This is a genomic window from Fictibacillus sp. b24, assembly GCF_030348825.1.
Taxonomy (GTDB): Bacteria; Bacillota; Bacilli; order Bacillales; family Fictibacillaceae; genus Fictibacillus.
Genome location: NZ_JAUCES010000005.1, coordinates 346,030 through 403,700, shown reverse-complemented (window position 1 = coordinate 403,700; position 57,671 = coordinate 346,030). Strand labels below are relative to the sequence as shown.

56 protein-coding genes (1 of these 56 running past the window's edge) are annotated in these 57,671 nt (G+C 42.4%); 5 read left to right on the top strand and 51 right to left on the bottom strand.

The features are described from left to right. Positions 1-215: 215 nt before the first annotated feature. Positions 216-1,517, bottom strand: coding sequence for a YjiH family protein (locus tag QUF49_RS02155; RefSeq protein ID WP_289494105.1), 1,302 nt, complete (start codon positions 1,515-1,517; stop codon positions 216-218). Between the two features lie 201 nt (positions 1,518-1,718). Here QUF49_RS02155 and QUF49_RS02150 point away from each other — a divergent pair, with 201 nt between their 5' ends. Next, entirely contained in the window at positions 1,719-1,988 is a 270-nt protein-coding gene (locus QUF49_RS02150; protein WP_289494104.1) for a hypothetical protein, read from the top strand. Between the two features lie 163 nt (positions 1,989-2,151). Here the strand turns inward: QUF49_RS02150 and QUF49_RS02145 are convergent, their stop codons facing one another. The 9 genes from QUF49_RS02145 to QUF49_RS02105 all read right to left on the bottom strand — a co-directional run bounded on the left by QUF49_RS02145 (position 2,152) and on the right by QUF49_RS02105 (position 14,678). After that, a complete protein-coding gene (locus QUF49_RS02145) occupies positions 2,152-4,326 on the bottom strand; it encodes a type IA DNA topoisomerase (RefSeq protein WP_289494103.1) in 2,175 nt (724 codons plus the stop codon). 273 nt (positions 4,327-4,599) lie between these two features. Next, on the bottom strand, positions 4,600-5,772 hold the full coding sequence (locus QUF49_RS02140) for an aminotransferase (RefSeq protein WP_289494102.1): 1,173 nt from the start codon (positions 5,770-5,772) through the stop codon (positions 4,600-4,602). Continuing rightward, positions 5,769-6,269 carry an Lrp/AsnC family transcriptional regulator gene (locus tag QUF49_RS02135; protein WP_425590485.1) on the bottom strand — a complete coding sequence of 167 codons (501 nt, stop codon included), beginning with the start codon at positions 6,267-6,269 and terminating at the stop codon, positions 5,769-5,771. Before QUF49_RS02135 ends, QUF49_RS02140 begins: the two co-directional genes overlap by 4 nt. Positions 6,270-6,380: 111 nt before the next feature. Continuing rightward, the gene (locus tag QUF49_RS02130; RefSeq protein WP_289494101.1) at positions 6,381-7,088 is read right to left on the bottom strand and encodes an HAD family hydrolase; all 708 of its coding nucleotides are present in this window, start codon (positions 7,086-7,088) and stop codon (positions 6,381-6,383) included. 569 nt (positions 7,089-7,657) lie between these two features. Beyond that, the gene (locus QUF49_RS02125) at positions 7,658-8,290 is read right to left on the bottom strand and encodes a zinc dependent phospholipase C family protein (protein ID WP_289494100.1); all 633 of its coding nucleotides are present in this window, start codon (positions 8,288-8,290) and stop codon (positions 7,658-7,660) included. A 213-nt stretch (positions 8,291-8,503) separates the two neighbouring features. Then, positions 8,504-12,850 carry an alpha-amylase family glycosyl hydrolase gene (locus QUF49_RS02120; RefSeq protein WP_289494099.1) on the bottom strand — a complete coding sequence of 1,449 codons (4,347 nt, stop codon included), beginning with the start codon at positions 12,848-12,850 and terminating at the stop codon, positions 8,504-8,506. 391 nt (positions 12,851-13,241) lie between these two features. After that, positions 13,242-13,418: a hypothetical protein gene (locus QUF49_RS02115; RefSeq protein ID WP_289494098.1), complete on the bottom strand. Its 177-nt coding sequence runs from the start codon at positions 13,416-13,418 to the stop codon at positions 13,242-13,244. A gap of 165 nt (positions 13,419-13,583) precedes the next feature. Then, the gene (locus QUF49_RS02110; protein ID WP_289494097.1) at positions 13,584-14,060 is read right to left on the bottom strand and encodes a GNAT family N-acetyltransferase; all 477 of its coding nucleotides are present in this window, start codon (positions 14,058-14,060) and stop codon (positions 13,584-13,586) included. Positions 14,061-14,081: 21 nt separating this feature from the next. Continuing rightward, a complete protein-coding gene (locus tag QUF49_RS02105; protein WP_289494096.1) occupies positions 14,082-14,678 on the bottom strand; it encodes an SGNH/GDSL hydrolase family protein in 597 nt (198 codons plus the stop codon). A 125-nt stretch (positions 14,679-14,803) separates the two neighbouring features. Here QUF49_RS02105 and QUF49_RS02100 point away from each other — a divergent pair, with 125 nt between their 5' ends. Further along, positions 14,804-15,835, top strand: a complete 1,032-nt coding sequence (locus QUF49_RS02100) for a class I SAM-dependent methyltransferase (protein ID WP_289494095.1) — start codon at positions 14,804-14,806, stop codon at positions 15,833-15,835. Positions 15,836-17,109: 1,274 nt separating this feature from the next. Here the strand turns inward: QUF49_RS02100 and QUF49_RS02095 are convergent. The 11 genes from QUF49_RS02095 to spoIID form a co-directional block, all read right to left on the bottom strand. Further along, positions 17,110-17,721, bottom strand: coding sequence for a hypothetical protein (locus QUF49_RS02095; RefSeq protein ID WP_289494094.1), 612 nt, complete (start codon positions 17,719-17,721; stop codon positions 17,110-17,112). A 110-nt stretch (positions 17,722-17,831) separates the two neighbouring features. Next, positions 17,832-17,987: a hypothetical protein gene (locus QUF49_RS02090; protein WP_289494093.1), complete on the bottom strand. Its 156-nt coding sequence runs from the start codon at positions 17,985-17,987 to the stop codon at positions 17,832-17,834. Between the two features lie 442 nt (positions 17,988-18,429). Beyond that, positions 18,430-19,104: an HAD family hydrolase gene (locus tag QUF49_RS02085; protein ID WP_289494092.1), complete on the bottom strand. Its 675-nt coding sequence runs from the start codon at positions 19,102-19,104 to the stop codon at positions 18,430-18,432. A 146-nt stretch (positions 19,105-19,250) separates the two neighbouring features. Beyond that, complete coding sequence (gene fabZ, locus QUF49_RS02080) at positions 19,251-19,676, bottom strand: 3-hydroxyacyl-ACP dehydratase FabZ (protein ID WP_066244840.1); 426 nt, start codon at positions 19,674-19,676, stop codon at positions 19,251-19,253. Between the two features lie 136 nt (positions 19,677-19,812). Next, positions 19,813-20,100 carry a DNA-directed RNA polymerase subunit beta gene (locus QUF49_RS02075; RefSeq protein WP_289494091.1) on the bottom strand — a complete coding sequence of 96 codons (288 nt, stop codon included), beginning with the start codon at positions 20,098-20,100 and terminating at the stop codon, positions 19,813-19,815. 15 nt (positions 20,101-20,115) lie between these two features. Next, positions 20,116-20,943 carry a flagellar hook-basal body protein gene (locus tag QUF49_RS02070; RefSeq protein WP_289494090.1) on the bottom strand — a complete coding sequence of 276 codons (828 nt, stop codon included), beginning with the start codon at positions 20,941-20,943 and terminating at the stop codon, positions 20,116-20,118. 11 nt (positions 20,944-20,954) lie between these two features. After that, on the bottom strand, positions 20,955-21,782 hold the full coding sequence (locus tag QUF49_RS02065) for a flagellar hook-basal body protein (RefSeq protein ID WP_289494089.1): 828 nt from the start codon (positions 21,780-21,782) through the stop codon (positions 20,955-20,957). 388 nt (positions 21,783-22,170) lie between these two features. Continuing rightward, complete coding sequence (locus QUF49_RS02060) at positions 22,171-23,166, bottom strand: rod shape-determining protein (RefSeq protein WP_289494088.1); 996 nt, start codon at positions 23,164-23,166, stop codon at positions 22,171-22,173. 195 nt (positions 23,167-23,361) lie between these two features. Then, a complete protein-coding gene (gene spoIIID / locus QUF49_RS02055) occupies positions 23,362-23,628 on the bottom strand; it encodes a sporulation transcriptional regulator SpoIIID (protein ID WP_007203593.1) in 267 nt (88 codons plus the stop codon). A 496-nt stretch (positions 23,629-24,124) separates the two neighbouring features. After that, complete coding sequence (locus tag QUF49_RS02050; protein WP_289494087.1) at positions 24,125-25,069, bottom strand: M23 family metallopeptidase; 945 nt, start codon at positions 25,067-25,069, stop codon at positions 24,125-24,127. A gap of 222 nt (positions 25,070-25,291) precedes the next feature. Continuing rightward, entirely contained in the window at positions 25,292-26,332 is a 1,041-nt protein-coding gene (gene spoIID, locus QUF49_RS02045; protein WP_289494086.1) for a stage II sporulation protein D, read from the bottom strand. Between the two features lie 194 nt (positions 26,333-26,526). Between spoIID and QUF49_RS02040 the strand changes: the two genes are divergently transcribed. Then, positions 26,527-27,141 carry an RsiV family protein gene (locus QUF49_RS02040; RefSeq protein WP_289494085.1) on the top strand — a complete coding sequence of 205 codons (615 nt, stop codon included), beginning with the start codon at positions 26,527-26,529 and terminating at the stop codon, positions 27,139-27,141. 81 nt (positions 27,142-27,222) lie between these two features. On the opposite strand, the gene QUF49_RS02035 is transcribed toward QUF49_RS02040, so the two are convergent. From QUF49_RS02035 to QUF49_RS01950, 18 genes are all read right to left on the bottom strand, one after another. After that, positions 27,223-27,927: a YetF domain-containing protein gene (locus QUF49_RS02035; RefSeq protein WP_289494084.1), complete on the bottom strand. Its 705-nt coding sequence runs from the start codon at positions 27,925-27,927 to the stop codon at positions 27,223-27,225. 1 nt (position 27,928) lies between these two features. Further along, positions 27,929-28,639, bottom strand: a complete 711-nt coding sequence (locus tag QUF49_RS02030; RefSeq protein WP_289494083.1) for a YetF domain-containing protein — start codon at positions 28,637-28,639, stop codon at positions 27,929-27,931. Positions 28,640-28,768: 129 nt separating this feature from the next. Continuing rightward, positions 28,769-30,436, bottom strand: coding sequence for a M4 family metallopeptidase (locus tag QUF49_RS02025; protein WP_289494082.1), 1,668 nt, complete (start codon positions 30,434-30,436; stop codon positions 28,769-28,771). A gap of 214 nt (positions 30,437-30,650) precedes the next feature. Continuing rightward, the gene (locus QUF49_RS02020; protein ID WP_289494081.1) at positions 30,651-30,797 is read right to left on the bottom strand and encodes a lmo0937 family membrane protein; all 147 of its coding nucleotides are present in this window, start codon (positions 30,795-30,797) and stop codon (positions 30,651-30,653) included. A gap of 362 nt (positions 30,798-31,159) precedes the next feature. Beyond that, entirely contained in the window at positions 31,160-32,473 is a 1,314-nt protein-coding gene (gene murA / locus QUF49_RS02015) for a UDP-N-acetylglucosamine 1-carboxyvinyltransferase (RefSeq protein WP_289494080.1), read from the bottom strand. Positions 32,474-32,503: 30 nt separating this feature from the next. Beyond that, positions 32,504-33,250, bottom strand: coding sequence for a YwmB family TATA-box binding protein (locus QUF49_RS02010; RefSeq protein ID WP_289494079.1), 747 nt, complete (start codon positions 33,248-33,250; stop codon positions 32,504-32,506). Positions 33,251-33,357: 107 nt separating this feature from the next. Next, positions 33,358-33,591 carry a DUF1146 family protein gene (locus tag QUF49_RS02005; protein ID WP_066244820.1) on the bottom strand — a complete coding sequence of 78 codons (234 nt, stop codon included), beginning with the start codon at positions 33,589-33,591 and terminating at the stop codon, positions 33,358-33,360. 525 nt (positions 33,592-34,116) lie between these two features. Beyond that, entirely contained in the window at positions 34,117-35,649 is a 1,533-nt protein-coding gene (gene nuoN / locus QUF49_RS02000) for an NADH-quinone oxidoreductase subunit NuoN (RefSeq protein ID WP_289494078.1), read from the bottom strand. A gap of 3 nt (positions 35,650-35,652) precedes the next feature. Next, positions 35,653-37,170, bottom strand: coding sequence for a complex I subunit 4 family protein (locus tag QUF49_RS01995; RefSeq protein ID WP_289494077.1), 1,518 nt, complete (start codon positions 37,168-37,170; stop codon positions 35,653-35,655). Further along, the gene (gene nuoL, locus QUF49_RS01990) at positions 37,167-39,035 is read right to left on the bottom strand and encodes an NADH-quinone oxidoreductase subunit L (RefSeq protein WP_289494076.1); all 1,869 of its coding nucleotides are present in this window, start codon (positions 39,033-39,035) and stop codon (positions 37,167-37,169) included. The genes QUF49_RS01995 and nuoL overlap by 4 nt, the downstream gene beginning before the upstream one ends. Positions 39,036-39,053: 18 nt before the next feature. Continuing rightward, the gene (gene nuoK, locus QUF49_RS01985) at positions 39,054-39,368 is read right to left on the bottom strand and encodes an NADH-quinone oxidoreductase subunit NuoK (RefSeq protein WP_144696957.1); all 315 of its coding nucleotides are present in this window, start codon (positions 39,366-39,368) and stop codon (positions 39,054-39,056) included. Further along, positions 39,365-39,877 carry an NADH-quinone oxidoreductase subunit J gene (locus tag QUF49_RS01980; RefSeq protein WP_289494075.1) on the bottom strand — a complete coding sequence of 171 codons (513 nt, stop codon included), beginning with the start codon at positions 39,875-39,877 and terminating at the stop codon, positions 39,365-39,367. Before QUF49_RS01980 ends, nuoK begins: the two co-directional genes overlap by 4 nt. Further along, complete coding sequence (gene nuoI, locus QUF49_RS01975) at positions 39,874-40,293, bottom strand: NADH-quinone oxidoreductase subunit NuoI (protein WP_066244809.1); 420 nt, start codon at positions 40,291-40,293, stop codon at positions 39,874-39,876. The genes QUF49_RS01980 and nuoI overlap by 4 nt, the downstream gene beginning before the upstream one ends. Before the next feature lie 316 nt (positions 40,294-40,609). After that, the gene (gene nuoH / locus QUF49_RS01970; RefSeq protein WP_289497564.1) at positions 40,610-41,611 is read right to left on the bottom strand and encodes an NADH-quinone oxidoreductase subunit NuoH; all 1,002 of its coding nucleotides are present in this window, start codon (positions 41,609-41,611) and stop codon (positions 40,610-40,612) included. Continuing rightward, the gene (locus tag QUF49_RS01965) at positions 41,608-42,708 is read right to left on the bottom strand and encodes an NADH-quinone oxidoreductase subunit D (RefSeq protein WP_289494074.1); all 1,101 of its coding nucleotides are present in this window, start codon (positions 42,706-42,708) and stop codon (positions 41,608-41,610) included. Before QUF49_RS01965 ends, nuoH begins: the two co-directional genes overlap by 4 nt. Before the next feature lie 3 nt (positions 42,709-42,711). Then, positions 42,712-44,013 carry an NADH-quinone oxidoreductase subunit C gene (locus QUF49_RS01960; RefSeq protein ID WP_289494073.1) on the bottom strand — a complete coding sequence of 434 codons (1,302 nt, stop codon included), beginning with the start codon at positions 44,011-44,013 and terminating at the stop codon, positions 42,712-42,714. Further along, positions 44,010-44,525, bottom strand: a complete 516-nt coding sequence (locus QUF49_RS01955; protein WP_066244801.1) for a NuoB/complex I 20 kDa subunit family protein — start codon at positions 44,523-44,525, stop codon at positions 44,010-44,012. The genes QUF49_RS01960 and QUF49_RS01955 overlap by 4 nt, the downstream gene beginning before the upstream one ends. Next, positions 44,516-44,890, bottom strand: coding sequence for an NADH-quinone oxidoreductase subunit A (locus QUF49_RS01950; protein WP_289494072.1), 375 nt, complete (start codon positions 44,888-44,890; stop codon positions 44,516-44,518). Before QUF49_RS01950 ends, QUF49_RS01955 begins: the two co-directional genes overlap by 10 nt. A 219-nt stretch (positions 44,891-45,109) precedes the next feature. Between QUF49_RS01950 and QUF49_RS01945 the strand changes: the two genes are divergently transcribed. Beyond that, positions 45,110-45,307, top strand: a complete 198-nt coding sequence (locus QUF49_RS01945; RefSeq protein ID WP_289494071.1) for a hypothetical protein — start codon at positions 45,110-45,112, stop codon at positions 45,305-45,307. Positions 45,308-45,331: 24 nt separating this feature from the next. Beyond that, positions 45,332-45,730 carry a DUF1722 domain-containing protein gene (locus QUF49_RS01940; protein WP_289494070.1) on the top strand — a complete coding sequence of 133 codons (399 nt, stop codon included), beginning with the start codon at positions 45,332-45,334 and terminating at the stop codon, positions 45,728-45,730. Between the two features lie 304 nt (positions 45,731-46,034). Here QUF49_RS01940 and QUF49_RS01935 read toward each other — a convergent pair whose 3' ends face one another. The 12 genes from QUF49_RS01935 to atpB all read right to left on the bottom strand — a co-directional run. Next, positions 46,035-47,693: a glycerol-3-phosphate dehydrogenase/oxidase gene (locus tag QUF49_RS01935; protein WP_289494069.1), complete on the bottom strand. Its 1,659-nt coding sequence runs from the start codon at positions 47,691-47,693 to the stop codon at positions 46,035-46,037. A 233-nt stretch (positions 47,694-47,926) separates the two neighbouring features. Beyond that, positions 47,927-49,429 carry a glycerol kinase GlpK gene (glpK, locus tag QUF49_RS01930; protein ID WP_289494068.1) on the bottom strand — a complete coding sequence of 501 codons (1,503 nt, stop codon included), beginning with the start codon at positions 49,427-49,429 and terminating at the stop codon, positions 47,927-47,929. A gap of 20 nt (positions 49,430-49,449) precedes the next feature. Then, on the bottom strand, positions 49,450-50,277 hold the full coding sequence (locus QUF49_RS01925) for an MIP/aquaporin family protein (protein ID WP_289494067.1): 828 nt from the start codon (positions 50,275-50,277) through the stop codon (positions 49,450-49,452). Positions 50,278-50,470: 193 nt separating this feature from the next. After that, positions 50,471-51,016 carry a glycerol-3-phosphate responsive antiterminator gene (locus tag QUF49_RS01920; RefSeq protein WP_289494066.1) on the bottom strand — a complete coding sequence of 182 codons (546 nt, stop codon included), beginning with the start codon at positions 51,014-51,016 and terminating at the stop codon, positions 50,471-50,473. Between the two features lie 694 nt (positions 51,017-51,710). Continuing rightward, positions 51,711-52,118: a F0F1 ATP synthase subunit epsilon gene (locus QUF49_RS01915; protein WP_289494065.1), complete on the bottom strand. Its 408-nt coding sequence runs from the start codon at positions 52,116-52,118 to the stop codon at positions 51,711-51,713. Positions 52,119-52,140: 22 nt separating this feature from the next. Continuing rightward, positions 52,141-53,529 carry a F0F1 ATP synthase subunit beta gene (atpD, locus tag QUF49_RS01910; RefSeq protein WP_289494064.1) on the bottom strand — a complete coding sequence of 463 codons (1,389 nt, stop codon included), beginning with the start codon at positions 53,527-53,529 and terminating at the stop codon, positions 52,141-52,143. A gap of 60 nt (positions 53,530-53,589) precedes the next feature. Further along, on the bottom strand, positions 53,590-54,441 hold the full coding sequence (gene atpG / locus QUF49_RS01905) for an ATP synthase F1 subunit gamma (RefSeq protein WP_289494063.1): 852 nt from the start codon (positions 54,439-54,441) through the stop codon (positions 53,590-53,592). 118 nt (positions 54,442-54,559) lie between these two features. Further along, entirely contained in the window at positions 54,560-56,059 is a 1,500-nt protein-coding gene (atpA, locus tag QUF49_RS01900) for a F0F1 ATP synthase subunit alpha (RefSeq protein ID WP_289494062.1), read from the bottom strand. Positions 56,060-56,078: 19 nt separating this feature from the next. Next, on the bottom strand, positions 56,079-56,630 hold the full coding sequence (locus QUF49_RS01895) for a F0F1 ATP synthase subunit delta (RefSeq protein WP_289494061.1): 552 nt from the start codon (positions 56,628-56,630) through the stop codon (positions 56,079-56,081). Continuing rightward, positions 56,627-57,145, bottom strand: coding sequence for a F0F1 ATP synthase subunit B (gene atpF / locus QUF49_RS01890; protein WP_289494060.1), 519 nt, complete (start codon positions 57,143-57,145; stop codon positions 56,627-56,629). The genes QUF49_RS01895 and atpF overlap by 4 nt, the downstream gene beginning before the upstream one ends. Positions 57,146-57,253: 108 nt before the next feature. After that, on the bottom strand, positions 57,254-57,469 hold the full coding sequence (gene atpE / locus QUF49_RS01885; RefSeq protein WP_130293109.1) for a F0F1 ATP synthase subunit C: 216 nt from the start codon (positions 57,467-57,469) through the stop codon (positions 57,254-57,256). 83 nt (positions 57,470-57,552) lie between these two features. Further along, positions 57,553-57,671 carry the 3' end of a F0F1 ATP synthase subunit A gene (atpB, locus tag QUF49_RS01880; protein ID WP_289494059.1) on the bottom strand. Its footprint extends 592 nt past the window's final position, so only the last 119 of its 711 coding nucleotides appear in the window; its start codon lies beyond the right edge, outside the window — the gene reads right to left on this strand; it ends in the stop codon at positions 57,553-57,555.

The window sequence follows — 57,671 nt, the reverse complement described above, 5'->3', positions numbered from 1 at the left end:
ATTACAGATTCGCGCAGTCAACCGCGTTTCTCACGCGCTGCAGTTCATTTTACGCGCAGACTGAGCTGTTTTGCCCGCAGAAAGTGGGGAGTTTACGCGCAGCGAAAGGTAAACTACCTTCAAATGATGTTCATTTTATCAATCCGAACACTGTTTCACACGAATAAAAGACGCTGCAAACGTTCAGCAGCGTCTTTTTTGTACGATTATTCCATCTATAGCAACAAATACGCGATCGGAGTGGCTAAAATCAGTGCTAACACCGTGCGCTGAAACCAAATCCATAGAAGTTTTGGCACACTGATTGGAATTTCCGTTGATAACACACATGGAATGCTTGCGGAAAAGAACAGGATGGATGCTACAGATACGACGCCGATTACAAATTTTGTTACGAGTGCGGCTTCTGTTACCAATAGGGCTGGGAGGAACATTTCAGCTACACCGATTGAGGCTGCTTTTGCTGCAAGCATGGCATCTGGAAGCTGAAGCGCCCATGTAATCGGATAGAACACGTAGCCGATCCAGTCAAATACTGGCGTGTATTCAGCGAGCAGCAATCCGATCAGACCGACGCTCATGATGGAAGGCAGAATACTCATTGCCATCACGAAACCATCTTTTAGATTCGACCAGATATTGTTCAAAAACGATGGAGCGTTTTGTGATGAATCCATCGCACTTCTCCACGCGGTTTGCAAATATTTCTCGCTTGCGACTTCTTCAGGATGCCCCTCACCGCCAACATATGAATCATCCATTCTGCTTAATGGACGGATTCGAACGGTAATCGCTGTTACTAAGAACGTTACAACGAGCGTCGTCCAGAAGTACGTGTTCCACATCTCCATCAGCCCAAGCGTGTTCGCCACAACGATCATGAACGTGGCGGAAACGGTCGAGAAGCCTGTTGCAATAATAGCAGCTTCTTTTACAGTATACTTCCCTTCTTTAAACACGCGGTTCGTAATGAGTAAGCCGATTGAATAGCTGCCAACAAACGAGGCAACGGCATCAACAGCTGATCGGCCTGGCGTCTTCCAGATCGGGCGCATGATTTTTTGTACGAGGACACCGATAAATTCCATCAGACCATAACCCACGATAAAGGCAAGGAATACTGCCCCAAGCGGAACGAGCAGGCCTACGGGAACGACTAGTTTTTCAAATAAAAATGGCCCCATGTTCGGATCGCTTAACCAGCTCGGACCCCATTCAAAATAAAGAAGGACTGCCGCGATCAGACCCACGACTTTTAATAAAGAGAAAGTGGTTGTGACCCGGTCTTTGTTCCACGTTTTTGTGTAGAACGGATAAACTGCACCAAGAAGAATAACGAGCAGCGCATAAATCGGGACAGCCTCACCCGCTGTATCTCTCACCCACGTGACGAGGTGATCGAGCGGAATGGAAGACTTTCCTTTTACCGTGATTGGAACGAAGAACATGAAAATGCCGACTGCACTGAAAAAAAGAAACTTCAAAGAATGAGACCAGGAATCTGCAGCTTTTTTCATTTCATTCAACTCCCTCAAACCGTTGATAAGCCTGCCGGTTCAGGCTCTCTATACATCATATCAGGACAAAGTACGAAATATGACGAGTCGTGCTTGTACAACTGTTCTATTTTTAAATCCCCTTTTTCTTACTGAAACATGTCTGTTATTCGGACGTGTAGGGAATACCATTTACATAGCCCAAGAATAGGAGTGTTAGTGATGCGATACTTTATGAACGTTAATAAAAGTGTGGAAGAAGAGTACGGTAAGCTGTTTAGCTTCGATCCTGCGACGAACGAGGAAAACGACGATGAGCTTGAAGTGATGAATAACTTAGATGAGCAGGATAAAGGAAAGCCTTATATCTTTCCTAAAAGCTTCTTGCTGGAGGTTTCCGCTGAAGATTATGAGCAATATGCGGAGGCGAAGAGAGGAAATGGAGATATGAGGGGTGTTACAGAAAAGATTTTGGAGAGGTATCGAAAATAAAGAAAAATGGCTCAAGCTTTCTTGAGTCATTTTTCGTTTGAAGGTCCTAACTTTGTTGATATCCTCTTCATTTTTCATGATATATGTAAAGACAACCGAAACATCTCATTCCGGTTGTCTTTCTCCTTAAAATAAATAATTTTCTTTGATTTCGTGGAAATAATCATTTCTTAGCAAATTGCTTTTTAGCAAACTCAAATCCTATCGTTAAATCATCTTTTAATATGAGCATCGCATCGAACTTTCTTTTTTCTTTTGCTTTTGGCTTGAACCCTTTAATGACATTGGTTTTGCCTTTCGTACACAAATCCTTCACCTGTTTCTCAGTAATACTTTTACTAAGTAGTTTTCCTGGAAAGGTCTGTTTGCAACCATTCACATGTTCTGAGCAGTTATAGTAAGAACGATTCACGCTGATGCTTCCTTTTTTGCAACGAGGACAAAGAGCGATCGGTTTCTGATTCACTTTCTTAACCACATCAATACTTTGCTGAATTGATTCTGCATTCAGTTGTCCTGGCACTTCTTCAATCAATTTATTAATGAACTTTGCTATACTTCCTAAAAAGGCTTGGGGCGTACCGTTTCCGTTTCCGATTTTCTTTAAATACGCTTCCCATTTGGCCGTCATGGAAGGACTGGAAAGTAAGTTACCTTCTATTGACTGACACAGGACCTTCCCTTTTTCGGTAATATGAACAATGTTCTTTTTCACTTCGATGTATTGATGTTTTTTTATCGTTTCAATGATTCCGCTTCGTGTCGCTTCCGTACCTAAGCCTTCAACTTCTTTTAGAATTTCCATCTCTTCTTCATTTTCAACCGATTTCCCACACGTTTTCATCATGGAAATGAGCTGACCTTCTGTGTAAGGTTTCGGAGGAGTAGTCATTCCTTCTTTCATTTTGACGACACTTTTCACGTTCTCTCCTTTTTCAAGTTTCGGAAGAGGTTGTGCAGCGTTGTCATCTTTCTTGCCTTTATTGTCATTTGAACCGTAGTTAAACAGTTCCCTCCAGCCTTTGCTGATTTCTGTTTTTCCTACTGTCTCAAAGTCTAAACCGTTCACATCCGTTGTTACCTTTGTCTCTTCGTAAACATAATCATGGTGAAACATAGCTAAGGTTGTGTTTAAGACTTCAAAGTAAATATTTCTTTCTTCTATTGATAACCCCTGAATTTTTGCACGTGTTGGAACCTTTTTTGTAGGAACAATCGCATAGTGTTCTTGAACCTTTGATCCATCTACATATCTTTTACTAGGTCTTTTAGAAGCTGGGGTAAAACGGTTCTCGATGAGTTCTTGATAGGATTCAAGATTAGCAGATAGATAGGCAAACTCATTTTCAGTAATATATTGTGTATCTGTTCTTGGATAGGATAGGATTTTTTTATCATATAACTTCTGAACGGTATCAAGGACCTTTTTCGGACTGTATTTCCATCGCTTATTAGCTGTTGCTTGCAGGGTAGAGAGCGCATGCAATTTAGGAGATTTGATCCGCATTTCCTTTTTTGAGACCGTCTTGATAATACCTTTATCATTTCCGGTTATGTTGCGCTTGTTCAACAGCCGCTCGACTTCTTCTTTGTTTTCACTTTTTATTTTTGCTTTTCCCTTATATTTACCGTTAGCAGCTGTAAAGTTACCTTCAATCTCATAAAACGGTTTAGCCACAAAATTCTCAATTTCGAGGTGCCGTTGATAAATCAAATACGTCGTTGGCGACTGCACTCTACCAATGCTCAAGCTATCTTTAAGACCTTTTTGTTGTAAAAGCAAGGTATACAGGCGGCTTCCGTTCATTCCAACGAGCCAGTCAGAAATCTGGCGTGTTTTAGCTTCTGCATAAAGCATTAGATCTTTCTCGTTATCATGAAGGTTAGAAAATCCTTTTATAACCTCATCCACTTCTAGAGAGTTAATCCATAGTCGTTTAATGGTCTTGCCTCTCACACCTGTCATATGGTAGATCGAATAAAAGATATTCGAACCCTCACGATCAACATCACAACCGTTAATGATGATGTCAGCTTCTTTAAATAAACGTTTTACTGCATTAAACTGTTCATATTTCCCAGACGCCACTTTAAATTCATAGCGTTCAGGCAGGATCGGTAAGGAAGATAAACGCCACGTTCCCCACTCTGACTTATATTCTTTTGGTTGCTTCAGCTCTACCAAATGACCGATTCCCCATGTAAGTATGGCACCATTCGGAAATATGCTGCATGGGTTTAACTCAATAAACGTTTTATCTTTCTTTTTTATCGAAAAGGCATCTGAATAAGCCTTAGCTTGTGACGGTTTCTCTGCTAGAATGACGATTCTGCTCATTTTAACTTCACCTTAATCCTATATCACTTAGTTTTCTTCTTATTGTATCATTTTGATTATAAATTCAATAACATCCTCTGAATCTATGATTATGAGTCAGAAAGCCTAAGTGGTTTCTCCTTTTTTTACCCATATATTATAAAAAGCTATTCTTCCAATGTTCCTGTGTCCTCTACATTCCACAAATAATAATGCTGCTCCGTAATCATAAAAAAACGGCGCAATTCTTAACACAGAAATGCACCGTTCGTTGTTACCTTCGTAAACAGATCCTTATAACGTTTTTAAAAACCGGTCAATTCGGCGCATCGCTTCTTCTAGCTTTTGAACAGAGGTCGCATAAGAGCAGCGAACATGCCCCTCTCCGCTTTCGCCAAAAACACTACCGGGTACAACAGCAACCTGCTCTTTCATCAGGAGTTGTTCTGCAAATTCTTCAGAAGACAGTCCAGTCTTTTCAATCGAGGGAAATACATAAAAAGCACCACCTGGAACATGGCACGATAGGCCCATCTCCTCTAAAGCATGAATGACCAAACTGCGGCGCTGCCTATAGCTTTCTTTCATTTTCACGACATCCTTCTGCCCATTAACGAGAGCTTCAAGAGCAGCATGTTGAGCCATGGTAGGCGCGCACATCATCGTATACTGATGTATTTTTAACATGGCTTGCAAGATTGCTTTAGGACCGCAGGCAAAACCTAATCGCCAGCCAGTCATCGCAAAGGCTTTTGAAAATCCAGAAATTAAGATCGTACGGTTCCGCATATTTTTCACAGCAGGAAAACTTGTATACGGTTCATCGTACGTTAGCTCAGCATATATTTCATCTGAAATAACGAGCAAGTCATACTTCTCTACAACCTCTGCGATTTTTTCCAAATCTCTTTTAGACAAAACGGTTCCTGTTGGATTATTCGGACTGCATAACATAAGGACTTTCGTTTTATCCGTGATAGCAGCTTCAATTTGTTCAGGCTGAAGCTTGAAATCATCTTCGCTATACGTATTTACCGGAACAGGGACTCCACCTGCCAGTGTTACTGTTGGTGCGTAGGATACAAAGCTTGGCTCAACAACAATGACTTCCTCGCCTGGGTTAAGGACGGCGCGCAAAGCAAGATCAATCGCCTGTGAAGCACCAACTGTAACCACCATTTCATCTTCCGCACTGTACGCAACACCAAATCGCCTTTTCATATATCGAGAAATCTCTTTCCTCAACTCGAACAATCCAGCATTTGCTGTATAAGCAGTATAGCCTTGTTCCAACGAGTGATAACTTGCTTCGATCACGTTCCAAGGTGTAACGAAATCCGGCTCACCGACGCCTAAAGAAATGACGTTTTCCATAGAGGAAGCAAGATCAAAAAAACGACGGATGCCCGATGGCTGTATGGATTGAACGGTATTTGATAAATATTTTGAAGTTGGTTCTGTTATCATGGCGACACCACAATTCGTTTATCCTCATCATTATCACTAAAAACAAGGCCGTCATGCTTGTATTTTTTTAGGATGAAATGTGTAGTTGTCGATAGGACTGAATCGATGGTCGAGAGTTTTTCAGATACAAAGCGGCCGACTTCTGCCATCGTCTTACCTTCGATCGATACCGACAAATCGTAAACACCGGACATGAGATACACCGCTTTAACCTCAGGAAAACGATAGATTCGCTCGGCAACTTTATCAAAGCCGACACCTCGTTTTGGTGTGACTTTTACATCAATCATGGCTGTTACAGTTCCTTCTTCGGTACCCTTTGTCCAGTCAATAATGGCAGAATAGCCTAGTATCACTTTTTCTTTTTCGAGCTTTTCTAGAGTTTGTTTTGTTTCATCCACTGATATACCCATTAACTTTGCGATCGTTGCGGTTTCAAGACGTCCGTTTTTTTCAATGAGTTGCAATAGTTCGCGTTCTGTAGAATTCAAATCAATCACTCGCTTTTAATAGAATATGCTGACCATTATAACAAACCCTCTAAGTTAAGCCACTCTTCGTTTTAGAATTAATTTGGTAAATGTAAGTTATTTAATGTGCAAGTACTGCTACATCACAGTGCTCTTTTCTTTATTTTGGTTGTACTGCCTCTTCTCCTCATTCTCTATGATCAGCTTCAGCTCCTCCAGATCAGATATACTATAATCGGCTGCTTCGGCTTCGTCCCAGTAGGGGCTTGTTTTCCAAACGGCTAACATTCCAGTGTTCTTGGCGCCTTCTACATCATTTTTCGGGTGGTCACCTACGAACATGCACTCTTCCGTCTTAACGTTCAATCGCTCCGCTGCTCTCTCGAATATGAGTGGATCAGGCTTGCTCAGCCCCTCCATCTCAGAAATAAGGATGGCGTCAAAGTATTCCTTAATTTCTAATGACTTAATGGAGTCATTTTGAAACACCCCGTATCCGTTCGTGACCAAACCAAGGCGCAGACCCTTTTTCTTCAATTCATCCAGCATGCTTAAAAGGTTTGGAAACGGTGTGCAATGGTGCTTAAAATTTGTTAAGTAGTCGTCTAGCAATTCTCCTGGGGGCATTCTCCTTACAGCCAGCTCCTCGGCTAGCTTCTGGTACACTTTGTCCTTCCACACATATCCGTTCTGTTCAAGCGCAATAAATTTTTCAGCAAATATCTTTTTAGGAATATGGGACAGAACGGATGACAGACGAGTATGCTGGTCCTCCACAAACTTCTTAACCGACGTGTCGCGGTCCAAAAGCGTTCCGTCCAAATCAAACAACACAGCTTTTATCATTATTGACATTCTCCTATCCTTGCATTCTCTTTATAAAGGGTGATTACCCTGAAATAGATTTTCGCAAGCTTTTCCATGACAATCTGGTCCTATTCATAAAAAAGGACACATTTCTTTATTACAGAAATGCACCCGATCGTAGAATATCAACACTAACACAACAACTTTATCTAAAAAGTCTCTCCCATCTTGTTTTTACCGTAAAACAATTAATATGATTACCAACAATATTGTGAATATCAATCCTACACTTACGATTATTTCGCCACGTTTTAAATTGAAATAAATATACACAAATATATAATACATAGTCAGTGTAATTGTAAGAAAAACACCAGCAGTAACAATTTTTTGTGGACTATATTCACCAAAGGATATTGTGAAGTGTAATGCCCAACTTAGTATTGAAACTAAACCGAAACCCTACAGAAATTTTTCGGTATTCATAATTGCTCCTTCCAGTTTTTTATTTAATCTTCCAATAAATAATTAAAACGCTAATTAACTGACCTTCTTCTACAATCCTGCTCTTTTCTTGCATAGGAACGAAATATTTATACAGCAAACCCTTAAACTCTATTAAGTGAGTATTGTTTTATTTTCAATAATCCCACTTCAATTGATGTCTCTATATAACCAACTATTTGATCAAACGTAAAAACATTAAGTTGTTCATTTAAAACTTCATTATCGTACTCCATATCTCCTAATACATAAGGAACAAAATTTTCAACGTCTTTGGATTTAACTTCTTCTAAGTCTAATATTGCAGGAAAAAGACTTAACGTCTTTCTCATTTCATTTGTAAAACCATAGTGTTCTAGTAATTTCCCATTTAGTAATCGGAAATCATTATGGTATAACTTATATAATCCTTCATCAGCATCCATTCTGTTTTTCAGCCAAGAAAGATTAAAACCTCTTAGCCAGATATCATCAGCAATTAAATGTGCACTGTACCCCATAATATAAGAATTGTAATATTCTACTTCCGAACTATATTTATGTAGAAATCCTTTATAATCAACCCTTCTTGAATAATCTTTTACATCACCTATAAAGAAATGTGATAAGTTTTTTTCTTCGTGTGAAAATACAGCATCTGGAGCGATGCTTCCAAGCAAAAATGATGTTTTATCTTCTATCGATAAAGCCTCTGCAATTTTATTACCAATAATTGAGTGCATTATTCTTGAACCCATAATTCCCCCCACCCTTCCATATTTTCATTTCTGCAACTATCCTACCTGTTTGCTTAATACCAATTATTTCAAAATTTATTCTTATTCACAATATGTATTCCACGATCTGGCCCGTTTGTTGAATAAGGTACTCCAGATTTAGCCTTTGCCCTTTCCCAATCATTTCTTTTTAAAAAAAATGCTGCTTCATTACAGAAGCAGCATCTAATCCATCTAGTTTTTAATAATCGTCATCACACTATCTTTCGTGTTCTTAGCAATTGCACCGCCGTCGTTCTTAAAAATAGTAGATTTGTTTTCTTCAGACGGTTCGATATGAATGTTGAGTTTGTTTTCTCCAGGATTCAAGTTCACCGTGTGCGAGAACGTCATGTCATCGTTAATCGTTACTGCTTCACCGTTAATCGTCATCACGCCTTCTTTAATTGCATTTCCTTTTAGCGTGATGCTATCAGAAGTTACGGTTTGACCATCACTGTGAGAAGTTACAACCACTGGCATGTCAATCCAGCGTACGATCTTGTCTTGAACGGTCATCTTGTTGCCGCCTTGGTTCGTAACAACAAAACTTAGGTCCGTTCCTTGCGCACCATAACCATAATAACTCGGATCATCATCATTCGGGTTACCAGGTGTGTGATCAGCGAGTCCTTCTTGATCCCACGAGCTGTTCTTCACGTATTTGTACGTGATGACCTCGCCTTCTTGCGCTTCAAACGTGTACTCGTAATCGTTTGTTACCGCACCGCCGCGCGTCATCTTCCACGCACCTGTGTTCCAGCCGTTCTTGCTGCCTGGAACCGTCAGATCTACTCCTTGTGGGGTATATTCGGGCGCGTTCACTTTCAGCGTTACTTTTACCATAACAAGGTCAGGCGTTACGGTTACCGTGTTTGACTTCACGCTGTTTCCTGCTTTGTCGTAGATGTGCACTTCATACGAATACGTTTTTCCGTTCGTCACGTTGATATCTTTGTACGCTGTTGCGTTTGTATCTAGAACCTGGTCAATCATCTCTCCGTCACGTACAATCGTGAACAGATATGGCTCGTTCGCACCTTCAACCGTCCAATTCAAATTTACTTGTCCCGATTCTTGTGCTGGCTCTTCTAGTGTTACAAATTCTGCTGGTGCTGTTGTGTCATCACCTTTTGTGAACGTTACGGATTTCGTTTCACTCGTTACCCATGTACGGCCAAGATCGGTAGAAAACGCATAACGATATTCATACGTTCCTTCGTTAAACGGCAGGAATGACGAGCTGAATGTGTTGAACTCTCCGTTTTGAGCTGTGTAAGTTGCTTTGTGGGTTGTCCAAGTATCTTTACCTGGCTCCTTCACTTGAAGTTCTGCTTGCAGACCTTCTGCCATGTCACTTTCGGTTTCACCTTTTATAAAAATATCAGCTAAAACGTTTTGTGACTTAGAAAGGTCGATTACACCGTTCTCTACTGTTGTTACCCCCGCAATTTCATAGTTCCCGTCTTTTAATGCAACGTGCGGAATTGCCGCTTTTGATTCTGTTTTTACAGATTCATTGTTATTCTTGTCGATCGCGACAACAGCGAAGTAGTACTTGCGTCCGTTATCTAGGTCGTCAATCTTAATGGAGTTGCTCTTCGTTTCAGCTACCTTTTCATAAAAAGCACCAGAGATCGTTGTTTGGTAGACTGCGTAACTTTTAGCGTCACCACTCCATGAAAGGGATACAGAATGGCTTTCTTCTGTTGCTTTCACGTTTGTTACTGCTTCAGGTGTCTTCAAATTCTGACCTTTATCTGACACGAGCATGCGTCCCGTCATTGCTGGAACCGTTATTGTCAGTTTGCCGTCTTTTACGGCTGTTTTGTACTTCTTATCCAGTTGATCTGTCAGCTTCACGTTGTTTACGATCAGCTTCTTCACGTCCAGCTCAACGGTTTTGTCTTCGTTTCCGCGGTTTGTGATCACAAGTGCCGCGTTCTTTTTATCCGTACGTGTATACGCTAGCACGTCTTTTTCAGCGAATAGGTGATTCAACTCACCATAGCTGAACAGATCATGATAGTCTGCACGTACTTTTCCGATATTTTGATAGTGTTTCACTAAGTTCTTATCTTCAGAGCCCCATGGATAAGTTCTGCGGTCATCCGGATCTTTAGAGCCTGTAACTCCCGCTTCATCTCCGTAATAAAGAGTCGGTGCGCCTGCATAACCCATCTGTAGAATCGCTGCAAGCTTCAGTCGTTTCACACCTAGCTCGTGGTCGTACTTTGGATCAAGTTCAGCACGCTCATAAGAATCTGTTCCGTTTCCAAGGATAAATGCCGCACGCGGTGTGTCATGTGAACCCATCAAGTTCATTAATGCGTAGAATGCTTCTTGCGGGTAATCTTCAAACACAGCGTTCAGCTGATTTTCAGCACCTTCCGCATTTCCGTTCTTTAGGTAATCAATCATCGCACCGCGGAATCGGTAGTTCATAACAGAGTCGTAAAGGTCGCCAAGGAAGTATTCAGACGCATCATCCCAAATTTCGCCCAAGATAAGCGGATCTTCTTTCTTGCCTTCCTTCAACTCTTTACGGAACTCTCTCCAAAACTCGGTATCTACTTCGTTCGCAACATCCAGACGCCAGCCGGATGCCCCGCGGTCAAGCCACGATTTCGCCGCAGAATCTTCGTCATACATGATATAGTCTGCAAACGGTTTGTTGTTAAGTTCTGAATCATAGTCTACGGCCTCACCTGGAATCGACTTGATCTCAGGAAGTGAGTCAAAGCCCCACCATGCTTGGTATTTGTACACACCGTTCACTTTTTCGTCCTCGATGTTAAACCAGTTGTGGAAGCCGTATGGACTGAATTTCTGTCCTTCTTTCGTGAACTTTGCTTCTGTTTGTTTTTTCGCTTCAGCTTCTGTTAAGCCTTGGGTGCTCATTAAGTCATAGATGCTTGCCCAATATTCGTAAGCACCGACTGTATCGTATTTTCCGTAACGGTCAAAATAGATCGAGTCGTCTCCAACGTGATTGAACACACCATCGAGGATCAAGTGCATCTTGCGTTTTTTCAGTTCTTTTGTAAAAGCTTTGAATTCTTCAGGTGATCCAAACATCGGGTCCATTGCTTTGTAGTCTGTCGCATCGTACTTGTGGTTGGATGCAGCATGTGCAACTGGGTTTAGGTAAAGCGTGTTTACGCCAAGTGACTCGATGTAGTCTAGTTTCTTTTGGATACCCGTAATATCACCGCCAAAGAAATCGTTCGACCAAATTTCGTCTCCGTCATAGCCTTCTGTTTCCGCTTGACGAGGGTTGTCAGGCAACTCGTTCCAGTCTTGATGCTCAATCGGTTCTGTTCCGCGTGCCGTTGTTTTGGCTGTATCGTTTTTCTTGTTTCCGTTATAAAAACGGTCCGGGAAAATCTGATAAACGACAGATTCTTTCATCCAGTCAGGAGTTTTGTAAGACGGATCGTAAACCGTCATTTGGAAAAGTCCAGCGTTCGTGTCAGATGCCGCTCCTTTTCCACCCTCTGCTGTGTCTTCACCGTACTCTTTTACCGCATCTCCATCGCGCGCAGTAAATTTATATCCGTAAACGCCTTTTTCCTCAGGTGTTACTGTCGCTTCCCAAAGCTCGATCTCTTCACCGTTCACGGTTGTCCAGCCCGCGTTCTCCATATCTTTTACAGTCGTAGAGCCAGAGTTATAGTTGCGAAGATAAAGTTTCGCTCCAGTCAGGTCGCCTTTTTTCGTTTGAAGGCGCAGTGTTACGTCTTGTCCAGCTTTGATTGCTCCAAACGGCGCACGAAATGCTTCGTTCCACGTATCATGGAAAAGCTTGCCCGCGTTCACACTGCCATCCGGCAGACCAGGGTCATAGTTTGTGTACACTTCTTTTGTGTCATGGTTGTAAAGAAACGTGATTTCAGCGTCTTTTATAACGTTTAGTTTGAAATTGTCGGCTGGGTATGCTGGTGCACCCCAAGCGTTGCCGAGCAGAATCTTAAATTCGTGCTTTCCTTTTGGCACTTGAGCGGTGTACGTGTAGATGTTGTCACCGTCTTCGTCCTGTAGGAGGGCCGTTGATTCTCCAGGTGCCCACTCGCCGCCAGCACCTAATTCAGGTTGAATATCACCCACGATACGTGGCGTCTGTTCGGCTGGAAGTGGTTCTGGAATTGTAACTTTGTGTGTCGTGTCATCGTACACAAATGTCACTTCCTTTTCAGCGTCAATCGTCAGTTTGTAGTTGTCGCCGCCCTGTTTTCCGTCGACACCATAGTTTTCGTCCCATGATCCGTTAATTGCAATTTTGTACTCATAGTTGCCCGCTGGAAGTTTTCCACTGAGCTTGTACTTTCCGTTCGGTTGAAGCTCCATTGTTGTAGCTGCGTCTGCAGGGTTCCAGTCGCCTGCACCGCCAAGTTCAGATTGCAGATCCCCAACAAGTGTAACTGTGCGCTCTTGCGCTTGTGTTGAAGCAGGTTGTATTAGTAATGCAGATGCAAACGTTTGCAAAATCATTGTAAAAAGTAATAGCCATGAAACTCCATAGCGTAATTTCGTTTTCCTCACTTCATTTCCCCCTTTTAATAGTGTGCAAACTAGTGAAAGCGTTTGCACAAATGCATTTAAGATAACGCTTTCATTTACTTTATTATGTCATGTTTTCTTTTATTGGAAAATAAGTCATTCGGCTGATAAAACTGTTTATAAATAGGTATATATTCTTATGTTTTCGACAGTGATGAGTGCTTTTGCGCGGAAATAGAGAAAAAGTGCGCGTGGATTGGGGTTGCGTGGGCGTAAATTCGCCCGACGCGCGTGCAAACAGATACCTCCTGCGCGTAAACTCCTGGTTGGTGCGCAAACGCGTAATAATGCAGGTTTCGCCTGAACAATTCCCCTCATCACAACGAAAAACCGGGTCCTCTCTGGTAGGTAGAGGCCCGGCACTTCCTTTATCTTATTCAGCTGACTCTTCCGTTGATTCCTCATCTGTTGAAGTTTCTCCGTCTTGAGTTTCAGATTGTTCTGTGTTTGTTTCTTCCTCAGTGTTCGTGTCTTCCGCGTTGTTACATGCAGTGATCAAAAAAATTGCCATAAGAGATGCTCCGATTTTCGCCAAAAATGTTTTGCTCATCTTTAAAATTGCTCCCTTCGGATATTCATTATGATTTTTGCATGAGTACGGGGTTTCTTTGTCCCTGTTCAGAATATATCATGAAAAAATCCCGAAAAGACGCAATTTACCAAGTCATAACGGAGACTTTACAATCCTAAAATCACCTTTATATTAGCTTAATAATTAGACATCATAATGCAGCACATATTGCGGCCCAACCGGACCATGTTTGATCTGACCGCGATCTACGAATCCAGCTTTTTCATAAAGCTTTTTAGCTGGCTCATTCTTAAAGTTTACTGCTAAGATGAGTTCGTTCACATCAGGAAAGTTTACTGTGACGAACTCTGGCAGCTGCAGCATCGCATCCTTCGCATATCCTTTTCCTTGCTCGGGGTGATTGATGGATAATGCGCGTATGACCATTGCATTTGGGTTTGCTGTAAAATCTTGAATGTTCTCTCCTGTATGTAAAACAAAAAAGCCTACTGTTTTGCCAGACGCTTCAATGACAACCGGAGTTCGTTTGTCATCTTCTTCACAAAATGTTAATGCTTTTGCAGGTAACTGAGTAAATTTCTCCTGATCTTCAGGTAAATAAAATTTTTCTAAAGCTTCTCTATGTTTTTCTTCAAAAAATGCGAGAGTCGTGTTCGCCATATCCATAACCTCGGTTCATTTTTATTGGTTAATGAGTGACTTAGCTGCTTCTAGCCAGCTTTTTGCTATTAATTCATTTCCTTTTTTCCTCATATGTACGCCGTCTGTTGTTACTGAAACATCTGGTTTTTTGTTGAGGTGATTGATAAAAACATCGTGCGTTGGAACGAGGACTGCATCAAATTCCACTGCCAGCTTTCGAACCACTTCTACATACGGAATCAGCATCTGGTTCCCTTGAGATTGCGAATTTTCTTTTATAATTGTGGGTTCCATGAGTACTAGTTTGGTATCAGAAGGCAGCTGTGACAACAGCTCACGGTAAATTTCTTCAAATCTCGATTCATCTACTTGTGCGATGCCTGGGCTATCCAGCTGTCTCCATACATCGTTGATTCCGATTGAAACCGATAAAAGGTCAGGATTCAAATCAAGAACATCCCGTTCCCAACGAAGTGCAAGATCTGTCACTCGATGTCCGTTTACCCCTTTGTTGATGACATTTACGTCTTTGGGCAAGGCTTCTTTAATCATACGAACATAACCGTTTCCTAGTCTTTCTGGATCTGTGTTTTTATTTGAAGCTGTGATGCTGTCGCCTATAAAAATAATCTTCATCGTCGTTCCCCTCTCTGATTTCTTTTATTCTATTTTATCATGACACAGTAAAAATTAAGGCTTTAAAGGATTCTGCAGCGTTTCTTTGAATACTTATATAAAATCCTTTTTACAGGAGGGCAAATATGCTTGAAACTGTTGTTCAACGTCCAGTGAATGTTGGCCACACGGAAATGAGACCGTCTTATCGCATGGATTTGCGCCAATATAGTCAGAAAGATTATGAGAAGTTTGTAAAAGTAAATACGGTGAATGATTGGTCTACCGTGTCTTGGAAAGATGTCGGCAAGCCATATGAAGTTACTTCTTTTGCAAAAGAAAAAACGGATTGGGAGCATAAGCACGGCGAAGCACTTCCGGTCCATACGTCATGGACAATGTTCAACCAGTCGTTTCACGAATGGTTTTCAAAGGATGTTCCAGCTGATATCCAAGATAAAAAGGGAGCATTTTTTCATAGTTTAAAAAGCTTTAAACCTTCTGAAGTGAAAGTCGCGCTTGGGGATTATTTACGTATTCATTTGTGGAATTATGTGCACCGGATCCAGGATGGCATTTGGGATCCACGGGGGAAGCGAGCCTTGTTTAAAGGGCTTGATGTGAATAAGCCTCGCATTCTTTTTTTAGGGGCAGCGGAAGGGTATGAGGCGATGCAGCTGTCTGCGATGTATCCTGGCGGCGAAGTGGTGATGGTCGATTATGATCCGTTCTGCCGCGATGCAAGGTTTGCGGAGTTTCCGGACGCTTACCCGTTTTTAGGGGAGAATCCAAGAACGGGCGGAGATAAGGTTTATTATAAAAATGATTTCAACATTTCATATGTGGTGGACGACATCCGAAACCTGCCATACGGCAGGGAGTTTGATATTGTGCTGAGCGTTGGTTTATTGGAGCATTTTCCGGACTCCATGAAATCTGAGGTGGTAGAGTGGCATCGGAAATTTTTGAAGCCAAACGGCTATATCGTGATGACAACACCCCGAGCCCAGCTTCGGTCCAAGCTGTATTACGAGATCATGGCTGATGTGATGAACCACACTTATCGTGAACTGATGACATTAGAGCAGATGGGGCTTTATCTGTATGAAAATGGCCTGGATATTATGAAGCACGGTTATATCAAGGTGCATAATGGGATTGTTGCGAGGGCGAAATAAAAAACCTGGAGTGAGTTTAACGAGTTCTGTTAACTGTCACAAAATTTAATTATGTAAGCAAAATAGACCATCAAATTGTTCTTGAAAATGATGGTCTATTTTTATTGATTTACAGTCATTTATACTAATAAATTCTAATTTTCCGCTATAGAATTTGTATATCAATTTGTAGACTAACAGAAACTTCTGTAAGTCCGTAAATTATAGCGGCTTCGGTTACACCTGTTTTCAAAGCATGCTGTATAACATATTCAACTTTTATAAAATCCTCAATAGTTAATCCATACTTTTTGGAAACAAAAGTACTATTCTTTATCTCTACAACTATTTTTAATGCTTCTCCATGTGAAAAGCCTCTTGAAGAATATCAATTCTCTTCAATAACTGACCTAGCATAATTGGCAGTATGTTGATAAGCTTCTGCTACCTCAGGCCATTTTCACTGTTTCTCAGTGCTTGTTTTTGAGCAGCTGTTCTAATACCATCTTCAGCAATCTGGTCTAAAGGAGCTATTTAGGATTACTCAACTCTTTTGCTGTAGCTATCCTGATTTATATTATTTGGATTGCCAACTACTAGTAGTTTCCTTGTTAAAGATATCAATATCTTTTATGGGATTATTAATTTTATCTACCCTTGCATATATCCTCCTTTATTGTAACAACTGTATTAAAGGTCCCTGCGTGCCAATCTTTTGCAACAAACCCTTTCTTGTTGAATTATAATTATTTGCATTCAAACGCTGATAAACTGTCTTGGACATTTAAAAATTTTACACTAAATGTCTATAACCTTTCTCAAATGAATTCAATGTTTTTATCGTACATAAATTCATTTAGACCCTTAATAATAAAGTTCTGTTATAATGATACTAATTGGAATAATAGTTTTTGAGTTTATTTAATTTTTTGTCCACCAGGTTCGGGTTCAAATCCCGCACCTTCCGCCAACTATATAAGAAACTGGTGTGTTACAGTACTAGTTTCATCCATCGCATCTGCAAATGTAGCCAATTTAATTGCTCAACTAGGGCTTACAGGAGTGATGTCAATGATTTTAAATGTAATTCCATTATTAGTTATTTTAGTAATTCTCGTAGTAGCCTTTGCGGGCTTTCTTATCGGAAGGTTAGTGTAACGGTAGCACGGGTGGTGCCCGCAACTACTACAACAAAAAAAGCACATTATGTGCTTTTTTTGTTTGTACAATTTTAATAATTATTTAATTTGCATCGCTTTCATTTTATTAGGAGATAAAATAACCCCAAATAGGTTTTAAGACAATTTATATTTTTTTAGTCTCCCATAATTACCTACAACCTCTTTAATTAGATTATTATTTATTGAATTCAAAATGCTGTTAAATAGTGCATTTTTTAATTCATTTTTCTTTAATTCTCTTGAAAAATCATTAATATCTACATAAGACTTTGCAATCTTAAAGATTTCCTCAAAGAATTTCCCAGTCTTACGAATATCTGAACCCTGGTCATCTAATTCAATAATAATGCTGTTTGCCTTACTAAAATGACCTCGCTTATACTCTATTAATATTAATGTTGGATTGTAAAAATACTCAAAATTAAAATCCGTTTCTAAACGTTGTAGGAATTCCATATATTTTTCCCGTTTAAAATAGTACTCTTTTCCATCGATTTTTATAATTTTCTTTGAAACATAAATATCCTCTTCAAAATATCCAGGCAAATAAAAATTAATATACTTACCAGATTTATAATTAAATCTATCGATATAATTAAGAATATATTGTCTACTTGACTGTTGATCATAGTCAGCGATAAGCAAACCAAATGTAATTGGTATGTCAGGATCTTCTCTTCTCTTAATATCATTAACTAATCTGGAATATTCCCCTAGCGGAAACATATTTTCAACTCCTATTGTGTTGTTACTACAATTTTTTTAAAATATTGCATAGTATTAATTCGCTTCTTGAAAAAGTTTTCCTTCTTAAACTAAACTGCCCCGTAAATGTCTTAAATAAAGGCTGTTTTCGTAAACAGTGTTGTTTTTGAAAGTTGTTGATTTCTGCTCCAGGTTGCTAGCTTTCCACGGGGCGTGCGGTGAGCCTCCTGCCGCTTTGCGCCATTAGGAGTCTCCACATGACAGCTCGTCCCGTAGGAGTCTCGCACCTTGCGCTCCATTCATCTGGCAGATGTTGAAAATTGAAAAAGCCAAAAGCAACAATCTTTTAGCAAAGAGCCTAAATAAAACATCTTCTAAATCGCTAGTATAGAAATTAAGTCCACAAATCCAATAACATTTTTATATACAACAAACATTACTTTTTACAAATCAAATAAACGATTTGTGATAGGTATCCGAACCGTTAGATGGAGTTCCAGGTTTTTTTTGATAATTCTCTAGTTTAGCTGAGGTCGATGGAGATGAGGGAGAAGACGAAATATCTCGAAAATAGGATAAATATTTTTATACGCGGAATTATAGGCTTTATCCTCGGATACAAAATGAATACCTCGTAATGATTAGTAGGTGTTCGTCTTCTAAACACATATTCTTCTAATGTCTATTTCAAGCATACACTAACCTTTTAAATTTTATCGAGTGTCGTTATTACACCTTAATTGAGGTGTGTTTTAATAGATATTTCCTTAATTCAAGGACACTTTCAGCAATATAAGCAGGCGCTGCAGTTGTAATCTCGTCTAATGATCCATAACCGTAAGTAACTCCTATCGAATCAATGCCTGTGTTATGCGCTCCAATGATATCGTGTTTTCTGTCACCGATCATGATGAAATCTTGTTTTGGATGCTTGTTGTAGTGCTGGAGTATGTACTGAATGATGTCCGTTTTGGCGGTTCTTGTTCCGTCGAGGTTGCTTCCGACGATTAGATCGAAGTGGTGATGGATATTGAAATACTTCAAAATTTGTTCAGCAAAGACGGTTGGCTTAGAAGTAGCAACAACTAACGTAAAGCCGCTTTCCTTCAACTCCTGTAAAAGCTCTGGAATATGTTCATAAAGTGTGTTTTCGTACATCCCCACGTCGCTGAATCGTTCGCGATAATGAGTGATGGCTGTTTGCGTTTGTGTATCATTGAAGTGGTAAAAGTCTGAGAACGATTGTTGAAGCGGTGGTCCAATGAATGGTTCTAAGTAATCGAGGCTCTCTTCTTTGATGCCCATTCTTTCTAAAGCAAATTGAACAGATTTAGTGATGCCTATTTTCGGATCAGATAGTGTACCGTCTAAGTCAAAAAGAATAATCTTATAGATTTTTTCCAAATGAATCATCTCCACTACTTATTTTTTGTATTTTTAATGCTCTCTATTTAAAATACCATAAAAAGAAAGCTTGAAATGGAGCATTCCTCTAGGGTGTTTGCTCCATTTCAAGCTTTTATGATAATTGTTTGGGGTCAGACCCCCCCTTATTTACCTAGGGCGAAGGTGATTTCGACTTCGCAGGCCACCTGGCCGTCGACTGTTGCAATCCCCTTGCCTTTACCGATCGAACCACGCACACGCGTCATCTCTACTTCCAGGCGAAGCTGGTCACCAGGTACGACTTGCTTCTTGAATCGGCAGTTATCGATTCCTGCAAAGAATGCGAGCTTGCCGCGGTTTTCTTCCTTTTTCAACATCGCCACTGCGCCTACTTGAGCAAGTGCTTCAACGATCAGCACTCCTGGCATCACAGGATACTCCGGGAAGTGGCCGTTAAAGAATTCTTCGTTAGCTGTTACATTTTTGATGCCGACTGCGCGCTGGCCTTCATCTACTTCTAAAATGCGGTCAATCAGCAAAAACGGATAACGGTGCGGAATAATTTCTTTGATTTCTTCAATCGTTAACATACAAAACATCACCTTTCTTTTGCATTATCATATAAATTTATTTTAATTATACTTGGTATTGTTACCTGGTACTAATTTTACCTCAAAAGAAAAACAATGACGCATCACTTCCTGCCATTGTTTTTTTATTATATCTTTACAATTCTTTTTGTACAAGGTCGATGATGTGTGTCCATGTTTCTTTTTCAAACACGTTCATCGGCTTACCGTCACCAATTACACCGTAACCGACCATCGTACCCACAGCAAAACACACAATGATTCCGCAGACCAGCAGAAGAAGACGAAGCCAGATTGGGAAGCTTCTTTTCGTTCGACGTTGATACCACTGTTTCTTCTCTTCTTTAGAAGATTTCTCTTTCTCATTGTAACGCTGTGTTTTTGGTTTTTCGTTATGATTCAACTCTTGCATCTTATTCGTCATACAAACCTACCTCATTTAGCGAAGCCCGTTTACTAACCCCATCATCTGGTCAGCAATTGTAAGAGAACGCGCATTAAATTGATAAGAACGTTGTGTCTGAATCAGTTCCGTCATCTCATTGGAAATGTTAACATTTGAGGATTCGAGTGCACCTTGCTGAACGAAATTAACTTCTCCAGCATTTACTTCCTCTATTAGTTGATTTAACGGCATGTTTTCTGGCGCTTGTAAGTTCTGCCCAACAGATAACATCAGCTGCGGCCGAATCATATTCACAATCGCCAGCTGTCCTGATTCAACAACTGCTCCATTATTTAACGTTACCGAAACTTGGCCGTTTTGTCCAATGGTAATTTTACTATGGTCAGCTGGAATGGTGATCGGTCCATCTACGCCCATCACTTTATTGCCTTCTGAGGTCACGAGTTCCATCTCATCAGGATTACCGGCAGACGGCGATAAATAAAAGCTGCCGTCCCTTGTAAATTGCTGCGTTTCATTTCCGTTCGTGTCCACTCCAGCAATCTGAAAATAAAAGCTAGGCTGCGTTAGTGCTGCATCGAGCGCACGTCCTGTCTGCTGCAGCGTGCCCGTTTCCATACTTACTGCCGTGGATGAAACACGCGCTCCGCTTCCGAGCCGGATTCCGTTCGGAGTCAAGCGGCCGGCTTCTGTCGGTTCGAGTGCTTCACTTTTAATCTGCTGAAAAAGAATATCCGAAAACTGAGCTTCACGTCTTTTGTAACCGTTCGTCGTGCTGTTCGCCATATTGTTTGAAATGGTATCCAGCTTATGCTGAAGCTGTCCCATCGTCACCGCTGCTGAAATCATAGACTGATTCATAATGTGTCCCCCTAGCCGATCCTGCCAATTTCGTTTGCTGCTTTTTCCATCGTACGGTCATATGCCTGAAGTACTTTTTGATTGGCCTCAAACGCGCGGTATGCCGTTAGCATCTCCGTCATCGTCTGTTCCGTGTTCACGTTAGACCTCTCCACAAATCCTTGCTGCAGATTGTAAGTGATGTTTGGATTTCCGATCGCACTGTCCGCTTCACCACCAAGCCTGAACAAGCCTGATCCCTCTTTTACAAGATTGTTAGGGTTCGTGATGTACGCAACATCAATCTGACCCGCCACGGCACCATTATCAATAACTGTACCGTCTTTGTTCACCGTAAAATTGTCACTCGTCACGGTAATCGGATTGCCATCTGTTCCAAGCACGTAATAGCCTTCAGGCGTGACAAGACTTCCTTCTGCATCCACCGAAAAATGGCCGTTTCGAGTAAAACGCTCTTCACCATTCACATTTAATCGGAAAAAGAGTCCGCCGGGAGCTCCACTTCCTGGGTCAGCAGGCACTTGGCCCTGCAACAGTGCAATGTCTGTTTTAATCCCCGTCTCGCGCATGTCGCCTTGCAGAAAGTTTGGTGTCGTCTCTTGCACATAGACTCCTGTTGATAACGTGGCTGGTCCGATCGAGTAGTTATTCGGTATTTTTTTTCCGTTTAATTCGGTCTCCCCCATATGCTGAAGCAGCATCGTAGGGAACGTGCGCAGACTTGCATTGTCCGCTTTATATCCAGGTGTATTGGCATTCGCCATATTGTTCGTTAAAATTTCTTGTTTGCGCTGCTGTGCCAGCATACCGGCTGCAGCATTATAAAAGCCTCTTAACACGGAGTATTCCTCCTGCACTTGTAATCTGGACACAATATGTCTCATCAGTCTTATCGACAGTTTTTTACATTTCTTAATAGAATTCTGCGGAAATTGACGGAATCCTTTTTTAAAATGAGGAATTTGTACCAGGAATGATGAAGTATGCGTTGAAATCGCTGAGGTAGATTTGTCGAAAAGCCTATAAATAATTTTGAGGGCTTATAAACTTTTTTGAAGGACCATAAACTTACTTGAAGGGACTATAAATTATTTTGAAGGACTATAAAATCTGTTTTAGGGCCTAAAAGCAGTTTTTGAGACTTTTTATTAGGTTGCTTGGCACAGGCCAAGCTTACTTTTTCACAAAAAAATAAAATGCCACCCACTCTGAGCGGCATTTCCTTCATTAAAACACTTTTCGTTTCGCAATTTTATCCATATGCTCAAGCATTAAGCCAGTTCCGTTCGCTACGGCTCTCATCGGCTCTTCTGCAATCAGCACGGGCACTTTTAACTCGTCGGCAAACAATCGGTCGATTCCGTGAAGAAGTGCTCCTCCACCTGTCAGCATGATGCCGCGGTCGATGATGTCAGCAGAAAGTTCAGGCGGTGTCTTCTCTAACACGCTTTTCGCTGCTTGAACGATCACCATAACAGGTTCCATCAATGCTTTTTGAATTTCTTTAGAGCCAACGGTAATCGTACGCGGCAAACCAGATACCATATCGCGGCCGCGGATCTCTAATTCTTCGTCACGCTCGTAAACCGTCGCGACGTTTAATTTAATGTTTTCAGCGGTACGTTCCCCGATCAACAGCTTGTACTCTTTCTTTATGTACTGAAGAATCTCTGTATCGAACTTGTCCCCAGCCATTTTAATAGAAGAGGAGGTGACGATATCGCCCATGCTCAAGACCGCAATGTCAGTTGTGCCACCACCGATGTCAACAACCATATTGCCGCTTGGCTGGAAGATATCCATCCCCGCCCCTATTGCAGCCACTTTCGGCTCTTCTTCAAGAAAAATTTGCTTAGCTCCGCACTTTTGCGCAGCTTCTCTAATGGCTTTTTGTTCAACAGACGTAATGTTCGTTGGCGTACAGATCAAGATTCTAGGCTTGGCAAACACGCCTTTCACTTTGATTTTGTTTATAAAGTGTTTCAGCATTTGCTCGGTTACTTCAAAGTCAGCGATAACTCCGTCTTTTAACGGACGGATCGCCACGATGTTTCCTGGTGTACGGCCTACCATGCGGCGGGCTTCTTCCCCTACAGCGAGTGCTTTTCCGGTATTCGTGTCGATCGCAACAACAGATGGCTCATCAAGCACAATTCCTTTTCCTTTTACATAAATCAGTACATTAGCGGTACCAAGGTCAATTCCAACGTCCCTTGAAAACATGTTATATCCTCCCTGTTAAACATCCATACAATATAATGACATTTTTAGTAAAAAATCGAAGTTCTATCCAATTTATCATTATATCACAAGTATGTCGAACAAGGTTAAATATTGTCAAAAAATAATTATTGGGCGTCAGACCTATACGGCACATAATGTTTCAAGTGTCATGTTTCATCCCTATCAGTCACAAACTTACTGAACAACTTCCTCTGTGCCTTTTTTGTACTTCACACGCGTCGCTTCTCCACCTCTCAAGTGGCGGATGGACTTATGGTATTCGAGGATTTCTTTTACGTTATTTGCAAGATCGGGATTAATTTCAGGCAGCCGCTCGGTGAGATCTTTATGCACCGTGCTTTTGGAAACCCCGAATTCTTTTGCGATCATGCGGACTGTTTTTCTTGTCTCCACGATATACCGTCCTATCTTGATGGTTCGCTCTTTGATGTAATCGTGCACACCACTCGCCTCCCTAAAATGGATGTGAGAGATGCGATAGAGACTTCTATGAACAAGCTACGTGACAAGTTTTGTTGTCATCTTCGGCTTATAAGTATTGCTTCCATTCCCCTTTTTCCACCGCAGCCATAGTACGATTTCTCACCGCTCACCCTCAATTGAATTATTGTAGGTTTTGTAACATCTTATTAACCAAGTTTTCGTTATATGCCTAAATCTCAACTGGGACAAGGGGAAATGTCCATTTTCTTGAAAAAACCTTTGTAAACTCATGGAAAATTTTATAATAAGCGCATTTCTGGGTGGAAGAAAAGTTTTACGTTTAACTCGCGTTTGCCGATTGAGGTGCCATTTACACTGTTAAGCGTTCGAACGAGTTAAGATCCTTAACATTACACAATCAAAAAATAGCAAGTACACAAGACTCGTTTTTATAATTTCCTAAACAACGAAAAAACTGCCTCGGTTCGTATCCGAGACAGCTTTCTTATGAAAATTATTCGTTTGCACCAGAATCGTCGGCTTGTGCGCCAGTGTCTTCTGCTGATTGAGATGATGATTCTTGTTCACCGTTGGCATCTTTGCCATCTTTCGTGTCTTTCGTATCTTTTGAATCTTTCATATCTTTGCCGCCTTTATCGTCGGCTTTTGGTGCTGGCTTTTCTTCTTTACCAGGCTTTTGCTCTTCAGCTTTTTTCTGCTCTTCAGCAGCTTTCTTTTCTTCTGCTTTTTTCATCTCTTTACGAGAATCATCAACAGCGGCTGCAAGCTGTGCAACAGATTGATCCCAAGCCATCACCGGGTCTACTGCTTCTCCGTCTTTACGAACTTCGAAGTGAGCGTGGATTTTAGAATCTTTATCATACGCATTCTCACCAGCTTGTCCAAGGACTGTGCCTTGTTTCACTTGGTCGCCTTGCTTAACGGATACAGAAGCGAGTGATGAGTAGTGTGTTACAACACCTTTGTCATGCTCTACTTCTACTACGAATCCTAGTGCTGGATCTTTTGCTACTTTTACAACGTTCCCGCTTAATGCTGCTGTTACGTCGAACGCTTTGTTGTCAGCAGTCGCTAAATCGATTCCGCGGTTTTGGTAGTAAATATTGTTATAGAATACGAGTGCTGCTTCTTGCTCTTGAGCTGTAGCGTCTGGACTAAAGAAATCTTTTACTACTTCAATGGCTTCAGGATCAGCAACTGGCATTTGGAATTGTTCTTTTGTAAGTGATACTGGTACTGCTGCTCCATTGTCTTCTAACGCGCTGTCTGGAGTATTATTTTTCTCCACGTTTTTCGCATCGTTTTGATACCATAGAACAGATGTTAAAATGACTGCTGCAAAACTAAGATATACTGCCGGATAAACCCAACGTTTTTTCATAGCACTCTTACCTTTCATCGGTATTGTTTTTTTGGTTTGTTTTTCTTCTTCTTTCATTTTTCATCACCTCAGCAACAAGTTTGAACAGAATTCTGAAAATATATACTTTAGCACTCTATTTTTTATAAAATTTCTTTTCGACAACATAAAAAACCCCATCATGCTTAGAGCACAATGCGGTCAATTTAAGGTTGAAATAAGTTTGAAATAAGTTTGAAGAAAGTTGGAAATTGTAGGGGGTCTGTCCCCGGGACAGACCCCCTACAATTTTCACACAATTCACTGAGGCTGATACGCGAGGCCTTTATCAGCTATCGGTTTATAATCAGTGATCTCAATTCCTTTGTAGTAATAATTAACGATTTCCTTGTATGTCTTGCCTTCTTTCGCCATCCCGTTCGCTCCGTACTGGCTCAGTCCCACTCCGTGTCCGTAGCCGCGCGTCGTGATGCTGACCTGCTTACCTTTTTTCTCCATCTGAAAATCTGTTGAACGCAGCTCCAGCTTTTCTCGTATCTCTTTACCGGTAAACTCTTTTTTACCGATCGCGAATTTACCGATTCGTTTCCCGCTCGTTGTTGCGACGACTTTTCCGATCTTACCGTTCTTTGATAGTGAAACACCCAGCTTTTGTTCTACCGTACTGACTGGCAGTTGGATGGTATCCGTGTACTTTGGTGATTCTTCTTTATCCCACGGACTTTCTACACTTCTTAAATAGGGGTATTTGTTTTTCCAATAGTCTTCAGAATTAACGGTGTAGCCATTGCTCGTGGAGAAGAAGCTTGCTTGAATCGGATCACCTTCATAAGTTAGAATCTGTCCTTTTGTTTCAGAGACCGCTTTGATGATTTTTTCTATTTTTCCGTCAAAATCATCTCCCCAAAGTGTTTCTAGTTCCTTGTTACCTTTATACACCTGATGCATTACGGTGTCTGACACTACGGCACCTTCTGGCAAACTATCATCTTTGCCTCGGTTTAAAAGGGCTTTTACAATAAACGTTCTTGCTGTTAAGGCTTGTGCTTTCAGTGCTTCGAGCTCAAAGTCTGCTGGCATTTCAGATGCGACCACACCTGCCACATACTCTTCTAAAGGGATGTTCTCGACCGTGTCCATGGACTTTCTGAAAACAGGGACAACGATATCTGAGTGAGGGATTTCCAAAGCTAGCATTCTCTCAGACGGCTGCGCTGTTTTCTCTTCTTTCCATGCAGGAGGTGCTGACGAAAATGGTAGTACGAGTATCGTGGGAAGCAGGACGATGATAGCGACAAAAATAGCTAGAATCCAGATCAGCGGCTTGATTTTTACATTCACGTTCCAATGCCCTCCTATAATGTTTTCTACCATACAACTTATACAAAAAAGATGGGCTTTAGAACTCGAAACTAGCATTTTTACAATTGAAATGTGCTATTCAAATACCTGATTTACAAGTTTTGCTGCAGATACTGAGACAGACCATTCTCTGCATAATATAAAGAGATGACCAGCGCGAAAGGGTGAACAGCATGGACAGTTTTCAACCTCCTGTTTTGGTTCGAACGCTTACGTATGCACCTGGCAACATAAAGATTTATTATCCTCAGATTGAAGGGCGTATCAATCCGCGCATTCAGCAACAAGTCAATCAACAGATTATCCAGATCAATCAGCAGCTTCAGCAAATGCAAAACCCTGAAGCGCGTCCGGGCATGTACGGAGAATTCGCTGTGAAAACGAACGAAAAGAACATTCTCAGCATCGGATTTTTGAATTATGCATACACCCCAATGGCGGCTCATGGTATGACGTACATTAAGTCACAGACGTGGGACCTCTCAACAGGAAGAACCTATCAATTAAAGGATCTATTTAAACCTGGCAGCAACTATGTAGAAGTGTTGAATCGCATCATAAAAGCTCAGATTAAATCGCAGCAGATCGTCACGCTAGAACCGTTCAAGTCGATCAGTCCGAACCAAGATTATTATATTGCTGATAAAGCACTCGTTATCTATTTTCAGCTTTATGATCTAACCGCTTATGCATACGGCTTTCCAATGTTTCCGATCTCTGTTTTTGACCTGCAAAACATCATTGATGAGAACGGTCCGCTTGGAAAAATGGCGGTGAATGGTCTTTAAAACAAGAAACTTTCTAATAATGATCACGTGAAAAATGACCAGACTTTTTAATCTGGTCGTTTTTCTATCCTTCGTCTCTATTTATTTTTTCGACACATACAACTTCTTATGCTGATCCATGGTTGCCAGATATACGGACTCTACATCCTCAACTTGATGAGTCTTCAAGTTTTCTTTTAGCCACTTCAGATCTACTTCTGCTTTTTTTAGATTTTCTTCAAAAAGTTTCCCGTCATTAATTACTACTAAAGGAATTTCCACTTGGTCAGCTGTTGCTTTAACATCTGATGCTGTAACAGGATCGTGAGCACTGTATTTCATGATACTTAGCTGACCGTTCGGCTCCAACATGCAATACCTTACTTCTGAAATGTTAAATACTTTTCTGATTCTAAGCTCTGCCAGTAAGAGATCAATATTTATAAAGTGCTTTCTCAGATGCTTCCTTACGATTCTCCCGTCATCAATAAGCAGGAGAGGCTTTCCGTTAAAAAAATGGGAAAAAGACCTGCTCTTTAAGGAGATTATACTCAAAAGCGTATGCCAAAAGAATAGCGTTAGAATGGGGGTGATCGTCCGTGTAAAGGTCACTCTTCCATCCAATAAAGGAGAAACAGTAAGTGCTCCTAGTATCCAGATCAGCGCAAAGTCAAAGGTCGTCATCTGGCTGAAGGACCTTTTCGTCACAAACCTTCCAACAAAAAAAACGATTACCCCTACAAGAATCGTTCGAATGACGTACCCCATCAATGTTATGTCTTTTAATTCACCAAAAACTTGAGGCATCTTAATCCCCCTGTTTGTTTATGTATAGTGTTCCACCAGGTGTAAGAATTCCTACAAAAACATCTTTTATCACTGGAATATTAAGCATCTGCAGCTGCCGTTCTATCCACTCGCTGTCTAGATTGTTTTTCCTCAGCACGCGCTGATCCACTTTACCTTCATAGATTAGAAGCTGAGACAGCTCATTGGGAGTTGTTGGTATGCCCATAGAAGATTTTGTTACAGGCAGGTCTTGATTGTCGATCGCGACACTAAAATCTCCCGTTGTTTCTGCTACTAAAAACTTCACTTTTTCAAGGTTAAAAGCATCTTTCACTCTTAATATAGAAAATACATTATCAAGTGTCAGTCTTGTTTTCTTTAAATTTTTCTTTATGATTTTACCGTTTTTCACAATAATATTTGGAGTTTGAGAAACAATGGAAGGGAACTTAAGGTACCCGAAATAGGTGAGAAATAGCATAAATATCGTATAAACAATGATGATGGCAAAAGCATCGATCGGCCTCGAATCAGGAACCACGATCCGGGTAGCCGAGATGTGACTTATCCCAGCTGCCATGATGAAATTATAAGGGGTCGTAATAGCATTCTGCTTAAAACCCATCGCTTTATCAGATGCAAATAACAAAAAATACAGCAAGGAAGTTCTAAAGAATTGTTCAATTATGCTTAAATCCTCTGCTTGAAATAAAACATCTTTCAGGTTCATAATCATCTTCCTTTAATGAACAATTAGATTGCATATATAGGTTAAAATTCCCAAAAATTCTATAATTATTTGATAACGCTAAAAAACCCTGATCTCCACTTGCATAGATCAGGGTTTCTTCATTATGATTTAGTTTACGCCAATTGCGTCATACGATTTTTTAACCGCTGCTACTTCAGCAGATGTAGCGCCGTACAGGTCAGAAGCCGATTGAACAAGAGCTGCTCTTGCCTGGCTGAAGTTAGATGAAGCTGTTAAGTAAACCGTATTCGCTCTGTAATAGATCGCTCCTACTTTTTGGTTGCCGATCGCCGGAACCGTTACACCGTAATGCGTTCCGCCAACTGCCAGCAAGTATGCTGCTTTGTTGATAATTCCGCTGTTGATGTGTACTCCACCATTGTCACCTGTTCCTGTGTAGCGAACAGAATAGTGGTCTGGATCATTGTATTTCGTCGGATCACTCATGGAACGAAGTGCGTCACCACTCGTACCTGGCGTATAGATGTCTTCGCCGATCTCATAATCCGGGTTGTTATTTTCATGGTGCTCAACTAACGTACCGAAAATATCGGACATGGCTTCGTTCAACGCACCAGATTCGTTTTGATAGATCAGATCAGATGAAAAGTCTGTTACAGCATGTGTTAATTCATGCGCTACAACATCGAGACCACCGGATAACGAAACGAATGTTGTTCCGTCGCCATCACCGTAAACCATCTGCTGACCGTTCCAGAATGCGTTGTTGTAGTTACGGCCGTAATGTACCGTTGATTTTAACGCAGCTCCTTTATTGTCGTAAGAGTTACGGTTAAAAACTTCTTTATAATAATCGTACGTTGTTCCTGCATAATAGTGAGCATCTACAGCTGCACGATCGTATGTTGCGTTAAACTGGTTGTCCGCATCAGCCCAAAGTTTCCCTGGAAGCTGCTGGCGATTTTGCGCATCGTATGTAAATACGCCTCCACCTCTTGTGTTATCTTGCAGATAGTACGTTCCGTTTGATAGTAACGTATTTAGCGTTTTTGAGTCACCAAGGACACCCGTACCTGATCCGACAGCATTTGTTCCAACAAGTGATCCACCGCCTGTTGGAGGTGCTTTCGTACCGCCATGTGCCTCGTCTAAATCATTGTAAGAGTTTAAAACCTTACCTGTTACAGCATCTACAAAATAGTTGTAGTTGCCCGGCTCAGGCGATAAGAAGTTAAGGTTTACTAAGTAAGCATATGTAGCTTGATCTCCTTCTGTATACACAACGAGATCTGACGTTGGATCTGCTTCATATTCAGGTGTGAAACCCAAGTCCTTAACTGCAGCTGCTACCGCTTTAGATGCAGAAATCTTTTTACCAAAACCTAATCCAGGCTTGTCCTGCAGATTAGGAACCACTGTTCCCGAGAATACAACAAGCTCTCCTTGATCATTTACATGAGCCACTTGAGTAGATCCCCAAACCGGAACTCCTTTATATGTTTGCTGAAGGCGTACTAACTGTCTGCCTAGTTCGTCTTTTGTCACAGACTTAACTGTGAACGCCTCTTCCGCTTTTTGACTTCCTAATTTAAATGTCTTTGACTCTTTTTGAAGATAAGACATGACTACTTCTTTTGCGGATTTTGAAGATGCCTCCGTTAATTTACCTGATACAAAAGAAGGTGTACCCGTTAAGCTATTGAACTGCTTTGTAGATAAAACATTCACTGGTGCTTCAGCATTAGCTTGTCCTGCCGCTAATGGACTCACTGCAAGACCTAGTGCTAAACCCCATACTGAAAACTGCTTTTTCATACCCTTCCAATCCCCTTTGCTTCATGAATTTTAAAGCCAGTGGATTTATATTAGCACCTTTTATTTTATTTTCAAACTATTTTAAAAATTTTGATTATATGGTACTACATGAAAGCGTTTTTTCAATAAAATGGGTGTTTTTTACTATAATTTACAAAGAATTTCATTATATAGGCAATAAAAAAAGCCGGCTATCCAGCCAGCTTTTGTACAGCTATTTCATTTTCCTGCCTTTAATAAAATTTAATACGAAGACGATCAAAGCGATGACGAGTAAGATATGAATAATACCGCCTGCTACTTTAAAAATTACGCCCAATAACCAGAGTACGACTAATATACCGATAATGGTCCAAAGCATGAGTTCGACATCCTTTCCGAGAAAAATAGTTAGGCTTAGTTATAGGTATAGATTTCCCGAACAACATGCGGTGTAAACAATTTTGGTTTAAAACTTTATGCAGGGTGCTCAGAAATGATGTAGTTTTCGTGAACTTGAGCGCCTCAGTCGGTCAAATTTTAGTGACGCGTAGTTGAGTCGCGAATGCGCGCAGAAAAGCATCGGTTACGCGCACGTTTTCCTTTTTCGCGCGCAGGTCGGTATCCAACATCATCATTTTTCGCAATATTTGATAATAACTCTGTTAATAAAGAAGGACCTCATTAAAAAAAACTGACTCCAAAGACAGAATTCACGCCTTTAGAGTCAGTTTTACGTATAAATTAAGCTAAATTACTTTTTAATGATTGCTCTTCTTTTGCAGGTGTTGTTTTCACATCTTCGTTCACACGCTCGATGTCAGCACCTAATGCAGCTAGTTTTCCAGTAAAATCAACGTATCCACGGTCGATGTGCTTGAGTTCAGTCACACGTGTGTAACCGTCTGCGACAAGCCCAGCAAGTACCAAAGCTGCACCTGCGCGAAGGTCAGTTGAAGCAACCTCAGCACCTTGCAGATTTACAGGTCCGTTGATTACAGAAGAACGGCCTTCAATTTTGATATCACCATTCATGCGGCGGAATTCTTCCACGTGCATGAAGCGGTTTTCAAATACAGTTTCCGTGATTACACTTGTTCCGTTTGCACGAAGCAATAGCGCCATCATTTGCGACTGAAGATCAGTCGGGAATCCTGGATGTGGCATTGTTTTAATATCAACAGGCTTTAATTCACGAGGTCCGCGAACACGAAGTCCGTTTCCTTCTTCTTGAATTTGTACACCCATCTCTTCCATCTTTGCGATTAAAGGACGCAGGTGCTCTGCGATTGCATTCTCAATTAATACGTCGCCTTCCGTGATAGCAGCTGCTACCATGTACGTACCTGCTTCGATACGGTCTGGAACTACAGTATGCTCAGCACCTGCAAGCTCTTCAGCACCGACGATACGGATTGTACCAGTACCTGCACCGATAACTGTTGCACCCATCGCATTCAAGTAGTTAGCTAGACATACGATTTCTGGTTCTTTTGCAGCGTTTTCGATGATTGTTGTACCTTCAGCAAGTGTTGCAGCCATCATGATGTTCTCAGTAGCACCTACACTTGGGAAGTCTAAATAAATCTTTGCACCTTGCAAGCGGCCATCAATTTTCGCTTCGATAAAACCGTTCCCGATTTTAACCGTAGCTCCCATCGCTTCAAATCCTTTTAAGTGCTGATCGATCGGACGGGATCCGATTGCGCAGCCTCCAGGAAGTGCGATACGAGATAGTCCAACACGAGCAAGCAATGGTCCCATAACTAGGAATGATGCTCTCATTTTACGGACATACTCAAATGGTGCTTCTGTTTTCAGTTCGCTTGTAGCATCAACAGAAATTTCTCCGTTATCAAATGCTACATCAATATTTAAATAACGTAATACTTCGTTAATCGTAAACACATCAGCAAGGGCTGGCACATCTTTAATTGTGCTCTTGCCTTGACTAGCTAAAATGGATGCTGCGATGACAGGAAGTACGGCATTCTTAGCTCCTTCAACTCGTACAGAGCCCTCTAACCGCCTACCACCACGGACAATGATTTTTTCCAACGATATTCCCCTCCGCGTCCAATTTGTATATTAATATTCAGACGTAATTATTGGTGTGCCAATTGTGACAGTAGTTTTACTGCCCAATCCTTCAGTTCGCAGTGCAACCTGAAGATTCATTTTATGTTGATGACCGGTATAAATCGCTTGTTCCCACAGCTCAGTATATGCAGAAAGCGACACAAACGTCTCTTCTTTTAGTTCCTCTACAGAAACACCAGAAAAGGCGCGTACCAATTCATTTGCTTGCGAATACAAATCAACCACCATTCTATCACCGTATGTACCGGTAACACAAGAGAAAATTTTGGGATTTCCTCCTACTGATTGTTCAACACGGCGATCAATCAGGTTCTGGATTTCTTTCCAGTTTTGATTTGTATTTACAAGTCCTTCAACCGCATAAATAAAATACGATGCGGATTGATCTTTTTGGGGGTATGTAATGATGGTCATTTTCTCTGAAACCCCGATATCATTACGCTCAAAAGTCCCGTTCATTTTATAATGTCCGGCCTCATCTTCTGTTACCGCCCAGTCAAATTCAGGATAATTACGTTTAAGCTCTTCTGCTTGTTTTAAATACCCTAGTCCTTTAGATGTAAAACCTATTTGACCACGAAAATACATCGTCCATTTGTCAGGTTTTACGCCCTTGTCTTTTAAAACGTCTATTATATGTGTAACTTCATTTGTTTTTTCGTCTGTTTTTGCATATCCAGAAGTAATCATAATTGTAAGCAAAATCGCCGTAATCGTCATTGTCCATTTTTTCATTCCCCAGCACATCCTCTCTATTTCTCATTGTTGCCAAAGAGACAGAGGATATTCGTGGAAGTTGTAGTCATATTCCGACAATTCCGTTTTTGGTTAACGGTTGCGCATTACCCAAATAACTGGCTGAGATTAGTGGAATACTGAAGATATTTCAGAAAAAAATCGCTCGCTATACTCGCAAGACTGATCACTAGCAGTATGTATAGCACTCTAGCCTGCATGACCTTTCCTTTTTTGATCCATTTATCAAAATGGATCGCCTGCAATGCCCACCAAGCAATAACGAGAAACAATAGATGTACGATGATATGTAATAAAGCTTGTTGTCCGATTGGAATCATAAAAAAGTCTGACCTCCTTATTACATATTTCGACATCTTAAGCATAAATCTTTCGTGTCATTTTAGATAGCTACTTTTTCCCTAGTTAACTGTTTTGAAAGCCCTTTCTTTCAAGAAGTTCAAAAAGTTGTAACGACTATTATCTGTAAAAAAATTTAGGCAGTCGTTTTATTATATTTAGACGAACAAAATGATAAGAAGTTACGGTAGTTTCGACTCATTTTTGAAAGAGATTTTAATTTTGAGTGGAAATGTGAGGAGATGTCCTTTACAGAAAGAAAATCCAATCGTTATCCAGCAGGAAAGGACACGAAACGCATCAGGTAAAATAAAGACAATTTATATTCACGTTAAATTTGATATATTCACGTTAATTTCAATAATTTCACGTTAACACACCATATATTCACGTTAATCGAAATAATTTCACGTTAGCTGATTTTCAACAAAAATCACATCAAAAAAAGCTCATTAAAGTCTCCTCAGCAGAAACCTCAATGAGCTAGCTTTTAAAATTACTCCAAATCAATGATCATGCGTATGAACTTCGGTTTCAATCTGCATAAAGAATTCGTTCACGTCAAAGTTCCCGTAGAAGAAATCAAGCGCGAGATCTGGCATGACTCCTAGAATCAGAATGGATGCGGCACAAAACGCCAACACGGCGGCCATTCCTCCCGGGACTGAAACCTTCGTTCCTTCTCCATCACGGAAAAACATGATCGCAATGATGTTGAAGTAATACACATAAGAAACAAGCGTCGTCGCCATCATCACAGCCGCAAGCCAATAATGGGCTGGCTCCAATCCGAGCGCTCCCATAAAGATACCGAATTTCCCGATAAAACCAGCAGTCACCGGAATCCCGGCAAGTGACAATACGAAAAAGGTCATCGGAACAGCAAGCCATGGTGAACGCTTGAACAATCCGCGGAAAACGCTGATATCATTGGAACCTTCCTGACTCGTTAACAATTGAATTACGGTAAAAGCTCCAATATTCATAAACAAGTAAGCCAGCAGATAAAACCAGATCAGCTCAAACAACAATGACGAATTAGAAACGAACGGCACTAAAATGTAACCCGCTTGAGCGATGGACGAATACGCGAACATACGCTTAATGTTTCTTTGTCGAAGAGCGGTAACATTACCGATAATCATCGTTGCAGCAGCTAACAGCATAACGTACGGCTGAACTTGCAATAGAAGTGGTTCACTATCGATTCCAGGTGCTGCAATAAAGGTGATGATGATCACTCGCAGTAAGATTACAAACCCTGCTGTTTTCGATACGACACTTAAGAATGCCGTTACAGGAACAGGTGCGCCTTCGTAAACATCAGGTGCCCACATGTGAAGTGGAGCCGCTGCGATTTTAAACGTTAGACCCGCAAACGTGATAATGAATGCAAAGACGATCAAAAAGCTGTGCTTTAATAGTTCAAGGTTCCCCATGTTTTCAGCAATCTTGAACAGATTCGTTTCCCCTGTCAGACCGAAAATATAACTCATCCCAAACAAAGTGATTGCCGTTGCAATTCCGCCTGAAACGACATACTTGAACGCTGATTCGTTGCTGCGCTTATTTCGTCTCTCCAGCCCTGCCATAATATAAGAAGATAGAGAAAGAAGCTCCAGCCCGACGAACAGTGTGATAAGGTCTGCACTTGAAGCCATCATCATAGCTCCTAATAGTGCGGCTAGCAGTAAGTAGTAGAACTCACCTCGGTTTTCTTCTATATCTTCTTTTTTATAATTGGACGCTAAGACAAGTACCAATAGCGTTCCTAATAAAAGCAAAATCTTAAAGGCTTTTGAAAATGAGTCCAGTCTATACGTATCATAAAGAATCGACGTTACGTCATGATCGAGCTGCATGAAGATCGCGACGAGCGCTGCTAAAACGCCTGCCCCAGCAAGCCAAGCAAGAGGTTTTCGGCTTGACTCCCTTTTCATAAAAAGATCGATGATGGATAACAATGTTGCTATGCCAAGAATAATAAATTCAGGAGCCATGACGCTCCATTTAAAAGAAAATAATGTATCTAAATCCATGACTTAGCCCCCTAACCCTAGCAGAATGACATCTAATGTTGGACGGAGCATATCACTTAACCAAGCAGGATAGATTCCGATAAACAAAATCGCCGCCAGCAAGATAAACGCCGGAATCCGCTCTGTTGAAGATAAATCATGAGCGTTTGAAAGTTCTTTTTCAGCTCCAAACGTGATGGCCAAGACCGCCCGCAGCACGTAAACGGCTGTTAAAATCAGCCCTAGCGTTCCAACCGCGGCTAACACAGGCATTTTCTCAAACAATCCTAAAAACGCCATAAATTCGCTTATAAAGCCTGACATTCCCGGCAGACCTAATGAAGCGAGACCTCCAGCGAGCATGACACCTGCGAAGATCGGCATCTTTTTCGCCACTCCTCCAAAATCTTTCAATTCAGAAGAGCCAGCTCTTTCATAAAGAACACCTACTAAGAAAAACAGAAGAGCGGAGATCAATCCGTGAGAGACCACTTGAAATACGGCTCCCGTCATCCCTGCTTCGTTCACTGCCGCAAGCCCGATGAGCACGATTCCCATATGAGAGACGGATGAATAAGCCAACACTCGTTTCACGTCCGTTTGTGTTAGTGCTAAAAACGCTCCGTAAAGCAGGTTGATCACACCGAACAATCCGATAACAAACGCGAGCGACTTGAACTGATCAGGAAAAAGTCCTGCTCCAAACACGATCAAACCGTACGCACCGATTTTTAGTAGAATGCCTGAGTGAATCATAACGATCGGAGGCGGAGCTTGAACGTGGACGCGAACCATCCATGAATGAAGCGGTGCGACTGGCAGCTTAACGGCAAACGCAACGAGAAGCGCGATCAGCATCCCCATCTTAAAATTCTTCGTTATATACAGCTGGTTCAGTTCTGATTGCGGAAGCGAGAACGTGTAAGCAAGCTGCTCAAAGTTCATCGTTCCGGTCTTCATGAACATGGCTACAAACGCAATAAGGAGAATGGCTGAACCGACTCCGTTATAGATCAAAAAGCTGTAAGCCGCTTTTTCTTTTTCTAGATAACCCCATCGTCCTATTAAGAAGAACATCGGAATGAGCGTAATCTCAAAGAAAATGAAGAATAAGAATAAATTTTGTGCGGCAAAAACGCCGAGCATTCCCATCTCAAGCAAAAAGAACAAAATGAAGTAGCTTTTCCAGTCCTTTTTTATAGAGAACGACGCGATGGCGGCGAGCACACTCACAACTGCCGTTAAAAGAATGAGCACCATCGATAGGCCGTTCACACCAACTTCATAAAAGATCGGATAGCTTACATCCCCTTTTGATTGAAAGACTTCATAAGAAACCCATTGAAATTTCTCCGCAAGCTGAAGGCCCTCGCCTGACATATTAAAAGCTGATAACGTAACGAGTGCTGTACCTAGCGGGAATAGCGTTCCTAAGATTCCGATCCATTTGATAGACTTCTCATCATGAGAAGGTGTAAACAGTAGGACGAGCACGCCTAACAAAGGGGAAAAAATCAAGATGGAAAGAAGATATGTGTTCATGAGAAGTACCCCCCTGTTAATGCGACGATCAGCAATAGAATGACGATGCCAAAGATGGCGAACGTTCCATACGACTGAACCTGCCCGTTTTGCAGCCTTGAACCGATCTTACTTAATCCTTGTACACCGCTCACAACAGCGGCTACCAGTCCGTCGACTACATATTTATCAAACAAAACGCCAAGCTTGCTCAAGCCCTTCGTTCCTTTTACAAATGTGGCGTCATACCCTTCATCAACATACCACTTGTTGTAGATCACGCTGCTGAGCCCTGGCAATGAACGCGTCATCCAGTCTCGGGATAACGTTCCTTTTTGATAGATCAGATAAGCGAGCGCAATTCCTAAAAGTGATGCCATTGTCGCGACAATCGGAATCCACCCTGGCCCGTGATGATCAGCATGCGGCAGTTCAACAGGACCATTAGCCAAATAATCAGATAAAAACGTGCCAAACCATGTTGTGTTCAAATAACCCGCAACGACTGCCAAGATCCCTAGAACAATCATCGGCAGTGTCATCACACTTGGTGATTCATGAACACCACTCTGATCGCCGCGCGGTTTCCCTGTAAACACGAGGAAAAACAAGCGGAACATGTAAAATGCCGTCATGAACGCAGCGATAACAGCGAGCCAAAACAGTCCGTACTTGCCATCTGCATACGTACTTGCCAATATTTCGTCTTTTGAAAAGAATCCGGATAACAATGGAACACCTGAAATGGCGAGAGCACCGATTAAAAAGAGCGGTCCTGTCACGCGAAGCTTTTTCCAAAGCCCGCCCATCTCTTCGATGTTTTGTGTATGTACAGCATGAATCACACTTCCAGCAGCTAAAAACAGCAATGCTTTAAAGAACGCATGTGTTGTTAAGTGGAAGATTCCGGCCACATACCCTGATGCACCAAGCGCGAGCATCATGTACCCTAACTGGCTGACAGTTGAATACGCTAAAACGCGTTTGATGTCTTTTTGCATGAGACCGATTGAAGCCGCAAAAATGGCAGTCACTCCTCCTACAACAGCAACAACCGTTAACGCTGTTTCTGAAGCTTGGAATAGCGGATACATCGCAGCGACCAAATAGACCCCTGCCGCTACCATCGTAGCTGCATGAATGAGCGCTGAAACAGGTGTCGGACCTTCCATCGCGTCAGGCAACCATGTATGAAGAGGCAGCTGACCTGATTTACCGATTGCTCCAACAAAGATACATAGAGCTGTGAGTGTCAGCATGCCTGATGAGATGTCGCCATTTTTTACCGAAGCGAAAATCTCGTCATATTCAAAACTGCCAACCTGCCAAAATAGCAAAACCATTCCGATAAACAGACCAACGTCCCCAATACGGGTCATGATGAAGGCTTTTTTCGCAGCGGCTTTTGCTTCCGGCTTAAAATAATAGAAACCGATTAATAGAAATGAACCTAACCCTACCAGCTCCCAAAACATGTAGAGCTGTAATAGATTAGGAGAAAGAACCAGTCCAAGCATCGCGAATGAAAACAATCCTAAATAGGCGAAGAATACCGGGAATCGTTCGTCGCCGTGCATGTACCCTTTTGAATACAGGTGTACTAAAAAACTGACGAGTGAAACGATGACAAGCATGAGCGCATTAAGCGGATTTACTTCATAGCCCATCGTGATGGCCCGTTCACCGATTTGAAACCAAGTGCCTTCTACTTTAATTCCGTCACCTTGCCATACCGCGAGCCAAACCCCGACAGACATCACAAGTGAAATTCCAGTTAACAGCACCCCGATCCAAGCGGTGCTCTCACTTTTTGATTTTCTGAAAATGAGCAATAAAATGAAGGATAAAAGCGGGAACAACGGTATAAGCCAACTACTCTGCAACATGATCGTCCATCTCCTTCCTTATCGCTTCATCGTATCCATCTCATCCACATTTACCGTCTGTCTGTTGCGGTAAAGTGCAATGAGAATCGCAAGTCCAACTGCCGCTTCTGCTGCGGCCACCGTTATGGTGAACAGCGAGAAAATTTGACCAGTCAGCCCAGGGTTAATCGAATATTTTGCAAAAGCAACCAAGTTTATATTTACGGCATTCAGCATCAATTCGATTGAAATGAGTACAATAACCGCATTTCGCTTCGTTAGTGCACCGAACAATCCAATGCAAAAAAGAATCAAGGCAAGCATCAAGTAAGCTGCTAAAGGGACAGAGCTCATTTTTTTGCCTCCTTTTCATCGTCATCCCGTTTGGCTAGGATGATCGAACCAATCAGTGCAACGAGAAGCAGCACGGATGTTAGCTCAAACGGAATAACAAAATGGGAATACAGTTCAATCCCGATTTTTTTCGTGTTATCGATATGAAGCTCTGCGTTCTGCTGTCCAAAATCAAGGTCTTTGATCTTGCCGTACATGATCAGAAAGAAAAGCCCGATCGCAAGCCCTGTTAAGATAACCTTTAAACGAGGCAGCTGCTTTTCTTTTTCCTGGTGACGGGTAAGCATGATTCCAAAGAGCATGATGATCGTAATAGCGCCTGAATAAATGAGCACTTGCACGACGGCAACGAACTCAGCCGATAGTGTAACGTAAATACCCGCAATCGCAATAAACGTAAAGATAAGGGCAACAACCATGTGTACGACATTTGTCAGGTTAATGAGAAGAACGCCGCCGGCAATGGCTGTTAGCGCGAGAAAGAAAAAAGCGATCATTTCACCGGTCATGCTTTGTTCTCCTTTCTGACATTCTCATCGTTTTCATCGAGCCACTCGAGGTTTTTGAAAAGCTCATCCCGGCTGTATTCAGCAAGCTCAAACTGATTGGTCATCACGATCGCTTCAGTCGGACAAACTTCTGTACACAGATCGCACAAGATGCAGATTTCAAAATTGATGTCGTACGTATCGATGATCTTCCCTTTTTTCGCAGGATCGGGATGCGGCTTCCCCGTTAACTGGATGCAGTCGGTCGGGCAGATCTGCGCGCATTGGTTGCAAACGATACACTTTTCGGGATAAAACTTTTGGATGCCGCGGAAACGGTCAGGCATCTGGATGGGTACGTCCGGATAGCTTGTCGTGACGTTTTGCTTCGTCAGGTTTTTGACCGTATAGCTTAAACCTTTTACAAGACCTTTCATCCTGAGATCACGCTCCTTATGCGTTGGTCTTTCTATTGATTGAGCTTTGTTTGTTGTGCAAAACATTTTTAGAGTGATTGTGCTTTGTCGTTTGTGAAAGTGTTGATCTCCGCTCCAGGTTGCTCGCTTTCCGCGGGGCAGGCGGTGAGCCACATTCGGACGTTTCACTCTTAAGTGTCTCACCTGACCGCCAGTCCCGCAGGAGTCTCGCACCTTGCACTCCAATCAACTTGTCAAAGAAGAAAATTCACAAAAATCGGTGTAAGTAAATTTAGCAACCTCACCCTTAAAAAAACATGGCAAGTCTAGGACCCTTTTATAAAAACAGTTCTTTCACAGCGGCACTGACGAAAATGTTCAGAAGCGCTAGCGGCAGTAGGACCTTCCATGCGAAGCCCATGAGCTGATCGGCACGGAGTCTTGGCAGTGTTCCGCGAATCCAGATCATGAAAAACACGACGATGCTAAATTTGACGCCAAACCACAATGCTCCTGGTATGAATCCTAAAAACGGAATCGGGTTCCAGCCTCCTAGGAACAGGACGGTTGTAAGGGACGCCATCGCAAATAGGTACACATACTCTGTGAGCATGAAGAACGCCCAGCGGAAACCGGAGTATTCGACGTGATAGCCGGCAACGAGCTCAGACTCTGCTTCTGGCAAGTCGAACGGCGTACGGTTCAACTCAGCGATCGAGGAGATCAAGAAAACGAAAAACCCGATTGGTGTTAAGAAAATGTAGGCGATGTTTTCTTGTCCTCTTACGATATCGTTTAGGTTCAGGCTTCCCGCAAACAGGATAACCCCGACTACCGAGATGACGAGCGGAATCTCATATGAAATCATCTGCGCTGCAGCACGCATGCCGCCGAGGAGCGAATACTTATTGTTAGAAGCCCAGCCGCCCATCAAGATGCCGATTGTTGAAATTCCTGAGATGGCTACATAATATAGAAGACCGACACCGAGGTCTGCGAACTGCATGTTTTCCGAGAACGGAATCGTCGCGAGCACCATGAACGCTGGTGCGAACGCGATAACCGGCGCCAATATAAAAAGCGGTCGGTCAGCAAGTTTTGGAATGGTATCTTCTTTTATTAAAAGTTTAAAAACGTCAGCAACGGTCTGAAGAAGACCAAATCGTCCTCCAACCCGGTTCGGTCCCGTGCGCATCTGCATGAATCCAAGCACTTTTCGCTCCGCTAAGATCGCGTATGTTACGAAGCCTAGTACTGTCATCAGCAGTGCGGCACCGAGCGCAAAGAAAATGGCTACATGCATCCAGCCAGGCTGTGCGTATAAAAGATCCTCCATCAGCCATCAACCTCCCCGAGAACGATATCAATCCCGCCTAAGATGGTAATCAAGTTGGAGATGTTTTCACCGACTAAAAGTTTTGGCAGAATCTGAAGGTTATAAAAAGATGGTCTGCGAAACTTCAGGCGGTAAGGTTCCTTTTTTCCTTCTGACGCGATGTAACAGCCTATCTCTCCGCGTGGAGACTCGATGCGAACGAACGCTTCACCTTTAGGCGGCTTGATGATCCTTGGCACTTTTGCCATCACTGGACCTTCTTCAGGAAACTGTTGCACCGCTTGTTCTAAAATCTTGAGTGATTCTTCAATTTCCTGCATGCGGCATTGATAACGCGCCCATGCATCGCCTGTATGAAAGACTGGAACATCAAAATCAAAACGGTCATAAATCGAATAGGGCTCATCTTTTCTTAGATCCCAATTCGTACCCGTGCACCTTAAGTTGGCTCCGCTTAATGAAAAGTTCAGCGCTTCTTCTTTTGTGTAAAAACCGATTCCTTTTACACGGTTTAAGAAAATTTCGTTGCCTGTCACAAGATCGTGATAGCCTGCAAGCTCTTCTCTCATGTACGGTACAAAATCTCGGACCTTCTCGATCCAGCCATCTGGCGCATCCCACTTCACACCGCCTACACGCATGTAGTTAAACGTTAGGCGTGCGCCGCAAATCTCGTTCAGCATGTTGATGATGGCTTCACGTTCACGAAACGCATATAGAAATGGGCTCATCGCCCCTATATCCAGCAGATATGTACCGAACCATACGAGATGGCTCGCGATTCGGCCAAGCTCCATCACGATTACACGCAAATACTCCGCTCGTTCAGGAATCTCAAGGTTCATCATCGTTTCAACCGCGTGACAGATCACATAGTTGTTCGTCATAGCCGCAAGGTAATCCATTCGGTCGGTGTACGGAATGATTTGCGTGTATTGAAGGTTTTCTGCAAGCTTCTCTGTACCCCTGTGCAAATACCCGATAACCGGTGTTGCTTCAATGATGGTTTCTCCGTCAATTTTCAGCACGATCCGGAACACGCCGTGTGTGCTCGGATGCTGAGGTCCAACGTTGAGGAGCATCTCTTCTGTTCTGATCAATGTCTACACCTCCACGTCATGCGGTTCGTAATCTTTTCTGAGCGGATGACCGACCCAGTCATCTGGAAGCATGATGCGCGTTAAGTTCGGATGACCTTCAAAATGGATGCCTAACAGGTCATATGTTTCACGCTCTGGCCAGTTTGCACCTTCCCATAACGGGGTAATAGAGTGGGTAGTAGCACTTGTTCTGTCAATTTTCACTTTAAGTGCGACCGACTGGCGATTTACGTACGAATATAAGTGGTTATATACTTCAAAGTGCGTTTCGAAATCTGTGCCGTGCATTTCTGACAGATAGTCAAAACGAAGCTGATCGTTATGCTTTAAAAACTCAGCGATTTTGTAATAGGTATCGGGTTTTGCAACTAAGGTAGGCACGTCTTTAGAAAGCCTATTAATATAGGAATTCTCTAGCACATCTTCTCCTAGATGTTCTTTGATGACTTTTATGTAGGTATCGAGGATAGGTTGGTTTGGTGATGGTTTTTCTTCTGCAGCAGGTTCAGCTGCAGCTCCTTTTGCATTTGCAGCGGCACGCGCTTTTGCTGCTGCAGCGGCCTTCGCTTTCGCAGCTGCAATCGCTTTTGCTTTTTCGTCGTCGCCTGCGGGTGTTTCAGACGGTGCTTCTCCGCCTGCTTCTCGTAAAGCTTTTGCTTTCGCTGCGGCAGCTGCTTTTGCTTTCGCGGCTGCGGCGGCCTTTGCTTTTGCAGCTGCTTTCGCTTTTTCATCATCTGTTGCAGGTTCTGTTGATGTGTCGCTACCCGCTTCTCTTGCTAGTTTTGCTTTTACGGCAGCGGCTGCTTTAGCCTTTGCTGCTGCAGCGGCCTTCGCTTTGGCGGCTGCGAGTGCTTTTTGTTTCGCAAGGTCATCTGAATTGTCGCCGGTGGAGTCTGATGTTTCTGCTGCTTTTTCTTTTTCAGCTTGACGCTGTTTGGCGAGCTCGAGTGCTTTTGCTTTCGCTTCAGCGGCAGCTTTCTTTTTCAGCTCTTCTTTTGTTAATTCTGGTTCTGCTGGCGGTTGTTCTGCCGATTCCGCAGCTGTTTTCGATTTTTCAGCCTGACGCTGTTTGGCGAGCTCCAGAGCTTTTGCTTTCGCTTCAGCGGCAGCTTTCTTTTTCAGCTCTTCTTTTGTTAATTCAGGTTCTGCTGATGGTTGTTCTGCCGATTCCGCCTCTGCTTTCGCTTTTTCAGCTTGACGTTGTTTTGCGAGTTCCAGCGCTTTTACCTTCGCTTCAGCGGCGGCTTTCTTTTTTTGTTCTTCTATCGATAATCCTTCATTGGATTCATTTTGCTTATCTGTCATTCGCTCATCACCTTCTTGCCGGTCTTCGCTTCAAATCGGATTTTTTCCTGAAGCTTGTTGATGCCATAAATGAGTGCAGCAGGGTTAGGTGGACATCCTGGTATGTACACATCCACAGGTACGATTTGATCGACACCTTTTACAACCGCATAGGATTTGATATATGGTCCGCCAGCTGTTGCGCACGATCCCATCGCAATGACCCATTTTGGTTCAGGCATCTGCTCATACAATCTTTTTAATACAGGAGCCATCTTTTTTGTTACCGTTCCAGAGACGATCATCACATCAGATTGACGCGGTGACGTCCGAAAGATGCTTCCAAATCGGTCTAGGTCATAATGCGACGATCCTGTGCCCATCATTTCGATGGCACAGCAAGCGAGTCCAAAGGTTAACGGCCACAGCGAGTTGCTTCTCGCCCAGGCTTTTACTTGTTCGAGTGTTACCATGAAAACGTTGCGATCTAGTTCGGCACGTTCTTCAGCCGTAAGCTCCCATTTTATGTCCATTTAAGCACCTTCTTTTTCCAAGCGTATACAAGACCTAACGTTAAAAGAACAACAAAAATTCCCATCTCGATCAGGGCAAACACACCGAGCTCTTCATAGGCAACGGCCCACGGATATAGAAAAACGGTTTCAACATCAAAAATAACAAACATAAGCGCAAACAAATAATAGCGGACATTGTATTGAACCCAGCTTTGATGAAAAGGGTCGATTCCGCTTTCGTACGTGGTGTATTTCTCTGCTGATGGTTTATAAGGACGCAGCAAACGGCCTGCAGTCAATGCGACCACTGGCAACAGGATCCCTAAAAATAAAAATACAGCCACAATGAGGTAATTGTTTTGATAGAGATGATAAAAATCCATTCTGACTACCCCCTAATCTTCAGAATTTTTTAAATTCTGCAACCGCTTTAATTATAGCAAATTCCATATTTTGTGTCGATGTGCTTCTTCACATATGGAATCATCACTATACAAATGTCTCCTTCTTATTTTTCTATAGAAATGTTCATATTCCTGTAAATTTTTTGCATGTGCAGTATACAAAGTTAGCAGTATGATAGGGTAAAGGGGAGATTTGAAATGGATATATGGTGGATCGCTTATTTCTTGATTGTTGTGATCTCAATCGCTGGCTTAGTCGGTACAATTATGATCTCTAGAACGCAAGACGAAAAATACGGCAGCTCAACAAAACAAAACTTGATTCGGTTAACAGCCATTTACGGTGTTGTCATACTTATCTCCATTATTGCACTTGCTTTGTACATTTATCTTTAATAAAATTGCCGGTATGCAAAGGATGTGAACCACTTGAAAAAAGAGACCGAATTGCTGTGGGCGAGTGAAAAGTACACGGTGATGGCAAAGGGCTATAACTTTTACAAAGAGGTTCAGCGTTTGATGAGAGATGCTCAATCTGACGGCGATTACACAGAAATCACAGTGATGATTGCCAAGTTTAAGGTAAAGCCTTTCGAACGGCGCGCTTTATGCAACACACTCGAGCATGTTTGGGGTTATTTTAAAAAATCAGCAGATGAATATGATAAAAAACACTTTTTTGAGTTAGTGGAAACGTTAAGAAGATCTGATGATGATTATTTTGATGAAATTCCATATGAAATTGACTTATTTTTGCATTATATGTTGCAAAAATACCCTTCAGATTACTTATTACGATCAACTTTTATACAGAGATGAGGATGCTTCGGCCTTTTATTGAGAGCATCCTTTAGTTTTTCGTTAAAACAGGTCCAGTTTCGGTGAACGAAACTGTTCTCCACTTATACCTCAAGGGGTATTCCATAAGATAATTCAAGAAAAAAGCACATTAATCCCGCGACTTTTTAACATATTCCCGCGAGATTCAGCATTAATCCGGCGAGTTTTTGCCATATATCGGCGAGTTTACAAATTTCGACATGCTTCCCACACTCAAATACCCCCACCACACAAAAAAGACATCCCGCTTCATAAACAAGCGGAATGCCCTCACTTCATCTTATTAGATCGCCTCTACCGACAATCTCAACTGTTCTTCAAATTGCTCTGCATGATCACGTTTTTGTTCTGCATCCCAGCTTAATTTATCTGCCATGCAGTTGATCACGCTGTCTTTCCACTTATAGACGGTATCGATGTCAAAGTATAAAGCGGACGTACGGCGGATCAAGAAGTCGGATGGTGTGGAAGTCATCTCATACTCTAACGCGTAAAGTAATGAAGCATATAGACTCTTTGGCAAATTGTAGTTCTTCGCCTCTTCACCGCGTTCTTTCATAAATCCATAAACGATATCGATGTTCGTACCATAACGCTGGACGAGCTCACGGGCTTTACTCTCATCTAAACCTAACGCTAAACCTTCTTGCACTTTCTTACGCAGGAAATCTCCAAAGTTTTTGCTGCCACCCATCTTACCACCAGATAGCTCCATGTGCTGTGTACGGCATCCTGGGAATTTCGCGCCTTCTTCTTCCCCAAGCTGGTCGCGGACAATGTCCACTACTTTTTCAGCCATCTTGCGGTAACCTGTAAGCTTACCGCCTGCGATCGTCAACAAGCCTGATGGCGAGTGGAACACTTCATCTTTACGAGAAATTTCAGAAGGTCCTTTTTTCGGTTCATGAATCAACGGACGCAATCCTGACCAAGAGGATTCTACATCGTCGCGTGTGATCTTCACATCCGGGAACATGAAAGTGATGGTGTTCAGTACATACTCTAGGTCTTCCTCTGTCATGCCAGGGTTTGCAAGGTCTCCCTTATAATCCGTATCCGTCGTTCCTACATACGTTTTTCCTGCACGCGGAATTGCGAATACCATACGGCCGTCTTCCGTGTCATAATACACCGCTTGCTTCAGCGGGAACTTTGATCCATCAATGACGAGGTGGATCCCCTTCGTATGATGAATTTCTTTGCCTGTTTTTGAACGATCTTCTTCGCGGAGTTCGTCTACCCAAGGACCTGTTGCGTTCACAATCTTCTTCGCATAGATCTCATGAACTTCACCTGTCAGCTGGTCTTCAACTTTTACTCCGACCGCTCTTTTTCCGTCATAGATAAAGCTTGTAACCTTCGCGTAGTTTACAGCTGATGCACCGCGTTCAACGGCTTCCTTCATGATTTCAAGCGTCAGACGAGCGTCATCTGTTTTGTATTCTACATAATAACCGCCGCCAAGCAGGTCTTTCTTTTTCAAAAGAGGCTCACGGCGCAGAGTCTCCTCAGATGAAAACATCTTTCTGCGTTCTTTTCGTTTTACACCTGCTAAGAAATCGTATACTTTAAGTCCGATAGACGTTGAGAATTTACCGAATGTGCCGCCTTTATAAAAAGGAAGAAGCATCCATTCTGGCGTTGTTACGTGCGGAGCGTTTTCGTACACGATCGCACGCTCTTTGCCTACTTCAGCAACGAGCTTTACTTCGAACTGTTTTAAGTAACGAAGTCCACCGTGCACAAGTTTTGTGGACCGGCTTGACGTTCCGGCAGCAAAGTCTTGCATCTCTACAAGACCTACTTTCATTCCGCGTGTTTGCGCGTCTAAAAGGATGCCAGCTCCCGTTACTCCGCCACCAATTACGAGCAGATCGAGCTTCTCTTTTTTCATACCACTAATAATTTCTTCTCTATTATATGTTGAAAATGATGCTGTCATTTTCTCTTCACTCCTTCTGTACAGAACCGATGGACACGTAGATGATACGGGTAGTTTTCCCCGAATCAGCGAACGCAACACGCGTTTTTCTACATTACCGCGTTTTAGCACGCAAAAAAAGACCACAAGAACCCCGCATCTTCTGTACGAGGTTTTGTGGTCTCTCCTGATCTCCAACCGGTTCAATATCAACTTGTTTTTAGTATAACTTAAGTTTTAACTTTTTTAAAGGGTTATGCTTTCGGTTTATACGCAATTGTTGCTTCAACCGCTTTTTTCCATCCTTCATAAAGCTCTGTACGCTCTTCCTCTTTCATGTTTACGTCAAAGTCTTTGTCCACTTTCCACTTATCTGCGATTTCTTGGCGATCGCCCCAGAAACCAACAGCAAGTCCTGCAAGATAAGCCGCACCAAGCGCTGTTGTTTCATTGATTTCTGGACGCTCAACAGGAACGTTTAAAATATCACTCTGGAACTGCATTAAGAAATTGTTCTTAACTGCTCCGCCATCTACACGGAGTTTCTTCAGTTCGATCCCTGAGTCTGCTTCCATTGCTGTTAAAACGTCTCTTGTTTGATAAGCAAGCGACTCAAGTGTAGCACGGATAAAATGTTCTTTTTCGGTACCGCGCGTAATGCCGAAGATCGCACCACGTGCTTCTGAATCCCAGTAAGGTGTGCCTAGCCCTACGAAGGCAGGGACTACATATACGCCATCTGTAGAAGCAACGCGTTCTGCATACTCTTCACTGTCCGCAGCGTTCTTTAACATGCGAAGACCGTCGCGCAGCCATTGAATCGCTGAACCCGCTACAAAAATACTTCCTTCTAAGGCGTATTCTACTTTCCCATCAATTCCCCATGCGATGGTCGTTAATAGGCCATGATCTGACTTAACCGCTTTTTCGCCTGTGTTCATCAGCATAAAGCAGCCCGTTCCATACGTATTTTTGGCCATTCCTTTTTCAAAGCATGCTTGTCCGAAAAGCGCCGCCTGCTGATCACCGGCGATTCCTGCAATCGGAATGTTTTTACCGAAAAAGTGATAGTCGATCGTTTCGCCATATACTTCAGATGAAGATTTTACTTCTGGAAGCATGGATTTCGGAACACCTAATATTTCAAGAAGCTCGTCATCCCATTTCAGGTCATAAATATTGTACATGAGCGTTCGTGAAGCGTTTGAATAGTCGGTAACGTGAGCCTTACCACCTGTGAGCTTCCAAACAAGCCACGTGTCGATCGTTCCGAATAAAAGGTCTCCGTTTTCTGCTTTTTCTCTAGCTCCCTCTACGTTATCAAGAATCCATTTTACTTTTGTTCCTGAGAAATAAGCGTCGATTAAAAGTCCGGTTTTATCACGGAACTTGTCGTTCAGTCCTTGATTTTTCAGTTCATCACAGATCTCTGCTGTTTGACGGGATTGCCAAACGATTGCGTTGTGAACCGGTTTTCCTGTGTTCTTATCCCAAACAACCGTTGTCTCACGCTGATTCGTAATACCGATTGAAGCAATTTCACCTGGATCTGTGTCTGTTTTCGAAAGAACTTCTGCCACAACAGCTAAGATCGTTCCCCAGATCTCTTGAGCATCATGTTCCACCCAGCCTGGCTTCGGGAAATGCTGCTTAAATTCTTTTTGAGAGATTTCAACGACCTCTCCTGCTTTGTTAAAAAGAATCGCTCTTGAGCTTGTTGTTCCTTGATCGAGTGCAATGATATATTTTTTTTCCATAAGTAAGCCCTCCCAAAAATTTAGTTTTCTATTTCATCTCCATGTGGCAATGCATGTGTGCCTTTGCTTCCTAAGAAAAACGTAATGACGAAAACGGCTAGTGAAACAACTGTCCAGATCCAGAAAAGCGTAGTCACTTTTCCAGTAAAGACCGCCTGATAAAATAATGAACCGAACACACCGCCAAGAATTGGTCCAACGACTGGGATCCAGGAATACGTCCAGTTGGATCCGCCTTTGCCTGGAATCGGCAAGAGAAAGTGTGCAATTCTGGGACCAAGATCACGTGCAGGATTGATCGCGTACCCTGTTGGTCCACCGAGTGATAATCCGATCGCCACGATAAGAAATCCAACGATCAAAGGATTTAATCCATCTGAAAATTTATTCGCTCCGATTGACAATAATCCTACTAGTAAAACCGCGGTTCCAATAAATTCTGATAAAAGATTCGAAAACGTGTGCGGAATTGCAGGGTCTGTAGAGAAAACGCCTAGCTTAACCGCTGGGTCATCCGTCGCTTTCCAATGCGGCAGGAAGTGAAAATAAACTACCATTCCGCCAAGCATTCCGCCAAGTACTTGAGCGATAATATACGCTGGTACATCAGACCAAGCAAATTCACCGATAGATGCGAGTCCGAGTGTAACTGCCGGGTTAAGGTGCGCGCCGCTAAAGCTTCCGACAGCATAAACTGCCATTGCAACTGCTAGTCCCCAAGCAAGTGCGACAACGATCCATCCGCCCCCTTGAGCTTTCGATTTGTTTAAGGAAACGTTTGCAACAACGCCACCGCCAAAAATAATTAAAATCATTGTACCTATAAGTTCTGCCATGAATGTTGACATCTTTATTCCTCCCCTATGTTTTGACAAGCGCTGTTAATGTGCGGAATTCGAACAAAAAAAGACCCAGCAAAAGATACCTATAGTTGTGCTATAAGTAACCCTTTGTGGATCTCCATGTTCTCCGTCACGTTTATTAACTTGTCTCTATTATAGCAAGGATGTAAACGTTGTCAAACGTTATTTCACGAGAACATTATATCCACAATTCCGGGTTTGAAGTTGTTACCGCCTCTGCACCTGCATCAAGAGCTTCTTGTACGTTCAATTTTGTACGAATTAATCCTCCAGCAATTATCGGTATACCCGCCTGGTTACTCACTTCTTGTATTATTTCCGGCATGATGCCCGGCAAAACCTCTAAATAGTCTGGCTGTGCACGTTCGATGACTTTATAACTCGTTTCAAGCGCTAGCGAGTCCAATAAAAATAAGCGCTGAACGGCGATCATGTTCTTCTTTTTGGCGCGGATGATGCAATTTGAGCGTGTTGAGATGATTCCTGCCGGCTTCATTTCTTGAGCTAAAAAATCTACCGCATATTCATTCGCTTTTAATCCGTTGATCAAATCAAGGTGAACCAGCACCTTCTTGTTTCTTTCGTTCGCCATAGCGATCATAAACTTCAGTTGACTGATATGTGTATCCAAACAAACGATGTATGTATATTTGCTATTCAGCAGTTTTTCAAAATCCTTCATCTTCCTGGCTGCCGGTAAGACTTGCTGTCCATGAAAGCTCATCGTGCACACTCCTCATCTTTCTTTAGCATTCACCTTTTCGAGTATTTTATTGCAATTTGGGTATTTGTCTTTTTTACATATTATGTGATAATACCACATACAAGCTCTGCAGGACGAGGATTTGTAAGTTTATTTAGTTTTTGAAAGCTGTATTTTCCTGGTTCCGCCGGTATATGAATTAACTCGATAAGACCGTTGAACGTCATCCATTAGACCGTGATGATTTATTTAGAGAGACTCTCTGATCTTGTTTTTGAACAAGTCGGAGGAGTTTTCGGGCTTTGGAGTAGTTATTAACTTTAAAAAAACTTCTAAAATATTAAGTTTTTTTCTTTAATCGTGATTTTGGCTTTAAAAGAGTTAAAAATGGGGCAGTTTCGGTTACCAAAACTGGTCTTTGAATATACCTAACGGGGTAATTGACCCATTAATCCAAGATATTTGTTCAATATTACCGCGAGTTTCAGGATTATTCCCGCGAGTTTTGATCATAATCCAGCGAGTTTTTGCCATATATCGGCGAGTCGATTAATCTCGACATTTTTCGCCATGGTTATACCCCCACCTCAAACAGTAAACAGCCTGCTCATCCTGCTCACTCTCCACCTCATGCGTCACAACTCACAAAACCCCACCACCACAAACAAAAAAGCCCTCCAGCTCTCCAAATCTGGAAAGCTGAAAGGCTTGAAAATTATCGCTTTGCTGCTACGTCGATACGGTTGATCGCACGTTTTAGTGCCAACTCCGCACGCGTTGCATCTAAGTTGTCTTGTTTGTTGCCTGCAAGACGCTTCTCGGCACGTTCTTTTGATGCACGTGCGCGATCCACTTCGATTTCGCCAGCGATTTCAGCAGCTTCTGCTAAGATCGTGACTTTTTCAGGTCGCACTTCAATAAATCCACCGCTAACGGCCACATATTGTGTTTTCCCATCAACGTCGTGAACACGCACGGCGCTGATCGTTAAAGGAGCTACAAGAGGGATATGGCCTGGAAGAATTCCAAGCTCCCCACTTTTTGCTTTCGCGCTGACCATTTTCGCATTTCCTTCAAACACAGGACCATCAGGGGTTACTACGCTGACTTGAATGGTTTTCATCCAATCTTACCCCTTTCAGGCATTAGGCCAAAGTTTTTGCTTTTTCAATAGCATCCTCAATAGAGCCTACGAGATGGAACGCTGATTCCGGAAGATCATCGTATTTTCCTTCAAGGATTTCTTTGAATCCACGAACTGTATCTTTAACAGGAACGTATGAACCTTTTTGTCCTGTAAATTGTTCTGCAACGTGGAAGTTTTGAGATAAGAAGAACTGGATACGACGCGCACGGTGTACAACAAGCTTATCGTCTTCAGAAAGCTCGTCCATACCTAGGATTGCGATGATATCTTGAAGTTCTTTATAACGCTGTAAAGTAGCCTGTACTTTACGAGCTACTTCATAATGCTCTTCTCCAACGATCTCAGGAGAAAGTGCACGTGAAGTCGAAGCCAAAGGATCTACCGCTGGATAGATACCCATAGCTGTTAGTTTACGCTCAAGGTTTGTTGTTGCATCTAAGTGAGCAAACGCTGTAGCTGGAGCCGGATCCGTATAGTCATCGGCAGGTACATAGATTGCTTGGATAGATGTTACAGAACCTTTTTTCGTAGATGTGATACGCTCTTGTAATTGACCCATCTCAGTTGCAAGAGTCGGCTGGTAACCTACCGCTGATGGCATACGGCCAAGAAGGGCAGATACTTCAGAACCTGCTTGCGTGAAACGGAAGATATTATCTACGAAGAAAAGAACGTCTTGTCCTTGTTCGTCACGGAAGAATTCAGCCATTGTCAAACCAGAAAGAGCGATACGTGCACGTGCTCCAGGCGGCTCGTTCATTTGTCCGAATACCATTGCCGTCTTCTTGATAACACCAGAGTCGCTCATCTCGTGGTAAAGGTCATTCCCTTCACGAGTACGCTCACCAACACCTGCGAATACGGAGATACCACCGTGCTCTTGTGCGATGTTGTTGATTAGCTCCTGGATAAGAACTGTTTTACCTACACCCGCACCACCGAAAAGACCGATTTTTCCACCTTTTACGTATGGAGCGATAAGGTCAACTACCTTGATTCCTGTTTCAAGAATCTCAGTTTTTGTTGTTAATTCTTCAAAAGAAGGTGCTGAACGGTGAATTGGGTCACGGCGAACATCTGCCGGTACTGCCTCACCAAGGTCAATGTGATCACCTGTTACGTTAAATACGCGTCCAAGTGTTGCTTCACCTACTGGTACAGAAATCGGCTTACCTGAGTCAGCGATTTCCATCCCACGAACAAGACCATCCGTTGAATCCATTGCGATTGTACGAACCATGTTATCACCAAGGTGAAGTGCTACTTCTAGTGTTAAGTCAACACCCTCAGCGCTAACAGTTAAAGCGTTAAGCAATTCTGGAAGCTGGCCTTCAAACTTTACGTCAACGACCGGTCCAAGAATTTGAGTAATATAGCCTTTATTCATCGGTTTCCCTCCTATCTTACTTTGCACATTAGCTGCTAGAATCACTTTTTAAATAAAAGTCTATTCTAGAGCTGCTACACCGCCGACGATTTCCGTAATTTCCTGAGTGATGGCTGCTTGACGCTCACGGTTGTACGAGAGGTTCAATTGGCCGATCAGTTCATTAGCGTTATCCGTTGCATTTCTCATCGCAGTCATACGAGAAGCATGCTCGGCTGCTTTCGCATCAAGTAAAGCACCATAAATCAAGCTCTCTGCATATTGAGGAAGAAGCACTTCAAGGATCTCGTCCTCTGATGGTTCATACTCATAAGAAGATTTTGATTTTGTTGCAGCGATATCTGTTAACGGAAGAAGCTTCTTCTCCGTCAGATCGCTCTGAATGGCACTTACAAAATGGTTGTAATACATGTAAAGCTCATCAAATGTCCCGTCCGCATAAAGACCTACTGCCTTTGATGCGATCGCCTTAATCTCAGCAAAGGATGGCTGGTCTGCCACACCTGTGATGCTGTCCAAGATAGACATCTTACGGCTTTTGAAAAAGTTCACACCCACTTTACCGATTACGATCAATGCGTACTCATCTGGTGACTTGTGACGCTCTTGAATCGTACGATAAACGTGGCGCAAAATATTCGAGTTATAAGCTCCTGCCAATCCACGGTCAGCTGTAACGACGAAATAGCCCGTCTTCTTCACTGGTCGTGTTAAAAGCATGGAGTGTTTCGCGTTGCTGCCAGATGCGATGCTTCCAACCACTTCTTGGATCTTGTCCACGTAAGGGCCGAAAGATTTTGCATTTTGCTCAGCACGGTTTAGCTTTGCAGCTGAAACCATCTCCATCGCTTTTGTGATCTGCATTGTCTTTTTAGTAGAGTCAATACGTGCTTTAATATCTTTCAATGCCATTCATTTTCACCACCTTTATGGGTAGTTTAAAAATCGGTTAACCTCATTTTAAACATAGTAAGCTGGTTGCAGGGCACGGCTAACCGCCGTACCGCTGCTTTAAAGTCTATTTAAAATCTTACGCGAATGTCTTTTTGAATGCTTTGATCGCTTCGTCTAGGCTGTCGTCACCAGGAAGTTTTCCAGATGTCTTGATTGCATCAAGAACGTCTTTAGAGTTAGCTTCCATGTGAGCGTAAAGCGCTTCTTCAAAGCGGTTTACATCTTCAACAGCTACATCATCAATGTAACCACGAGTCAATGCATAAAGGATTGCAACTTGGTGCTCAACTTTTAGCGGCTTGTGAAGTCCTTGCTTAAGTACTTCAACAGTACGTGCACCACGGTTAAGTTTTGCTTGAGTTGCTTTATCAAGGTCAGATCCGAACTGAGCGAATGCTTCAAGCTCACGGTATGAAGCAAGATCCAGACGAAGTGTACCAGATACTTTGCTCATCGCTTTGATCTGAGCAGCTCCCCCTACACGAGAAACGGAGATACCTGCGTTGATCGCCGGACGAACACCGGAGAAGAACAAGTCAGATTGTAAGAAAATCTGTCCGTCTGTGATAGAGATAACGTTTGTTGGAATATAAGCAGATACGTCAGATGCTTGCGTTTCGATGAACGGAAGCGCTGTGATCGATCCGCCGCCTAGCTCGTCATTCAGCTTCGCAGCACGCTCTAGTAAACGTGAGTGAAGGTAGAATACGTCCCCTGGATAAGCTTCACGGCCTGGAGGACGGCGAAGTAGCAAGGAAAGCTCACGATAAGCTGCAGCTTGCTTAGAAAGATCATCATAAATGATCAATACGTGCTTACCAGCCCACATGAATTCTTCAGCCATAGATACCCCAGCATAAGGAGCTAGGAACAACATTGGTGCAGGTTGAGAAGCAGATGCTGATACAACGATTGTGTAATCAAGCGCTCCGTGTTGACGAAGTGTTTCTACAACGCCCGCAACTGTTGATTCTTTTTGTCCGATCGCTACATAGATACAGATCATATCTTGATCTTTTTGGTTAAGGATCGTATCGATCGCTACAGCTGTTTTACCTGTTTGACGGTCACCGATGATAAGCTCACGTTGTCCGCGTCCGATTGGCACAAGTGCGTCAATCGCTTTGATACCTGTTTGAAGCGGCTCATGTACTGATTTACGAGCCATTACGCCTGGAGCTTTTTGCTCGATAGGACGAGTTTTTGTAGTCGCAACTGGACCTTTACCGTCGATCGGCTGTCCAAGAGGGTTAACTACACGGCCAAGAAGCTCTTCACCTACAGGAACTTCCATGATGCGTCCTGTACGTTTTACTTCGTCACCTTCACGAATTTCTTGGTAAGGCCCAAGAATGATGATACCTACGTTGTTTTCTTCAAGGTTTTGGGCCATACCCATTACACCGTTAGAAAATTCAACAAGCTCACCAGCCATTACGTTATCTAATCCATGGGCACGGGCAATACCGTCACCGACCTGGATAACTGTACCCACATCATTAACTTCGATCTCAGATTGATAGTTTTCAATCTGTTTTTTTATTAAAGCACTGATTTCTTCAGCTTTAATGCTCATGAATTTCACCCCTATCCTCTCAGCTTCCGTTAGAAGCTAATTGACGTTCCATTCGATTCAACTTTCCGCTGATGCTTCCGTCAAAAATACGGTTGCCAATGCGGATTTTGATTCCTCCAACAAGGGAAGGATCTACAATATTATTAATGCGCAACGCTCTTTTGCCGACTCGGGCAGCAAACGTTTGCTCCAACTTTTGTATCTCTGAGTCTGATAAAGGACGTACAGAGTATACATTTGCGTCGGCAACGCCTTGTGCCTCATTTGCTAATTCAATGAACTGCGCTGCCATCTCTGTGATGTATGTGTAACGGTTGCGGTCTACCATCAGATAGATCGTGTTCATTACAGCAGTAGAAAGGTCAGCTCCAACGCTCTCTTTGATCAGTTCTTTCTTCTGATCTTTTGATACTTTTGGATGCGATAAAACTTTTTGAAGATCTTTGTTGATCTCCAGTACGTTTTTCACAAGGCGCAATTCTGAAACTGTATCTTCAAGTTTCGTAACACCAACTACTTCAAATAGTGCTAATGCATAACGTTTTGCTACGATTGCTTGATCTTTGCTCATCGAGACTCGCCTACCTCTTGAAGGTATTCGTTAATGAGCTTCTCCTGAGAGCTTTCATCAAGTTCTTTTGCAATAACTTTAGAAGCGATTTTAACGGATAGAGTAGCAACTTCTTGACGAAGTGTTGCAACTGCTTTTTCTTTCTCAGAAGCGATTTCAGCCAATGCAGCTTCTTTCACACGCTCAGCTTCGTCACGAGATGCTTTAATAATTGCTTCACCTTGTGCTTCGCCTTGCTTTTTCGCATTATCGATAATAGCTTTTGCTTCATCTTTCGCTTTCTTCAACTCTTCAACTTGAGTCTCCAGATAGCTTTTAGCTTCTTGACGGGATTTTTCAGCCGCATCAATTTCGCTGTTGATATGTGATTGGCGCTCTTTCATGATTCCCATTAATGGGCCCCATGCGTATTTACGCAATAATACTAGTAGGATTAAAAATGCAGCCAGCTGGTAAAGAATATCACCTGTGTTCAGGCCTCCACCTGCAGCAGCACCTAGAATTAAGTTTTGCACACCATTTCCTCCCTTCAATCAATCATACATAAGGAATGGCGAAGGGTAGTCTCACTACGGAAACTTGCTTCGCCATTATAGAAATCGTAATAAACAGTGGTTGTTAGATTACTCAGCGCCAAGAGCGATGAACGCAATAACTACACCGATGATTGGAAGTGCTTCAACTAACGCAACCCCGATGAACATTGTTGTTTGAAGAGTACCACGTAGTTCTGGTTGACGAGCGATCCCCTCAACTGTACGTCCTACGATTAAACCGTTACCAATACCAGCACCAAGTGCCGCTAGACCTACCGCGATTGCAGCTGCAATAAGATTCATGATAAAATTTCTCCCTTCTGAATTCCATTAAAGTTTTTATGAAAATGGGCTTCTATATATAGAAGCTTGATTTTTCCCGATAATTAGTGATCGTGACTTACTTTGTGAGCCAAGTAAACCATTGTTAGCATCGTGAAGATAAATGCTTGGATGGCACCAACGAAAACGGAGAAGCCTTGCCACACGATTAGTGGGAAGATTC

Excerpts from the sequence above, each read along its gene's own strand:
- QUF49_RS02155 (WP_289494105.1), bottom strand. The coding sequence starts at position 1,517 with ATGAAAAAAGCTGCAGATTCCTGGTCTCATTCTTTGAAGTTTCTTTTT.
- QUF49_RS02150 (WP_289494104.1), top strand. The coding sequence starts at position 1,719 with ATGCGATACTTTATGAACGTTAATAAAAGTGTGGAAGAAGAGTACGGT.
- QUF49_RS02145 (WP_289494103.1), bottom strand. The coding sequence starts at position 4,326 with ATGAGCAGAATCGTCATTCTAGCAGAGAAACCGTCACAAGCTAAGGCT.
- QUF49_RS02140 (WP_289494102.1), bottom strand. The coding sequence starts at position 5,772 with ATGATAACAGAACCAACTTCAAAATATTTATCAAATACCGTTCAATCC.
- QUF49_RS02130 (WP_289494101.1), bottom strand. The coding sequence starts at position 7,088 with ATGATAAAAGCTGTGTTGTTTGATTTGGACGGAACGCTTTTGGACCGC.
- QUF49_RS02125 (WP_289494100.1), bottom strand. The coding sequence starts at position 8,290 with ATGGGTTCAAGAATAATGCACTCAATTATTGGTAATAAAATTGCAGAG.
- QUF49_RS02115 (WP_289494098.1), bottom strand. The coding sequence starts at position 13,418 with ATGAGCAAAACATTTTTGGCGAAAATCGGAGCATCTCTTATGGCAATT.
- QUF49_RS02110 (WP_289494097.1), bottom strand. The coding sequence starts at position 14,060 with ATGGCGAACACGACTCTCGCATTTTTTGAAGAAAAACATAGAGAAGCT.
- QUF49_RS02105 (WP_289494096.1), bottom strand. The coding sequence starts at position 14,678 with ATGAAGATTATTTTTATAGGCGACAGCATCACAGCTTCAAATAAAAAC.
- QUF49_RS02100 (WP_289494095.1), top strand. The coding sequence starts at position 14,804 with ATGCTTGAAACTGTTGTTCAACGTCCAGTGAATGTTGGCCACACGGAA.
- QUF49_RS02095 (WP_289494094.1), bottom strand. The coding sequence starts at position 17,721 with ATGTTTCCGCTAGGGGAATATTCCAGATTAGTTAATGATATTAAGAGA.
- fabZ (WP_066244840.1), bottom strand. The coding sequence starts at position 19,676 with ATGTTAACGATTGAAGAAATCAAAGAAATTATTCCGCACCGTTATCCG.
- QUF49_RS02075 (WP_289494091.1), bottom strand. The coding sequence starts at position 20,100 with ATGACGAATAAGATGCAAGAGTTGAATCATAACGAAAAACCAAAAACA.
- QUF49_RS02070 (WP_289494090.1), bottom strand. The coding sequence starts at position 20,943 with ATGAATCAGTCTATGATTTCAGCAGCGGTGACGATGGGACAGCTTCAG.
- QUF49_RS02060 (WP_289494088.1), bottom strand. The coding sequence starts at position 23,166 with ATGTTTTCAAGGGACGTTGGAATTGACCTTGGTACCGCTAATGTACTG.
- QUF49_RS02050 (WP_289494087.1), bottom strand. The coding sequence starts at position 25,069 with ATGAAAGAAGAAGAAAAACAAACCAAAAAAACAATACCGATGAAAGGT.
- QUF49_RS02040 (WP_289494085.1), top strand. The coding sequence starts at position 26,527 with ATGGACAGTTTTCAACCTCCTGTTTTGGTTCGAACGCTTACGTATGCA.
- QUF49_RS02035 (WP_289494084.1), bottom strand. The coding sequence starts at position 27,927 with ATGCCTCAAGTTTTTGGTGAATTAAAAGACATAACATTGATGGGGTAC.
- QUF49_RS02030 (WP_289494083.1), bottom strand. The coding sequence starts at position 28,639 with ATGAACCTGAAAGATGTTTTATTTCAAGCAGAGGATTTAAGCATAATT.
- QUF49_RS02025 (WP_289494082.1), bottom strand. The coding sequence starts at position 30,436 with ATGAAAAAGCAGTTTTCAGTATGGGGTTTAGCACTAGGTCTTGCAGTG.
- QUF49_RS02020 (WP_289494081.1), bottom strand. The coding sequence starts at position 30,797 with ATGCTTTGGACCATTATCGGTATATTAGTCGTACTCTGGTTATTGGGC.
- QUF49_RS02010 (WP_289494079.1), bottom strand. The coding sequence starts at position 33,250 with ATGAAAAAATGGACAATGACGATTACGGCGATTTTGCTTACAATTATG.
- QUF49_RS02005 (WP_066244820.1), bottom strand. The coding sequence starts at position 33,591 with ATGATTCCAATCGGACAACAAGCTTTATTACATATCATCGTACATCTA.
- nuoN (WP_289494078.1), bottom strand. The coding sequence starts at position 35,649 with ATGGATTTAGATACATTATTTTCTTTTAAATGGAGCGTCATGGCTCCT.
- QUF49_RS01995 (WP_289494077.1), bottom strand. The coding sequence starts at position 37,170 with ATGAACACATATCTTCTTTCCATCTTGATTTTTTCCCCTTTGTTAGGC.
- nuoL (WP_289494076.1), bottom strand. The coding sequence starts at position 39,035 with ATGTTGCAGAGTAGTTGGCTTATACCGTTGTTCCCGCTTTTATCCTTC.
- nuoK (WP_144696957.1), bottom strand. The coding sequence starts at position 39,368 with ATGAGCTCTGTCCCTTTAGCAGCTTACTTGATGCTTGCCTTGATTCTT.
- QUF49_RS01980 (WP_289494075.1), bottom strand. The coding sequence starts at position 39,877 with ATGACCGGTGAAATGATCGCTTTTTTCTTTCTCGCGCTAACAGCCATT.
- nuoI (WP_066244809.1), bottom strand. The coding sequence starts at position 40,293 with ATGAAAGGTCTTGTAAAAGGTTTAAGCTATACGGTCAAAAACCTGACG.
- QUF49_RS01960 (WP_289494073.1), bottom strand. The coding sequence starts at position 44,013 with ATGACAGATAAGCAAAATGAATCCAATGAAGGATTATCGATAGAAGAA.
- QUF49_RS01955 (WP_066244801.1), bottom strand. The coding sequence starts at position 44,525 with ATGGACATAAAATGGGAGCTTACGGCTGAAGAACGTGCCGAACTAGAT.
- QUF49_RS01950 (WP_289494072.1), bottom strand. The coding sequence starts at position 44,890 with ATGGATTTTTATCATCTCTATCAAAACAATTACCTCATTGTGGCTGTA.
- QUF49_RS01945 (WP_289494071.1), top strand. The coding sequence starts at position 45,110 with ATGGATATATGGTGGATCGCTTATTTCTTGATTGTTGTGATCTCAATC.
- QUF49_RS01935 (WP_289494069.1), bottom strand. The coding sequence starts at position 47,693 with ATGACAGCATCATTTTCAACATATAATAGAGAAGAAATTATTAGTGGT.
- glpK (WP_289494068.1), bottom strand. The coding sequence starts at position 49,429 with ATGGAAAAAAAATATATCATTGCACTCGATCAAGGAACAACAAGCTCA.
- QUF49_RS01925 (WP_289494067.1), bottom strand. The coding sequence starts at position 50,277 with ATGTCAACATTCATGGCAGAACTTATAGGTACAATGATTTTAATTATT.
- QUF49_RS01920 (WP_289494066.1), bottom strand. The coding sequence starts at position 51,016 with ATGAGCTTTCATGGACAGCAAGTCTTACCGGCAGCCAGGAAGATGAAG.
- QUF49_RS01915 (WP_289494065.1), bottom strand. The coding sequence starts at position 52,118 with ATGAAAACCATTCAAGTCAGCGTAGTAACCCCTGATGGTCCTGTGTTT.
- atpD (WP_289494064.1), bottom strand. The coding sequence starts at position 53,529 with ATGAATAAAGGCTATATTACTCAAATTCTTGGACCGGTCGTTGACGTA.
- atpG (WP_289494063.1), bottom strand. The coding sequence starts at position 54,441 with ATGGCATTGAAAGATATTAAAGCACGTATTGACTCTACTAAAAAGACA.
- atpA (WP_289494062.1), bottom strand. The coding sequence starts at position 56,059 with ATGAGCATTAAAGCTGAAGAAATCAGTGCTTTAATAAAAAAACAGATT.
- QUF49_RS01895 (WP_289494061.1), bottom strand. The coding sequence starts at position 56,630 with ATGAGCAAAGATCAAGCAATCGTAGCAAAACGTTATGCATTAGCACTA.
- atpE (WP_130293109.1), bottom strand. The coding sequence starts at position 57,469 with ATGAATCTTATTGCAGCTGCAATCGCGGTAGGTCTAGCGGCACTTGGT.